This is a genomic window from Aureibaculum sp. 2308TA14-22, from assembly GCF_040538665.1.
In the GTDB taxonomy this organism is placed as follows: domain Bacteria; phylum Bacteroidota; class Bacteroidia; order Flavobacteriales; family Flavobacteriaceae; genus Aureibaculum.
Window position 1 is genome coordinate 230,686 of sequence record NZ_JBEWXT010000001.1, and the last position, 57,671, is coordinate 288,356.

The following is a 57,671-nucleotide window of genomic DNA, read 5'->3' on the forward strand; positions in this document are numbered from 1 at the left end:
CCAAAAAACTCATTTCAAGTGGAAAAGCATAACGCTCCATATCTTCATAGTATTTTGGTAAAAAAGGGTTGTCTGCAAAACGTTCTAGTACTAATTTTGCGTTAAAATCATGCCCGATCATTTTTGCTAATGTCGATTTTCCTGCACCAATATTTCCTTCAATAGCAATATAATTGTATTTTTCTACAAAAGAAATTGGTCTTTTCAGTTGTAAATTTGTTTTTTCAATATTAGATATGTCCGCACAATTCACTAGACAGTTTGTAATTGTTTCATTAGCAATGGGGTGTTTTAGTTGTGGTGCAATTTCCACTAAAGGGACTAATACAAACTTACGTTCCAACATTCTCGGGTGCGGTATGGTCAAATTTTGATCAGAAAAAATAACTTCATTTTCGAAAAGTAGTATATCTATATCAATTGTCCTTGCTTTGTATTCACTTGATGAGTCTCTATTTCTTCCTAAACTTGTTTCAATGGCTAAAACACGTTCTAGCAAAATTTCAGGAGTCAAATTGCAAGTAACTTCGATACATATATTTAGAAAGTCATTACTTTTAAAACCCCATGAAGCCGTTTTGTAAACAGAAGAAATTTTGGTAATTCTACCTACATTCTTAGCAATTGAATCAATTGCTAATTGCAGATTTTCTAGAGAGCTACCAACATTACTGCCTAATGATAAATATGTGTTTTGATACGTTTTCATCAAAGAGCTACAAAGAAAAATAAAATCATTAGATAAAAGATTATCTTTGCAGCTCAATTTATAAACATTTTAAAATGTTAATAGAGCGTTATGTAACATTTTAAAGGATTAAAAGACTTATTTAAAAAAGATAATTAGGGCTTGTGCCCAAAATATAATAATTAATATATGAAATTTTTAAGGGAATTATTGGCGGCAATATTAGGTGTTTTTATTGCTATGGGAATTATGTTTGTGATTTTGATGCTATTTATATCTGCCTCGGCTTCAGCATTTGGTGATGATACAAAAGTAACGGTTAAAGACAATTCGGTTTTAGAACTGAATCTAGAAAGCCAGATAGTTGATTATGCTCCAAAAAGTAGCGATCCGTTTGCGGAAATTTTTGATATGGAAGAAGGTAAAATGGGTTTACAACAGATTTTAAATGCTATTGAAAATGCAAAGAACGATGATAAAATTAAAGGTATAAGCATCAACACATTGTTTGTAAATGCTGGTATGGCCCAAACACAAGCTGTTAGAGATAAACTGATGGAATTTAAGGAGTCAGGTAAATTTATTACTGCTTATGCTGATTTTTATTTGCAAAGTAATTATTATTTAAGTTCGGTTGCAGATTCTGTTTATGTTAATCCTATTGGAGAAATTGATTTTAGAGGTCTGTCAACTGAAATATTATATTATAAAGATTTACAAGAAAAATCAGGTGTTAAAATGGAAGTTATACGTCATGGTAAATACAAAAGTGCTGTTGAGCCTTTCTTAGAAGATAAAATGAGTGCTGCTAATAGAGAACAGGTTTCCTCTTTTTTAAATTCTATTTGGGATGAAATAGTTGTTGACATAGCCGATAGTAGAAATAAAACCATATCAGAAGTCGATGCCATTGCTGATGATTTATTGGCTAGAACACCGGAAATGGCTATTAATAGTAACATGATAGATGATCTACTATTCAATGATGAGTACAATGATAAATTAAAGGTTTTAACTGGAATTGAAAAAGATAAAAAACTAAATAGTGTTTCCATATCGGATTATATTTCTACCGGAAAAGGAAGAATAAAGTCTACGGCCTCTGATAAAATAGCCATTATTTATGCACAGGGAGAAATTATGTATGGTAAAGGTAGTTTGGATGTTATAGGCCAAGAAAAAATTATTGAAGCTTTAAAGAAAACTAGAAAGAATGATAAAATCAAGGCCATTGTTCTGAGAGTAAATTCTCCAGGTGGTAGTGCTTTAGCGTCAGATTTAATTTGGCGAGAGTTGGAATTGACCAAAAAAGAAAAGCCACTTGTTGTGTCTATGGGTAATTATGCAGCTTCTGGCGGATATTATATTGCTTGTAATGCTGACGAGATTTTAGCTGAACCAACGACTATAACAGGGTCTATAGGTGTTTTTGGTATGATTCCTAATTTTAGTGAATTGACCGAAGATATTGGGATAAATGCAGAACAAGTAGGTACAAATAAAAATTCATTTGCGTATAGCCCTTTTGAACCGATGACCGAAAGTTTTTATAATGTAGCTAAGGAAGGTGTAGAAGGTATATATAAAACTTTTGTAGGCAGAGTTGCTGAAGGTAGAAATATGACTGAAGCTGAAGTTGATAGTATTGCTCAGGGTAGAGTTTGGACTGGTGTTGAAGCCTTGGAAAATGGTTTGGTAGATAAATTAGGCAGTTTAGATGATGCTGTTAGCAGAGCTGCCGAGCTAGCAGAAGTGTCTGATTATAGCATTACTAATTATCCGCGTTACAAAACCGATTTTAGAGATGCACTTAACCCAATTTCATTTATTAAAATGAGTAAAGAAAATATTTTAAAAGAGGAGTTGGGGGTAGAAAATTACCAAATTTACAAAAGCATAAAGGACTTTGCTAACTTGAAAGGTGTACAGGCCAGAATGCCTTTTGAAATGAAGATAAAATAAAATATTACCTTGTAAATTAAAGAAGAGAAACGGCCTTAAAAATATAATTTTTGAGGTCTTTTTTATTTTCTCTTGTAAGTAACAAAACTATAATCGTAATCGTGTTTTTCATCTGCATAGTGATTTTCACGACTTATTTCTTTCCAAATAGTACTGTCAATTTCCGGAAAAAAAGCATCTGCATCAAAGGAGGCATCAACTAAGGTAAGGTCTAGCTTATCTGCTATTTTTATGGCTTGTTCATAGATTTGAGCACCACCCAATATATATGGGTCGGGATCTCCAGATTCATAAAGTGCTTCTTCTAAAGAATTTACTACTTTACATAATGGTGCCTTGTAATCTGGATTTCGTGAAATAATAATATTGGTTCTGCTCGGTAAAGGCCCATCTAAAGATTCGTAGGTTTTTCTGCCCATAATTACATCATGTCCAGAAGTTACTTTTTTAAAACGTTTTAGATCATTGGGTAAATGCCAAAGTAGCTGATTATTTTTTCCGAGTTCACGATGCTTACCCACAGCAGCGATTATACTAATTGAATTTTTGGTTACTTTTTTTATAGGGTTTGATGGTTTAATCTGAGGACCGATAACTCCTGTTTTGATTAATTTTTTTTCCAATCTTTCGGTTTCTGCTTTGTGTTTTTTAATCAACTTTTCGGTTTCTGTCTGTTCCCATTCTTTTCCAAAAAATTTATTAGTAATAAAAACATTTATAAAGTGAAATATCCAAACCAACAGCCAAAGAGCAACCGCATATTTAAACCATTCGCCATACTTTTCTTGACCAACATTAAAAAAAGTATTCAATACGATTAAAAATAGCGACCCAATTAAAAAAACGATAAAATGATAGTACAATCTTTTTTTCTGCTTGGTTCGCTTCTTGGCTTTTTCGTAAAGCTCGATTTGTTCCTTTTCCATTAATTATTTTTTCTTTTTAGGCTTTTCTATAACAATGATAATAGGCAAATTAAATTCATTACTAATTCCTACATTATTTTTTCCTGCAAGTTCTATTTTTGGTAATTGTTTTAGAATTTTAATAGCCTCGTTTTCAAAAATTTTATGCGGCCCTCTTGCTTTAATATTTTTTACGAAACCATCATTGTCAACAGAAAATTGTGTAAAAACTTTTACTTCATCCTTTGGTTTATATCCTAATTTCCTAATCTTTTCATAAACAGTTTCATTAGTTAAATTGGAACTGCCTTTTTCGATTACTTTTTTAATATTATCCTTAATATATTGGATATTGACTTTGTTAGTAATATCATCTTCCATTTTTTTACCGACCATTAAAACAACGGGTAACGTATATTTAACGTCCACGGCATTACCTTCATGATGCCCAGGAGTCATTTTTGGTAGCGAATAGATTACTCTTATACCTTCTTCTTCTAATGCTTTATGTTCTCCCCTTGCTTTTGCATTTTTAATGGTTCCATCAGATGCTATTTCGAAATTTACGTACAATTTGGTCTTACCAGGTTCAAGACCAACTTCATTGGCTAATTTTGTATTAAAATTCTTAGAGACATGTTTTACAATCTGATTTTGGAGACATCTTTTTTGTAGCTTTTTTTCTATGTTCTCGCAACCGGGAAATATCGGAGGGTTTTCAATAATAGCAAAACCAACGGTCTCCGATTTTGACGTGTTATTTTCTTGCGAAAAACCGGAAAATGCACAAAGAATCCAAAATGTAATTATAAAATATTTAATCATATTCTGAAATTACATGCTTTTTAACCATTCTTTAATATATCCTGAAAAGTCTTCTGGCTCTAAGGCATTATGCTTATTGTCAAATTCTATATGTTCGCTTTCCAAGGTGTTTAAAATAGTCTGAATAGCATTCAGCTTATTTTCATCTTCAATCTGATTAATTCGCTCAATCAAATCTTTCTTTAAAACTTCTTTTTTCATGATGCTATTTTTGTTTAGAATTATTTTATACTGTCAACATATAATTGTCTATTTATCAAATAAATAGAATTAACACTTTATTCAAAGTGTAATTTTTTGAGTAAATTAACTATAAAATTACAAATTTTATTCAAAAAAATGATTTTAAAAATAAGATTTATATAATATTTAACGCTGAATTTTGAAGTTTTCTTTTTTTAGCTGTTCAAAATTAAATTATTGTTAAATCGACTTAATTATCAGTAGATTAGCTATGAAATATTGAAAATCTTATTTAATTTTGCCGAAAATTTTAAAACACAGAAATTATGGCAATTACTAAGAATTATTTAAAAACAAAACCAGTTTGTAAGGTAACATTTACCGTTGCTGAAACTGAAGCAGAAAAAGTTGCAGTTGTTGGAGATTTTAACAATTGGAAACCTGCAAAAAAGTATGAGTTAAAAAAGTTGAAAAACGGTAACTTTAAAGGAACTGTTGATTTAGAAAAAGATCAAGCTTATCAATTTAGATATTTAGTTGATGGTGCTTACAAAAATGACGAGCAAGCTGATAGCTATGCTTGGAACGATTACGCTGGAGCTGAAAATGCAGTTTTAGAATTGTAGAATAACCAAAATAACTCTAAATTTAAAATCCCAAATTCTAGCACTAGAATTTGGGATTTTTATTTTTTTTGAAATTTGATTTTAAACAGCTACTGTTCCTTTAATATGTGGATGTGGATTATAGTCCAACAATTCAAAATCTTCAAATTTAAAATCAAAAATACTTTTGATTTCAGGGTTTATTTTCATTTTGGGTAATGGCCTTAAGTCACGCGATAATTGCAATTCCAATTGTTCAATATGATTACTGTAAATATGGGCATCACCAAACGTATGTATAAATTCTCCCGCTTCGTAGTCACAAACTTGAGCAATCATCATTGTGAATAAAGCATAAGAAGCAATGTTAAAAGGAACTCCTAAAAATATATCGGCACTACGTTGGTAGAGTTGGCAAGAAAGTTTTCCATTGGCAACGTAAAACTGGAAAAAAGCATGGCAAGGCGGTAACGCGGCTTTTCCGTTGGCAACATTTTCGCTAAATGATTTTGATGTGTCTGGTAATACTGAAGGATTCCAAGCTGACACCATCATTCTCCTACTATCGGGATTGTTTTTTAAGGTTTCGATGACATCGGTCAGTTGATCAATTTCATCACTGTTCCAATTCCGCCATTGATGCCCGTAAACAGGACCTAAATCGCCATTTTCATCGGCCCAAGCATTCCATATCCGCACACCGTTTTCTTGCAAATAATTAATATTGGTATCTCCATTAATAAACCAAAGCAACTCGTAAATAATTGATTTTAAATGTAATTTTTTAGTGGTTACAATTGGGAAACCTTCGCTCAAATCAAATCGCATCTGATGTCCAAAAACACTTTTAGTACCTGTACCAGTACGATCTCCTTTTTCGTTTCCGTTTTCTAAAACGTGTTTTACTAAATCATGATATTGCTTCATTTTTCTGTATTGATTTGGATTGGCAAATTACTGAAAAGCTTTAAGATTAAATGTAAAGGAATTTCAATTTTATTAAAAGTTTATTAACTAGGATTTTGGTTATTATCCAATAATCATCCCAGCAATAGTGGCAGAGATTAATGAAGCAATGGAACCTCCTATAAGGGCTTTCATACCAAACTCTGATAAGGTTTTGCGTTGCCCTGGGGCTAAAGAGCCAATCCCTCCAATTTGAATTCCAATGGAGGCAAAATTAGCAAAACCACAGAGCATATACGTCGCCATAATAATCGATTTCTGATAACTCAAGTGCGTAGCATTAGCAGCATTTTTTAAATCTGCTAATTGAATATAACCTACAAATTCGCTTGCAGCTAATTTTATACCTAAGAGCTGTCCCATTAACATCATATCTTCTTTAGCAACACCAATTAACCACATTAATGGAGCAAAAATAGTCCCTAAAATGGCTTCGATAGAAAAACTACTATAAGAAGTGTTATCACCAAGCCATGCATTCAATCCTGTCCAATAACCTATTTTACCCAAGCCATAATTGGCCATCGCTATAAAAGCAATAAATACTAGTAGCATAGCTCCAACATTTACTGCTAATCTTAAACCTTCTGTAGTGCCATTGGCTATCGCATCTAATATATTTGAACCAATTTTATCCTGTGATACATTTACGTCAGTATTTATAGTTTCAGTTTGCGGATACAATATTTTAGAAATTACTATGGCTCCAGGTGCTGCCATAACCGATGCTGCTAATAAGTGTTTAGCATAAACCAATCTCAGAACAGGGTCATCACCACCCAAAAATCCAATATAAGCTGCCAATACTGCACCAGCCACGGTAGCCATTCCACCAATCATTACCAGCAGCATTTCAGATTTATTCATTTTTTCTAAATAAGCTTTTATGAGTAATGGAGCCTCAGTTTGCCCCAAGAAAATATTTCCAGCAATTGAAAGGCTTTCTGCTCCAGAAATACCAAGTGCTTTTGTTAAAAGCATTGCCATAAATTTTACAACTTTCTGTATTATCCCTAAATAAAATAACACTGAGGTTAATGCAGAAAAGAAAATAATTGTTGGGAGTACTTGAAAAGCAAAAATAAACCCAAAGGTGTCCATATCAACCACCAAACCTTCAAATAAAAATTGGCTTCCAGCCCTTGTAAAATCAAGAATTTTCACAAAGATTTTTCCAACAAACTCAAATCCAGCTTGAATAAAAGGAATTTTCAAAACCCCAACGGCTATCAACAATTGAAATGCTATCCCAATACCAACAGTTTTCCAATTGATAGCTTTACGATTACTACTAAATAAAAAGGCAATAAATAGTAAGGTAGCCATGCCTAATACGCCTCGCCATAATGAGTTTATTGAAAACCCTTGACTTGGTATTATTTCATTACTATCTGCTTTGTAAACAATTGTTGTTAGTTCATCTTTAATTTCAGAAAACTCGAATAGAATATCCTTTGACTTAAAAGCTAAAGTTGAATCTGATAATTGTGTTATTTTGTATTTATAAATAGTATCTTTAGGAAAATCAACATAAAAAACCAATAAATTATTTTGATAAATATAGTCACCAGAAATTTTACCCTGAAAACTGGTTTCAAATTCGAATTCGCCTTTATCTAATAGTAAAAACTCATTATGATTGACTATGGAAGCTTCTTGATTATTTTGTATTGATTGTAGTTGCCATTTTTTTTCTATTTCTTGGGCGGAAGAAAAATTTAGTCCAAATAGTATAGTAATAAATAAAAGTAAATTTCTAATCATAAAAGGGAAGTTACACTATTTTTTTCGTTTAGAAATTTCATCTCTTAATTTTGCCGCCAATTCATAGTCTTCATTAGCTACGGCCTCTTCCAATTGTTTGTTTAATTCTTTTAGTGAGATTTCTTTTAATGACGACTCTTCTGCAAGTTCAATTGCCATTTCTTCAACTTCTATTTTCGCTTGAGTAAGTTTAGGTTCATCTTTAATCTTTAGAAAGATACCCGCTTTGTCCAAAATATTTTCATAAGTAAAAATAGGTGCGTTAAAACGTGTTGCCAGTGCAATAGCATCAGAAGTTCTGGCATCAATAATTTCTTCAATTTTATCACGCTCACAAATAAGACTAGAATAAAACACGCCATCAACTAGTTTGTGAATAATCACCTGCTTTACCTTGATATGAAAACGATCAGAAAAAGTTTTAAACAGGTCGTGCGTAAGCGGTCTTGGAGGCTTTATTTCCTTTTCTAATGCAATGGCAATAGATTGTGCTTCAAAAGCACCAATAATAATAGGTAAAGTGCGTTCACCATCTACTTCGCTTAAAACCAGTGCATAAGCACCGCTTTGTGTTTGGCTGTATGATATACCTTTTATGTTAAGGCGGACTAAACTCATGGTTGAATATATGAAAAAACTGTCTAATTAAGGACTTTAGCATCCAATAAATTAGACAGCCTTTAATAAGAGGCACAATTTACTAAAATTATGCGTTTTGAGCCTTAAATTCTTTTAACTTTTCTATTAATTTTGGTACCACTTCAAAAGCATCGCCAACTATACCATAGTCAGCAGCTTTAAAAAATGGTGCTTCAGGATCAGTGTTAATAACTACTTTTACTTTTGAAGAATTGATTCCTGCCAAGTGCTGTATAGCACCTGAAATACCGATAGCAATATACAAGTTTGAAGCTACTGGTTTCCCAGTTTGCCCTACGTGTTCACTGTGAGGTCTCCATCCCAAATCGGAAACTGGTTTTGAACATGCTGTGGCCGCACCCAATATATCGGCTAGTTCTTCAACCATTCCCCAATTTTCAGGACCTTTTAATCCACGACCACCAGAAACTACAATATCAGCATCAGCAATAGTAATTTGTCCTTTAGCTTTATCAACTGAAGTTGATTTTACATTAAAGTCAGCATCGTCTAAATTTGGAGAAAAATCTTCTTCAGTAGCTGAAGATTTATTTTCAACCAACCCAAAAGAATTTTTTGCCAATCCGATTACTTTTTTATCAGTTTTTATTTCGGTGTTATTAAATGCTTTGTTAGAAAACGCCTTGCGTTTTACCGTAAAAGGTGAAGTTGAACTTGGTGCTTCAACAACATTAGAAGCATATCCTGCTTCTAAATTCACAGCTAGTAAAGGTGCTAGGTAAAGCCCATTATTGCTTGAGTCGATAATAACAACATTTGCATTTTCTTTTGCCGCCACTTGCTTTACAACATCGGCGTATGCTTTGGCATTAAATGTATTAAGTTTTTCATCATTTATTTTGATGATTTTTTCAGCACCATAGTCGGATAATATTGAGGTATTATCTGCATTTATAGTAACTACACTTATGGTAGTTCCTAATTGTTCTGCAACTTTTTTACCGTAAGATACTGCTTCAAAAGCGATTTTTTTAAATTTTCCTTCAGAGGATTCTGCGTAAACTAAAACAGACATATATTTTTAGATATTAAATATTAAACTTTTCTTGATTTGAGTGAGATTAAATCACCTTGGCTTCATTATGTAATAAATCAACCAGCTCTCCAACATTATCAGCGTCGACTAATTTTACTGCTCCTTTTGCTTCTGGTTTTTCAAAACTTTTTGATGTAGTTGTAGCTTCAAAAGAAATAGGCTCAATAACATTCAATGGTTTTTTTCTGGCCATCATAATACCTCTCATATTGGGTATGCGTAAATCTTTTTCTTCTACAATTCCCTTTTGACCACCAACAACCAATGGTAAATTAGTACTTAGGGTTTCTTTGCCACCATCAATTTCTCGAATAGCGGTTGCTTTATTGTCGTCAACTTCCAAACCAATACAGGCATTAATAAAATTGAAATCTAAAATGCCAGCAAGCATACCAGGCACCATTCCTCCGTTATAATCTATGGATTCCCTCCCAGCTAAGACAAGGTCAAAATCACCATTCTTAGCAACTTCAGCTAATTGTTTGGCTACAAAATAACCATCGGTAGCTTCTGCATTTACACGTATGGCCTCGTCGGCACCAATTGCCAAAGCCTTACGTAAAGTAGGTTCTGTAGAAGGGTTACCAACATTGACAACAGTTACTGATGCTCCTTGTTTTTCTTTAAACCACATAGCTCTAGTTAACACAAATTCGTCATACGGATTAATCACAAACTGAACACCATTGGTGTCAAATTTTGAGTCCCCATCAGTGAAATTTATCTTTGAAGTAGTATCAGGAACATGACTTATACAAACTAATATTTTCATTTTTATAATAGGATTTAATAATTAATGCGAAGTTACTACTTTTTTTTCAATTTGCTATGCACGCATAATAAAATAGTTGAAACATAATCTAATAAACTAGCCTTAATTTTCTATTTTTGCATTGTAATATTATATCAAAATATGAGAACGATTCAATTTAGAGAAGCCATTTGCGAAGCCATGAGCGAAGAAATGCGTAGAGACGAGTCCATTTACTTAATGGGTGAAGAAGTTGCAGAATATAATGGTGCGTATAAAGCTTCAAAAGGAATGTTAGATGAATTTGGAGCCAAACGTGTTATCGATACGCCAATTGCTGAATTAGGTTTTGCTGGTATTGCTATTGGTTCTGCAATGAATGGAAACCGTCCGATAGTAGAATATATGACTTTTAATTTTTCATTGGTCGGGATAGATCAAATTATAAATAATGCTGCAAAGATCAGACAAATGTCAGGAGGGCAGTTTAATTGCCCAATTGTGTTTAGAGGGCCTACGGCCTCAGCGGGTCAGTTAGGTGCTACACATTCTCAAGCTTTTGAGAATTGGTTTGCCAATACGCCTGGTCTTAAAGTAATAGTACCTTCAAATCCCTATGATGCTAAAGGCTTATTAAAAGCAGCGATAAGGGATGATGATCCAGTAATTTTTATGGAATCTGAACAAATGTATGGAGACAAAGGTGAAGTTCCAGATGGGGAGTATATATTACCAATAGGTGTTGCAGAGACAAAAAGAGAAGGGACGGATGTTACCATTGTTTCTTTTGGAAAAATCATTAAAGAAGCCTATAAAGCTGCAGAAATACTAGAAAAGGAAGATATTTCCGTTGAAATTATAGATTTACGTACAGTCAGACCAATGGATCATGATGCAATATTAGCATCTGTAAAGAAAACAAATAGATTGGTAATACTAGAAGAGGCTTGGCCTTTTGCAAGTGTAGCTTCAGAAATTACCTATCAAGTACAAGAACAAGCTTTTGACTTTTTAGATGCACCTATACAAAGAATTACAACAGCTGATACGCCTGCTGCATACTCTCCAGTCTTATTGGAAGAGTGGTTGCCCAATGCCAACGATGTTGTAAAAGCAGTAAAGTCTGTTATGTATGTAAAATAATGGCATTAAAATTGTAATAATCAAACCTTTTGCAACACCTTGTAAAAGGTTTTTTTATGAATACTCTAAATTTTAAACATTGAAATATCTAATTACACTTTTTTTATTGATAACTTCATTTGCTTTTTCGCAAGTTAAAGTCAGCGGACATATTGTTGACGAACAAGGTGAGGCTATTCCTTTTGCGAATATTATATTCAAGGGATCGACCGAGGGTGGCGTTTCTGATGAAAATGGAAAATTCTATATAGAATCTGAAAATACACATAAAGAATTGATGATATCTTTTCTGGGATTTGAGACCAAAATAATTCCGCTTAAAGCGAGAAACTTTGACCTTAAAATTGTTTTGAAAGAAGATGCTGCGGCATTAGATGAAGTTCAGATTTATTCAGGTAAAACCAAGAAAAAAGGAAACCCAGCGGTAGAAATTTTGAAGAAAATTTGGGCTAAGAAGCGTCAAAATGGTCTGCGTTTGTATAAACAATATGAATATGATAAGTACGAAAAAATAGAATTTGACCTCAATAATATTGATGAAAAATTTAAAAAGCGAAGACTCTTTAAAGGAATGGAGTTTGTTTTTGAACAGGTAGATACTTCAAATATTACTGGAAAACCTTACTTGCCCATTTTTATTAATGAGGCATTATACAAAGTTTATGGTAAAAACGAGCCTGTAAAAAAAACGAACGAAGAGCTCTTGGCCAATAAAAATTCAGGTTTTGAAAGTAATCAAGAACTTATTGAGTTTGTAAAGCAATTATATGTAGATTATAATATCTATGACAATTATCTCAAATTTTTTGACAAAAGTTTTACAAGTCCAATCTCGAGGACAGGAGTTTCCGTTTATAATTATGTACTAGCAGATAGTGCATACATAGGAAATAAGTGGTGCTATAACATTGTTTTTTATCCCAGAAGGAAAAACGAACTAACCTTTAAAGGCGATTTTTGGGTAAATGATACCACTTTTGCTATTCAAGAAATTGAAATGAATGCATCCAGAAGTGCAAATATTAACTGGGTTAAAGAAATTTATGTAGAGCAAGAATTTGATGTATTGAACGATTCTGTTTTCCTATTGAAAAGAGATCATATGATGTCAGATTTTGCTTTTAATTCAAAAGATAAATCAAAAGGAGTTTACGGTAGACGAACTACGTTGTTTAACAATTACGAATTTGAAAAAGAACGTGATGAAGAAGTTTACAAGCCAAAAGTTTTTGCTTATGAGGAAGAGATTTATAATAAACCTGACGATTTTTGGCATGAAAACCGAATGGAAAAACTAAATGACGATGAGGTTGGGATCTATAAAATGCTTGATACACTTAAAACAGTAAGAAGATTCAAGCAGCTCTACAATATAGGTGCAACATTAGCAACGGGATATTGGGGCGTAGCCAAAGGGTTTGACTATGGTCCGTTATTTTCTTCTTTTGGCAGTAACGATGTTGAAGGTTTTAGAGTAAGGGTAGGAGGTAGAACTTATTTTACCCAAAATGATACTTGGCGTTTAGAAGGCTATGCCGCTTATGGTTTTAAAGACGATAAAGTTAAATATGGAATTTCTGGAAAATGGTTGGTCGATAAACAGAATAGAATAATACTATCAGCTGGTAACAGAAGAGATATAGAGCAAACAGGCGTTAGTTTAACAACTGCAAATGACGTACTAAGTAGGAGTTTTGCGTCGTCATCATTTTTTGCAAGAGGGGAAAATTTTAGATTGACAAATGTCAATTTATCCAATTTTGCTATTGATGTAGAGCCTGTAAAAAACCTAAATTTTAGATTAGGAGCCACTTATAAAACATTACAATCGGCTGCTCCTGATTTATTTAACATCAGTTATTTTGACGAGGATGGAGTTCAGCAACCAAAAATAAAACAAACGGAACTGGATTTTGGTATAACCTATACACCTGGTCGTAAAACTGCGGGATTTGGTGTTGAGCGAAATGTGAGTAATGATGGTCGTTATCCTACGGTTTATCTAAGCTATACAAAAGGTCTAAAAGGGTTTTTAGATAGCGACTTTGATTATGACAAACTCCAGCTATATTATAGACACCGTATTTTAATGGGAGGTTTTGGTAAGCTAAAATATTTTTTAGAAGTTGGTAAAACTTTTGGTGATGTGCCTTTAACCATGTTAGACGTAGTTCCAGGCAATCAGGCAATTTTTAGTGTACCGCGTACTTTTGACCTTTTAAATTATTATGATTTTGTAACCGATGAATATGCTGCATTGCATATAGAGCATAATTTTAATGGGAGGATTTTATCTCGAATTCCGTTACTGCGAAAGCTAAACTGGAGAGAAATAGTGGGTGCAAGAGCAGTAGTTGGTAATTTATCGCATGATAATATTTCTAGGAGTCCTTTTTTGATTGATCGTAGGCTTAATGATAATTTATACATTCCCACAAAACCCTATTACGAATATTTTGTAGGGGTAGATAATATCTTTAAATTTATCAGGATAGATTTTGTGTTTAGAGGTAATTACAACCAAATACCGGGAGCAACAAAATTTGCAATTAAAGGAGGCTTTGGATTTTATTTTTAACCACAAAAATTTTCGTTATAAAAAGGGTTTACCAAATTTATTTACATAGCAAAAACCTAGTTATAGCCTAATAATTACTCTTTTAGCAAATAAACTATTATATTTAACAAACTAATTTTCTTAAAATTGGTGTTAATTTTATAATAGATATGTATAAGTATTCCCCTCTTATTTTAGCAGTTTTATTCTCAAGTATTCTTTTAGGACAAAAAAAATCTACTTTTAAAGAAACTACAAAAAATTATATCACTTATCCCTTTTCCGATCCTAATCCAATTCCGGAAAATGCTAAAATATATCCTTATTTCCGTTTTGATGGGTTTTCGCTCAAAGGCAAAGAACAAAATTGGAAGGTAGTTGAACTCGAAAACGACTACATCAAAGTTCAAATTATGCCAGAGATAGGCGGTAAGATATGGACAGCATTTGACAAAAAAACAGGTAAGGATTTTTTATATAATAATGGCGTAGTTAAATTTAGGGATATTGCAATGCGAGGACCATGGGTAAGTGGTGGTATAGAAATGAACTATGGTATTATAGGTCACACTCCCAATAGTGCAACTCCTGTTGATTACTTAGTAAAAAATAACGATGATGGTAGCGTAAGTTGTTTTACGTCCACTTTAGATTTGTTAACCCGAACCCGTTGGGTAGTTGAGACCAAACTTGAAAAGGATAAGGCTTATTTTACAACTACATCCTATTGGTTCAATGCAACAGGAATAGAACAACCTTATTATACCTGGATGAACGCCGGAATTCCAGTAGGTGAAGAGCTTCAATTTTTGTATCCTGGAAATTTTTCCGTTGGTCATGGAGGTGATATCAAAAATTGGCCAATTGATGATAAAGGTCGAAATCTGTCATTTTATGAAGAAAATAATTTCGGACCTTCAAAATCATATCATATTATAGGTTCTCACAGTAATTATTTTGGAGCATTATGGAAAAAAGAGGATTATGGAATGATTCATTTTGCCAATAGGGACGATAAATTAGGAAAGAAGATATTTCTTTGGGCACAATCAGATGCGGGAAAAGTTTGGGAGGAATTACTTACTGACAAAAGCGGACAATATGTAGAAATTCAAAGTGGTAGGCTGTTTAATCAAAATGTAATTCAAAGTAGTTTTACCCCTTTTAAACAAATTGGATTTATGCCTTACAATGGTGATCAATGGACGGAATATTGGTATCCTTTTAACGGATTAGATGGGTTCAGTCATGCCAATAAAACGGGAGCGTTCAATATCAAATCGGATTTGACCGGTGTACTTTCGGTTAAAATCAGCCCCACACAACCTATTAACGACAGTATAAAAGTCTTTAATGCTGATAGAGAAAAAATAGGAAGTGTACTTATAAACGCCAACCCTTTGCAGATGGTTGACGTCAATGTTAAATTGCCTAAAGGTGAGAAGCCGGTTAGTATGGTTTTAAATGGAGAGTTAATTGATTTTGTAGAGAATGAATCCGACAAAAATCTGAGCAGACCTATGCACATTCCTGAAAGTTTTGATAGTGAAAGTACTTATGGCCTTTATTTACAAGGCCGAGATTTGTATAGGTTTAGAAAATATAAATTGGCCGAAGAAAAAATTAAAGCTTCTTTGTCTAAGGATAATTTATTTCTTCCTTCTTTAGTGGAGATGATGAAATTAAAAATTTTCCGAATGGATTATGATTCAGCATTTTATTATGGTAAAAAAGCCTTGAGTATAGATACCTATAATGGTGAAGCAAACTATTATTATGGGTTAGCTGCGGCTAAATTATCAAAAAACAATGATGCCTTGGATGGGTTTGAAGTAGCCGCTCTTACACCAAATTACAGAATTGCTGCATATACAGCTTTGGCACATAACTATTTAGCCAAACAGAATTATATTAAAGCGGAAGAATATGCAATGCTAAGTGTAAAAAACAACCCAAATAATATTGATGCATGGCAAGTCCTGCAAGTGTTGGCAAGGTTAAAGGGTAACGATTTACAAATAAAAACTGCACGAAACCAAATTGAAAAACTGAACCCCATAAACCATTTTATTCGTTTTGAGGATTTTTATAAATCTCCTACCGAAAATAATAAGGAAAAATTCCAAGCACTAATTCAGAATGAACTACCGATAGAATCTTACTTGGAATTGGCTATTTGGTATGCTAACAGTAATAGATTTGATGAGAGTATTAAGGTGCTAGAATTGTCACCTAAAAATACTGAGGTATTGTTTTGGCTGGCTTGGTTGAATAAACAAACTAATAATTCTAAATCTAAGTTGTATTTAGATCGAGCAGAGAAATCAGATTTGTCTTTTGTTTTTCCGTTTCGGGAAGAAACCGCGGAAATTTTAGAATGGGTTACAGCTCAAAAAGAATCTTGGAAGGCCAATTATTTATTGGCTTTAATTCATGGTTTTAGAGGGAATAAGGAAAAAGCACTAGATATGTTAACTAAGCATTCTAAACCTAATGATTTTGCTCCTTACTACTTTTTAAAGGCAAAGCTAGATGTAAAAAGTAGTGTTGAGTCAAAATTACGGTTGATAGAAAAGGCTTCGCAAATTGAACCGAAACAGTGGCGTTACAATAAAGCATTGTCTAACTTATACATTCAATTAAGACAATACAAGAACGCCTTAAAAACATTACAAAAGCAATATAAAAGCGATAATACGAATTATATTATTGGGTTAGATTTGGCTAAAACCTACATGCTGAACAATCAATATAAAAAAGCTGAAAAAATATTATCAGATATTACGGTTTTACCATTTGAAGGAGCTACGGATTCATACAGATATTACAGACAAACTAAATTAATGCTAGCACATAATTTAATGGAAAAGAAAAAATTCAAACAAGCACTAACAAAAATAAATGAGGCGGAAATACGACCTAGAAATCTAGGAATTGGTAAGCCTTTTGAAGAACTAATTAATAATGATATAGAAAATAGGCTAAGAGCAGCAGTTTATAAAAAAATGGGAGACGAAAGCTCTTACCAAAAGCATTTAGATAGTATTAAAAATAAAACAGACAATAACAAAACATTGCTAGAAATGATTAACGCAATATCCTTTAAATCAGATCAAAGAATGTTTTAAGTTAAATAGCTATTTTGAAAATTAAATAGGTTTGATATTTTTACACTAAAAGTCGAAATACCAATTGAATAGGTCGGCTTTTAAGCCAATAGTAAACCAAGTTGAATTATCCATTGCGGTATCAGTAATTACTTGAGCTGGTGAGAATTTTCTAAAAGTAAATCCTGCAAATAATTTTGTGTTTGTGGCAGGGTTTACAACATAGCCACCTTGCAAATCGGCAATAAATATCCGGGTGTTATTACCTTGTAAAAGTTCAATTCCTGTGTCGGCAGTTCTATCATCATAACTTAAATAAATATTTCCACCATAATTTAAGCCGTTAATATCGAAACCTTTATTGCCCATGTTTATTTTGGCACTACCAAACCATCTGTCTTTTTTATAACGTGCTATTCCTACAAATTCCCAAAAATTACTTCCCCAGAGGTGTCCCAAAGGTTGATTGTAATGGGCATAATTTAAAGTGGGTTCTTTATGTGAAAAAGTATAAGGTCTAACTAAGTTAAATTCACCTTGCAGGTATAAATTATCAACATTAAAAGCGTTATGGTACTTTGCACCAACTTGAATTCCGAATTTATTAGCCCAATAACCAGTCCCATCAAATATTCTTCCAACAGTCAATTCATCCAACACAAATTGTGTATATGTAGAAAAATTTTGGGAAACTTTATACTTAGTACCTAGTCCAATTATAGCATTTCCTCCGCGAGAACCTCTTGAAAATTCAACAGCTCTGTAAAAAATTATGGGATTAAAATAATTGATATCAAAACCGGTATTTTCATCTTTTTTTGTAATAGCAGCTTCAAACAAACTAACATTCAGTCTATCGGTTACGTTATAGCTTAAATGATGCATTGCTACAAATTTTCTAGTGTTTAGACCATTAATATTGAGTGAAGGTCTTACATCTTCTAACCACATCCAGACATTAGTATATTTAATTTTCCAGAATTGTGTACTAATTTTTAGATGTGGATACGATGTTGTAACATCTGATAGCATTAGCGAGCGATAACCGTCTCCCACAAAATTTTTACCATGTCCAAACTGGAAATTGAAAAATTTGCTGGGTGTATAAGTCAAATACGCTTCGGCAACCGGATAGTCAAAACTATTTGTTTTAAAAATCTTGGCCTTGCCACGGCCTGGGACTAACCCATAGCCTTCGGATGGTCTGTTGGCTCTTGCATAGTCATTTATATAATCAGCAAAACGTCCTTGGCTTTCATAAATTGAAGCAGAAAAATTGAACTTTTTCCCCAATCCGCCTTGAATTTGAACTGCCCTTGTATTGTTGTAGGTATAGTCAACATCATCGGAATTGTCCTTGCCAATTTGCAAGTCAAAAATTGGGTTTATGGTAAACCAATAATCTTCTTTTTGCACTTTAAAAAAATGCTCGTTCCATAATTTTTTGCCCCATTTTGACGATTTGTTTTTGAACAATCCTGTTTTTTGGGCATCTAAGTCAACGTATTTAGCCGTTTCACTGTATAAAAAAGGCTTAAAACCTGTATGCGAATTATCGTCTTGGTCGTAATAATAACTTAATTCATCATAAGTGCTATGTGTAAGCGGAATGTTCAATTCACTTTGATGTTCAGGAAAATAGGTGCCAACAATTGCTTTTTGAATATCTTTTTGTTCTGCTTTTGCAGTTGAAACGGGATTGTTAACCACTATATTTTCTTGAACGTCTTCTTTTGTAACCTTAGTAGGTAAGGATTGAGAACCCAATGGAATTTGAATAGGTAATCCAAAACGCATATCAATAGGTCTGCCATTATAGGTAGCCGGTTTGGCATTTGGCAATAATGCAAAAACCCTTTTTGCTTCGGCCTCTAATTCCTTATATGCCGAACGTACATATAAAACCTCGAACTCGCCAGTTTTAGTGACTAAAAAAATTATATTGACTGTACCCTTATAATTATCCTCTTTAACTTTTTCAGGAACTTTAAATTCAGCTAATACATCTTTTGTAAGGTTTTTATTAAAACATGAAGCCAAAGTGGTTTCACTTGAAGCATCACAGCCCTTATAAACAGGATAAATATCTTCTTGTGCAATTAAGCAGTTTGAAACAACTGAAAAAAGGATGACTATAATAAGTTTTCTCATTCGATTCTAATTATCTTGAATTTTGAGCAAAGGTATCAATATATTTTGGCTACCCTATTATTTTTTAATTGATATTTCTCTTTGCTTTCAGGGCAAATGGCAAAACTTTTTTCATCAAAATTCAAACGATGTCCGTATTCGCTAACCCATCCTATTTGCCTTGAGGGATTGCCTACAACTAAAGCATAATTCGGAATTTCTTTAGTTACAACACTACCAGCTCCGATTAGAGAAAATTCTCCAATTGAATTTCCGCAAACTATTGTGGCATTAGCACCTATACTTGCTCCTTTTTTTACCAATGTTTTTTTGTATTCGTCACGTCTAATAATTGCACTTCTAGGATTAATTACATTGGTAAACACCATTGAAGGCCCTAAGAAAACATCATCTTCACACACCACGCCTGTATAAATAGAAACATTATTTTGGACTTTTACATTATTGCCCAAAACCACATCTGTAGATACCACAACGTTTTGTCCAAAACTACATTTTTCGCCAATTACACAATTGGACATAATATGACTAAAATGCCAAATTTTTGTACCTTTACCAATAGAGCAGTTATCATCTATGACTGCTGTTTCATGTGCAAAATAATCGGAACTTTCCATATTTTAATAGTCGTTTTTAGTTTGTTTGCCATCAGCAATTGCCTTAGCTGATGATGTGCCTATTCTGTTTACGCCTAAATTAATCATTTTAATGGCGTCTTCGTAATTTTTTACACCTCCAGCAGCTTTTACTTGTAAAGGTTTTGCATTTTCAATAATTAATTTCATGGCCTCAAACGTAGCTCCCGAAGGTTTATTGTTATCCGTTTTGTAAAACCCTGTGGATGATTTTACGAATACTCCATTAGCATTTTCTTCACCAAAATTATTTAGAACTACATTCTTAATCAGTCGCGTTATTGCTATGATTTGATTGTTTGTCAGAGCTGCAATTTCAATAATCCATTTTACGGTTTTACTATGTGCTAATCCTAATTTAGTGCCTTTAAAAATTTCGCTTTTTACTAAATTAATATCCTCATTTAAAAAGGCATTGTAATTAATAACAAAATCGAGTTCATCTACATCGTCTTCAATTGCCTTTTTTGCTTCCTTTAGTTTTTCTTCAACAGAAGTTGTTCCTTCGTGGAAACCTATTACAGTGCCAATTAGTACATTACTTTTAGCATTGGCAATCAATTCCTTTGCAAGTGAAATAAATTGAGGTCTAATCATTACCAATTTAAAATTTTCGGTAATGGCCTCTTCGATTAGTCCAATTACATTTTTACATGTTTCTTCTTCTGTTATTGCTGCTTGAGAAGCAGTTTTTAAATAGGTAGAATCTAAATATTGGTTAATGTTCAATGGGACTTTATTTGTTGTAAAAATAGTGATTTTAATACAAAAAGAAATCCTGCAATTAGCAGGATTTCTTTATTAGTTATTTTTAAACTATTGTATTTTAAAAACAATAGGTAGCGTATATTTTACAGGGACTGGTTGTTTACGCTGTTTGCCTGGAATCATTTCAGGTAACTTTTGAATAACACGTAATGCTTCTTTTTCCAATCTTTTGTGAGGTGCTCTTATTTGAATATCTGTTACCAATCCGTTTATGTCAATTGTAAACAGAGCAGTAATACGTTGTTTTCCCTTCAAATCTAATCCTTCGGCAATACCAGCATTAAATTTCCTATTTACAAATTTTGTCATTTGTTTGGTAAAACATGCTTTTGATTCTACTTTTTCCAATCCTTCACAACCTGGAAAAATAGGTGCTTCTTCCAAAACAATAAAGTTAATGGGTTCTGTAGTTTCAGGTGGGTCAATTACTTCAACTATAGCATCAATTTTGTCTTGTATGGATGTGTCTTCCTTGGGTAAATCCGTTAAGATTTCTGTTGGAGTGTCATCTGGAACTATTTTTGGTTTTACTAAAACTACTTTTTTTGGAGCTTGTTGTTTTTTTGGATTTTGTTTTTTTTCGATAGTAAAATCGTGCAGGACGTTGAACATGTAGATAGTAGTTTCATCAGGAATAGGATCATCTATAAAGGTAATGGTTTTGGTAGATGAGTACTCTAACGATACGTAAACTATTACTAGTGCTAACACCAAGCCTAACTGCATAAAGATAGCTGAGCTACGATAGAATTTCTCGGTTGGTGGTTGATTTTTTTGAGGTTGTTTTGAAAAATTCATAGTGATATGTTTAAAGTGTTAAAACTATGTTAACATCAATAAACATACCACGGTTGTGTTTTGTAGATTTAATTTATCACATTCTGACTTCCAAGGTAATAGGTAAGGTATATTTAACACCAACAGGCACACCACGTTGTTTGGCTGGTATCATTTTAGGTAATTTTTGTACTACTCTAATAGCTTCCTTTTCTAATCTTGCATGAGGTCCTCTTGCTTGTACTTTAGCTATTTTACCATTCCGGTCTATACTGAACAAAACAATTACTCTCTTTTTACCTTCTTCTAAACCCAATTCGTTTGTTAAGTTCTTGTCGAAGTTCTTACCAACATGATCCATAATTTTTTTCTGCAAACATTTTCTTAGTTCAGCTTTATTTCCTTTACAACCTGGAAAAATGGGTGCATCTTCAATTACGGCAAACGGAACATCATCTACAATTACTTCTTCTTCTACAACTTCTACAACTTCATCAATTTCAGCAACCTCAACAACATCATCTTGATCAGTTTCTGTTGACTCAAGCATTGTTTCTTCTACTTCCATTTCATCTTGTACTACCTCTATAACTTCGGGGGCGGGTGGAGGAGGTGGAGGAGGCTTAATTTGCTCAATTCGTTCTGTAATGGGTATATCTTCCACAATCTGTTCTTCTACCATAAGACCCGCTAAGTCTGATACTGTTCTTTCATATACTCTATGTTGTATGGATAGATATACAATGATTAACGATAGTGTCAGCCCTAATTGTAAAAACAACCCACTATAATTTTCTAATTTGGCTTTGGGATTTTTCTTGACTTCCATAATTCAAAAGTTTAAGTTTACTACTAATATTAAGTCGATAATTATATTACCTACTTTTATAAGGACAGTACTAAGGTCTTACTTATTGAATAGAAAAAGAATGATAAATGTCATGTAACATGTTGAATTACAGACCAAATAAAATTCATAAAAAACTTAAAATAGATTCTAATACATCAATATTTTTAGAAATTATATGAATTTAAGTTTGTAAACGAAACGTTTTGTTATTAATTTAATGTTTGTAACGAAAGTGAAGGTTTTATATGTTTTGTTAAATAGAAGGAAATAAAATAGAGTTTAGATGTGGTTATTGTTAAATAAGTGCAATAAAAAAGACCCTCAAAAGAGGGTCTTTAATAAACTTTTTAATGTTTTATATTTTCACTACTCTACTAATAAAGTAATGGGAAGTGTATATTTTACACCAACTGGTCTACCACGTTGTTTCCCTGGAATCATTTTAGGTAAAGTGTTAACTACTTTAACACCTTCTTTTTCTAACCTGGCATGAGGCCCTCTGGCTCTTACATCTACAATTTTACCATTTCTGTCAATTTTAAATTGCACATATACTTTCTTTTTGCCAGGATCTAGTCCTAGTTCACCGGCTAAATTGACATCGAATTTTCTGTTAACATGTTTCTTTATGGATTCCTGTAAACAATCTCTTAATTGCTTTTTATTACCCTTGCACCCTGGAAAAATTGGAGCATCTTCAATAATAGCAAAAGGAACATCTTCTGCAACTTCTTCTTCTTCTACAACTTCTACAATTTCTTCCACTTCAACTACTTCGTCCTCATCAGTTTCTGTTGACTCCAACATAGTTTCTTCAACCTCTTCCTCGTCTTCTACAACCTCAATAACTTCTGGTGCAGGCGGAGGTGGTGGAGGTGGTTTTATTTGTTCTATACGCTCAGTAATTGGAATATCCTCTTCAAGTTCTTCAGATAGGTTAAGCATACCTAAATCACCAATATCTCTATCAAAGGTTTTAAATTCAATACCTAAATAGACAATAAGTAATGCAAGTACTAGACCTAACTGTATAAATAGCTTGCTGTAATTTTCCAAATTCGCTTTTGGACTTTTCTTTGTTTCCATGGATAAAAAGTATTAATTTCTCTGCTAATTTAATAAATAAATCTACTAAAACAAGAAATATTTTAATTCTCTCGTTTTTTTAACCACAAATAAGATACTAATAGAGCTATTAGCACACCACTTGCGTTGGCAAATTCATCATACAAATCTGCTGTTCTGTATGTGGTTAACGTTCCTTGTAATCCCTCAAGAACCATGCCGTAAATTATTAGTAAAAGTGTAATGTACAGCCACTTTTTTCGTTGTTTTTTAAAAACATGGAACCAGCTTAGGCCTAATATAAAATAGGCTACCAAGTGTCCGATTTTGTCAGAATTGCTAATATTTATTTTCGCAACTCCTTTTAAAGACACAAGACTCAAAAAAGCAATAATAAATGTAAAGGATACAGCAATTAACAAAGCATTACGCTCCAATAACCGCTTTATAGGTGTCGGCATCTAATAAACTATCTACTTGAGAAGTATCACTAATTTTTATTTTTATCATCCATCCATCCCCATATGGGTCAGTGTTTACATTTTCTGGACTATCCTCTAGGTCTTCGTTAAACTCAACAACCTCACCAGATAATGGCATAAATAAATCAGAAACCGTTTTTACGGCTTCAACAGAACCAAAAACTTCGTCTTTATCTATAGTTTCGTCAAATGTATCAACATCAACATAAACAATATCTCCCAGTTCGCTTTGAGCGAAATCGGTTATACCAACTGTAGCAACATCGCCATCAATTTTTATCCACTCGTGGTCTTTAGTGTATTTTAATTCTGCAGGAATGTTCATTGTAATTACAATTAAATGTTAAAAAAGACAAAGTTAGTAAATAAATAAGGTATGCTGCAACTATTTTTTTACACGCTACTTACTCTCCTTAAGAAGAGAATTTAGGTATGCTTTCTTTAGCTTTGATCCTTGGTCTTCTGATTGAATTAATTGCCAATAGTATAACGAATAGTTATACCAGCACTAACTGATTTTCTTGGGAAAGTGGTAGATATTAAGAAACGCGAACTATTCTGATCATAATAAAATGATGCTAATAAATTTTTATTCAATTGATAATCTGCCTTAAATTTAAAAGACAATAGACGTTGCCCACCCGTTACTTGATTGTTTAGCACATCAATTGAGCGAATAGTAGTTGAGTTATTACGAATACCAATATCACCAGTAAAATTAACATCACCTTTAAAGCTGGTTAAGGTGTTGCCTGTTCTAATTTTTAATTTAACATCTTTAAGGCGATAGCCTAATCCTAAAACATATTCTTTACCTCTAATTTCTGTAATGGTATTGTTACTTACGTTTAAATTCAAGGCTTTATCTTGTTTGAGTTCTGCTCTTACAGAAAAAGAATTTTTCATACGCATATCCACTTTTATTAAAGGATTGAATTCCTCAATTAAATTTACACCTGAAAATATTCTTTCTGATCTGTAATATTGATTGTCATCTAGCTCCGTAAATTTATTAGCTTCGTTGTACAATAAATTATTATTAAAGCCTATTACTGAATAGGTAGAATTGTATTGATGTTCAACAATAAAGCTTCTAAAGTGCTTTTTAAACCACTTGAACTTCATAAAACCTTTGTAGGTTAATCGCCAATTAGGAATAGGAATATCTCTAAAAGCACTCAATTTTACTTTATTCGCATCTCTACCAGAATAGGTTGCTAAAAAAGCAGGAATCAATACTTGTTGGCTGTTTTCTCCAAAGCCAGAAATATTAGCACCAGACTGTTGAGCCAAACGTTGCTGAATAATAGCCCTATTGGCTTTAAACTCGTCGAAAGTAGCATCACCATTACCATCAAAGGCTTTGCCCAACATAAAATGGCTAATGCTGAAATTACCAATTTCATTAAAAGGTTGATCTGTTAAATTTCCATTGATAACATCTATTTGCTGCGATTTGTTTTTAGTAAATATTTTATTGGCAGAGAGTTCTATATTCAAATCTTTAAAAGGCCTAAGGTCTGCATTAATATCTAACTTGTTTAAATGGGTGGTTGCAAAAGTTCTACTGTAATAAGAGTCTGGATCACGTCCACCAACAGTTGAAGTATCTCTAGATACCAACCAAGCATTTGCAGCGGCTAAACTTCTCATATCTCTCTGACTACCAAAAACAAACCCTAGAGTAGGTGCAAGGCCGCCATTGTATCTATCTCTTCCTAAAAAGCCAACTTCGGGTTTAAATCCGGGCAAAATGGTACCGTTTTGTTCTGAATAAGCAATTCTTACTTTTTTAACTGATGTAACTACATCTACTAAGCCTTGCAATACTTTTTGTCCACCCGTTTTATTTTTAGTTTCAATTACCCTTCTGGTTCTGGGAGCAGCTATTTTTTTAGTGGTAGAATCGCGTTTTTTAGCGTTTTTGTCTCTTTTTGGTCTTTTGGTTTTTTTCTTAGCTAAGTCGGTAAGACCTGTTCGCTTATAAAGTTTGGTCATATCCAAGTCGGCAGAAAAAGTATGTGTATTGGCATTTTGTATGGTATTACCTATATCTTCAACATAGGCAGGTGCCGAGGCTTGCCAATCAAAATCAGCGGTATAACTATATGTTCCGCTTAAAAAGTCAAACCAAGAAATTTTGTTTAGCGGAATTTTATAAGTAGCATCTAAGGTTTGATGGTATTGATTAGGTCTACCAACACTAAAGAAATTATCGAACAATTCTCCATTTAGAACTTCTCTACTATTGTTAGGGTCTTTTTCAAACCGATCATTTATATAGCTATTTGCTGCTCTAAAACTGAATTGTAATGACTTGGTAAGATCATATGCAATATTATAATCCCAATCAAACAAAAAGCGTCTTTGAGTAAATTTTACAGGGTCAAATCCTGAGACCAATGCTCTTGAAGCTTGTTCGTTATAACTCCTTATAATATTAGAGTTAACTGAGATTGAAGTCGGTAGCGGATTCAAATTAAAATCTTTTACAAACTTAAACAAGCTGTTTTTTTCTAAAAATTTAGAATTTTTAAAAGGTTGAAGTTCTAGAGGTTTAAATCCGTAATTATAAGTTGCCGCAGCTCTTACATTTTTATCGACAAATTTTTCAACCACATAATCTTTGTGATAGGTATCGTTATAGGCATAAGAGACCGAAAGATTTTCGACATCGTAAAAACGTTGTTTTTTCTCGGGGTTTGTTCTTTCCTTTCTGACATTAATTAAGTTTAAACTTCTGCGTTTTGTATAATCCCTAGAACTTTCTGCTTCTGCATCGTTTTTACTAAAACGTACATCTTGATATCTTTGATTCCATTTAGGATCTGCAAATTCTTCACCGTAACTTACATTTAACGGAATTTTAATTCCAGCAGATTTAGGCAACAATTGGCCTACGTTTATATTACTGATAACATCGTATTGCTTTACATCTTCTTGACTTCTTTCGTTTACAGTTTGTTCCAACGAACCAAAACCTTGGGAGTTTGCTCTACCAGAAACCGAAATATCTGCAAAATCTGCAAAGTTGGCATCAGCGTTTACAACAGCCGCCCAGCCACCTTCATTATCGTAATCGGAAACACGCAATTCGTTAAACCACATTTCGGCACTTTTTGCCATGTTCGATTTATTTTTTACCCCAATCATTATGGTTCTGATATTCCCTAAGTTCGGATTTCCTTTCATACGCAATCTGGCATCGGGCTCAGCGGTTTCACTAGGATATAAATCTGTTGGTAATGTGGAGGATGAAATTCGTTCTATTTTTAACCGTCCAAAAGCTTTTAGATCTGCTAATATTTCATTAGCCTCTGGCCAAATTTCCTCATCAAAAGTAGCACCAAATGGTGTTATTTTTAAAGGAATTTCGTATTGGTAAAAATTATTGTCAGTATCACTACCTAACCTTATAATAGCTACCAAATCGTCATCATTAACTCCCAATTGTCCTGCAATTGCTTCAGCATGCACAAACATTTTTAAGGAGTTGAACATACGCATGTCAAATTGCGTATTTTTAAAAACTGCTCTGGTCTCACCAGCGGGTAAATCATTTATTCGAACCAATAGAGATTGTTCATTTTGTTCCTGTAAGGTTGTTGTACCTTGTAATCTTTCTCGACGCAAACCAGGTGGTAATACATAAGGTATTGGTATTTTTCGTTCGTTTTCTTGAACATTAACTACGCCAACTTCAAAGTTTCTGTTTTCTTCTTCGGTTAATTCTTGTGGCGGGTTAATGGCATCATCTAATGTTTTGGTATATCTTCTCCAATCGCCACGTACTAATTCTAACTCACCAAAACGCAATACCACAGGTATTTTAAATTTAGTCAAGAACATTCGCATAAAGCGGATGGAATTAAAATCTGAAATTTGACCAACAGTTTCCTGAGGTGTGGTAATAGGAATTCTAAATTGATACCATTTAGTTTGTTGTTGCGTACCATCAGGTAAACTAACAGCTACAATTTTTTCATCAACAATATTGTTTTGCCCTACTACGAATTTGGTAGGGTCAATATCCACTTTATACTGAAAGTAACCCTCAACTGTACTCATAGTTTGGTCTTTGTTGATGTCTTCAATATCAGGAAAAGAACTAGCCGCCGTAGGATAAGATTCTGTTGAATTATTGATAGTAGGTGAGTTGCCCTGTGTTTTATTAAAATTTCTATATCGAGTTAAAATGGAAGCATCTGCAGCATCTAATTCACCTCCTCTAAAAAAGTTATAATTGTCATTGGCAGGGTCAGGGCCAAATTGTGTACCGAATCGTATAGCTTCTTCGTTATCTTTTAAACCGTCCAATCCTAAATCTTGATTTGGTCTTTCATCATCCTTTTCGGTGAAGGCATAGATTAAGGATTGCTTTATGGGTATATCTGACCAAGCAGTTTGGTCAACATTTGCTCCAATATTGGGTTTGGGAATTTTAACACCATCTTCAGGCAAACCGTTTTCGTACATTCTTCTGTTATCCGTTAAAATATCTTCGGAAATATTACCCAAGTTAAAATACAATTCACCGCCAAAATCAGCTGAATTTACAGTTGTAGGGCCACCTTCTTCTGGGGTGATGGAATAATTCTCATAAGGATCCATTAACCAGAACTGAATATATTCTACATTGGCTTGTTGAAAATCTGTAGTGTTTAACGAACGCATAATACCCGCCCATCTGTTTTCTGGGTCGGTAAACTTTCCGTTTACAACATTTTGGTTGTCAAAGTTATACGAACCACGCTCTTGTGGAAAATAAGCTAAATCTAGTGTGTTTACGATATTGGATTGTGTTATGTCTAAATCTAATTCAGGGAACAATTCGTTAAAGCCCACTTGACGGACTTCGGCCCTGGAGAGTTCTTCATTATCGATGTTGTTTGGCTTTAATGAATTACCATAGAATAACCTATCAATAGTGTACCAAGCCAATTGCGATCTTTTTTTACCAAATTTTAGTTGATCCGTGTCGGCATCGTTATAAAATTGCAAGTCAGGGTTGTTTTGATTTTGAGGGACACTTGCCAAAAACCATTGTCTGTACGAACTAATATCCAATGGAATTTGAGAGCCTTCAAAATCGTCGATATACGAAGCATTTTCACCGCTAATTCCACCATTTCTATTTTTGGCGGTTCCCGGCATTAAATAAGCGGCATCTGCACGGATAGAAAAATTGGAAGCTACATCGGTATCTATATTTGGCAGTTTGTTTACCCATTTTGTGAATTTTGGAACCTCAGTTTGATAGCTAAAATTAAATCCAGCAAGGGTATTGTTTACGGATTCTTGACCAAACTGCATTTTACCATAGGGTCTTTCACGCATGTTAATTAGTGTACCACCAATGGCAAAATTTTCGGAAAAAACATGTTGTATGTCAATTCCTAAATACCTACGCTGCTGCTGGTTAAATCCGTTATTATTTTCTACTTTAACTTCAATAGGAGCATTAGAAGCCTGTAAATTTGGATTGATAATTTGTACTGTTCCAGTCGTCTCATCAACGATATAATCTACATTTTCTATTAATTCTCTTCCGCCAGAAGTTACAGTTACTGACTCTTTTGTTACATTAAAAGCCCCTAAGGGGATGCCTCTTTCATTTTCCGTTTTAAAATACCCTTTAATAAGGTATTTGTCTTTGTATTGAAAATCGTTTTGAGCTTGAGATTTTGTTCTGTCATATAATTCTGTAAATACATATTGCTCGTCCGCAGCATCGGTAAGGATTTCTCCTAATTCCCCTAGTTCGTTTGTGTTTGAGGTATTACTCTTTCCAAAAGGTTCTACCGTTGGAAAAATTACATATCCTTCTTGCGAGTTTATTGTAATTCGCTCCACATAATCAAATAATCCATCACCTTCTTCAACAGGGTCGTTGGATTGATCTAGTCGGTCAACACGCAGTAAATTGAGTAGGGTTTTACTATTTACCCCAGTTGTTGTAGCATTTTGCAAAATGTTTAATGGAACACCTTCTTTGTCATCTTGATACATTACTTCTAATCTAAATCCGTCAGGACTTAATTGATAAGCACCCGGTAGGGCATAAATATTTTTCATCATCAAATCCCACATTGGTATTGTAGTATTTACAATTTCGCTACGTAATAATTTTACCACTAAATTGGCAGGTGCTGTAGCCCCATCTGTAGAAAGTTCACCAACTCTAAAAACATTTTCTCCTGGAACATTAGTATCGGTGTATTCAAAAGCTACTGCTAAAATTTCACTATCGGCTAACCTTCTGTTTAAGGTAATATAACCCAATTGAGGGTCTAACGTGAAATCGATTCCTAAAATCAATTTTCTGGCATTTTCTAAAATGGTATAATCAGTACCTTGCTGATATCCTGCTAAGGTAGAGCTTACTGTAGAAATGTCTCTGATGCCGCCATTAGGAGTCAAAAGATTAGTTAGGCTATTAGCATCGTTCGAGGGGTCTTTTTCACCTGATACCGGATTCACCAAACCAGAATGAATATTGGTTGGGTCATTCTCACCCAAATCAGCTAAGGCTACTATATTGCGAACATCTTCAGTAAAATTATTTCTATTTGTGACCCAAACCTCAATTTGTGTCACTTGCTTAGAACTACTAATCAACGGAAATCTGGCCATAGATTTGTTAAAATCATCACGGAAACGTTGTGATAAAAAGAAGTGTCTATTATCATCATAATCACTGGCACTCATGTCAAATTCGGTAATGGTAGCACCACCTTCTGCGGCTACAGAACGGGTCTGAGAATTTTGCTTAGAAAACACTCCCGTTACCGTTGTTTTACCAAATTGTAATTGTGTTTTAAAACCAAAAAGGTTTTGAGCACCACTAACTAATGAATTTTGAATGGGCATACTAATATTACCTACTTCAATTTTTTGGATAATATCATCTTCGGTTGGTGTGTATTCTAATTTTATTTGGTTTTGGAAACTAAAGGTTGATTGAGTATCAAAAGCTGCATTTACTCTTAAACGTTTACCAACTGTAGCATTTAAGCTGGCACCAATTTCAGCATCAAAATCAAATGTAGTGCTTTGTCGATTGCGTTGTGACAGTTGTGGATTCTCAACTTTTTGAAACAATATGCCCATCCGAATCCCAACATACCCAGTGGGGTTTACCTCAATGGTATTGCCTCCAAAAATGTTTTCAAATAAATCTGATTTTACATAATATCTTGGTAAAAGATTTCTTTCAGCATCACTCCCTTTATTTCTACCACTAGCCGCACTTACCTTTTCTTTAAAGTAGTCTAGCATATCTTTATTTAAGCGATATTCCTTATACTCCTCTTCGGTCATATAAGAAGGATGTTTCACATAATAATCGCCCACTTTTTTTACAAAAATGTATTGTTTTTTCTCGGCATCGTAAAGAATCTCATATTCAGATAGGCCATCTAAGAAAAGGCTACCTTTTTGATCGCGTCTAAAGTTATATGGTAACTTCGGTAAGGTATCTTTTTTTAGGGTGTCAGTAGGTTTATTGACTGATTTAGTGTTAGTTACCTTGGTTGAGTCTTTTGGTTTTGGAGCAGAAGGGGGTGTTTGAGCAAAAATGTAGGTTGATGCAAAAAAGAGTACTAATAAAAATAGACTATATGTCCTTTTTAAGTTGATATTCAAAGTTTTACAAGTTTTTTAATGCTTGCTTTATGATATTTTCAAGAGTAGTATCAGGGGCTTCTTGAATTATTTTTTGTACTAATTTCTCCACTTGTTTACGCGAAAACCCAAGTACTTCTAAAGCAGATAACGCTTCATCTTTAATAGTATTGTTGTTAGAAGCAGAATCTTCTGAAATTTGGTAAGTTTTAACAATTTTATCACGTAAATCTATAATAACACGCTGTGCGGTTTTGGCTCCAATACCTTTTACAGATTGAATGGTTGCAACGTCTTCAGAGGCAATGGCATGTTGAATTTGCTCTGGAGTCATTGAAGAGAGCATGGTACGCCCAATGCTTGGACCTACACCGGAAACGGAAATCAAAAGTTTGAAAATTTCACGTTCCACTTTATCGGCAAAACCAAAAAGTGTGTGCGAGTCTTCTTTTACGTTGAGATACGTATATAATTTTAACGCTTCCGCATCGGGAATTTTGGCATAGGTATTTAAAGAAATATGCAAAAAATAACCAACTCCGTTACATTCAATTATAACATAAGTGGGATTTTTTTCTACTAGTTTTCCATTAAGATGGGTTATCATTTAGACTAAAAAGTTAGAGTTATTAATTTAATCTGTAAATGTAGTTTTTAAAATTTGAATAGCGAAAAAAATTGTTGAAACGTTAACCTGTTTAATTGTTTATGTGTGTAATAGTGGAATTGTTGGGTTTATGTTTTGATTTCTTATAGAATGAACTTATCTATTTCTGTTTATTTGAGATTATATCAGCAAGTTTAACCGCTTTGTAAGCATTTAGAATACCGCCAGATATGGAAAGGTCTGAAAACGGTACTTTTTCTCCATTTTCCAAAGTAATATCCACGTTGTATTTATCTACGGATTTATGTAGTATTTCTTTTATTTGTGAGATTGTTAAATTAGGATAATGAGATTTGATTAGTGCAATGGTTCCTGCTACCAATGGGGCAGACATAGAGCTTCCAGAAATTAATTTAGTTTCTTTTAAAACTTCCGCAGTTAAAATATCTTCACCTGGTGCAAATAAATCAATTTTATTTTTACCATAGTTTGCCCAACTCGGCTTTAATGATTTTTCAATACTTTTACCAGATGCACCAACAATTAAAAAATTAGTCAGGTTATTGTCGTTATTTGGGAATGTAGTATATTCATCAATATTCTGACCGCTATTACCTGCGGAACGCACAAAAATAACACCTTTATTTTCTGCATATTTTAATGCTTGTAGGACAATTTCATTATTAGGTGAAAAATCATTGCTTGAACTCATATTTATTACTTTAGCACCATTATCTACAGCATACCTTATAGCTTTGGCCAAGTCTTCATCGGTATGGCTACCAGTTTTTGGTGTAATAGATAAAATCATTATTTTGGTATTATCAAAATAGTTTAAAACACCTGAAACGGCAGTACCATGCCAAAGAATATTTAAAAAACTATTAACTATTCCGCTACCATAGTGAATATGATTAATTGACATTGAATTATCTTTAAGGGAGCTTCTGTCGTAATAATCTAAATTGTTAGTTCTAGAAACTTTAAAGTGAGCTTCTTCTTTATATTTTTCTGCAAAATCATCCTCCATTTTAAGACGTTTAAAACTATGCATAAACTTAATTCGTTTAAATAATTTATCATCACCCTTATATAGAAATTTTAAACTATCTAAATCTTCAAGAGTATAATTTTTGCCATAAAAAATTGAATCAACAACTTTTTTTGAAATTGGATAATTATCTCTTATAAAATATAAAAACTCTAATTCTTTTTTTGCATTTTCTAAACTATTCTTATGCGAATTCCATGCTTGCTTGTATATATCTAAGCTAATGGAATCTTTACTTTTTCTTAATAAAGTTGTATCCTTAAACTGTTTTTTAAATTGGGTTATGTACCTTATTGCCGAAGAGGAGGCATAATTGATTCTTGTGCCTTTTTTGTTTCTTAAATAATTCCATCCATGAATATCATCGATATAACCATTACCATCGTCATCTAGACCATTGTCGGAAGTTTCATCAGGGTTTGACCATAAAATGTCTTTTATCCACGAATGATCAATATCTACATCACTGTCAATAACAGCTATAACTATGGGCCGGCTTTTTTTGTCCTTTAAAAAATTAAGAGCTCGGGATAAATCAATTCCAGGAACACTATCTAACTCAAAACTATTTAAATGCCAGAGTTCCTCCTTTGATAAACCTGATAATGAGTTAGTAGATTTGTCTGATTTTTGTGCTAAACAATGACTTGCGAAAAGTAGTATTGCGATAAGATAAATATTTTTCAAATAATTCTATTTTAGTCAAATTACATTTTATTCTAACCTCTAACCTCTAACCTCTAACCTTTCCTCTTCTCATTTTCTTGAGCATCTATAACGGCAATGGCGGCCATATTTACCATTTCGTCAACACTAGAGCCTAATTGTAAAATATGGGCTGGTTTTTTCATACCCAACAAAATAGGGCCAATAGATTCTGCACCATACAATTCTTTCATTAGCTTATACGTAATATTAGCAGAGTCTAAATTTGGAAAAATTAGGACATTTACTTTTTTATCGACCAATTTCGAAAACGGAAATTCTTTTTTCAGCATTTCAGCATTTAAGGCAAAATCAGCTTGTATTTCACCATCAATTACCACATTAGGATACTCTTGATGAATTTGCTTAATGGCATCCGCTATTTTGGTACACTCTTTATCTTTAGAAGCCCCAAAATTAGAATAAGACAACAGGGCTATGTTGGGCTGTATATGGAAAAGCTTTGCCAATGAAGCCGTCATTCTAGATATTTTTGCTAAATGTTCTGCTGTTGGATCAACATTAATAGTTGTATCCGCCAAAAACATAGGGCCTCTTTTGGTCAACATTAAATTGGTAGCAGCTATTCTAGTAACACCATCAGCCATACCAATTAATTCTAACATTGGTTTTACTACTGAAGAATAATTTCTGGAATAACCTGTAAGTACAGCATCGGCCTCGCCTTCATTAACCATCATGGCAGCAAAGTAATTCCGTTCTCTCATTAGTTTTTGAGCATCTAATAACTTTATACCATTTCGATGTCTGGCTTGCCAATAACTTTTGGCAAATCTATTTTTTCGTTCGTTTTCTTCATCAGTTTTTGGATCAATAATTTCAACATCTTCATCAAAACCAATTTCTGCTTTTAATCCTAAAATAGTTTCTTTTCTACCTAGCAAAATTGGAATGCCAATACCTTCGTCATTTACAATTTGTGCTGCTTTTAGTACATCTAAATGGTCAGCTTCGGCAAATACCACTTTTTTAGGATTGGCTTTAGCTCGGTTGTGTATTAGTCTAATTACCTTGCTTCCAGTACCTAGGCGTTCCATCAATTGATCCCTATAATTTTCCCAATCTTTTATGGGTGCAGTAGCTACGCCGCTGTCCATTGCCGCTTTTGCTACGGCAGGTGGAATTTCATAAATCAACCTTGGGTCAAAGGGCTTAGGGATAATATATTCTTTACCAAAAGCCAAATTAACTTCGTCATATACAATATTAACTTGCTCAGGAACAGGGTGTTTGGCCAAATCGGCCAAAGCATGTACTGCAGCCATTTTCATTTCTTCGTTAATTTTTGTAGCACGTACATCCAAAGCTCCTCTAAAAATAAAAGGGAATCCCAATACATTATTGACCTGATTGGGTGTGTCCGATCGACCCGTTGCCATGATAATATCCTTACGGGTTTTAACTGCTAAGTTGTAATCAATTTCAGGATTTGGATTTGCCATGGCAAAAACAATAGGGTTTTCTGCCATTGATTTTACCATCTTTGCACTCAATATGTTGGGTTGAGATAAGCCTATAAATACATCGGCACCATTCATCGCTTGTTCCAAAGTATGAATGTCAACATTACTAGCAAATTCAGCTTTTTCAGGTGTTAAGTTGTCGCGGTCTTTACGAATTACACCTTTACTGTCTAGCATTACAATATTTTTAGGATTTGCTCCCAATTTAATATAAAGTCGTGTACATGAAACTGCGGCTGCACCTGCCCCACTCACTACGATTTGCACTTTTGAAATGTCTTTTTCAGCAATTTCTACTGCATTTTTCAAAGCAGCTGCAGAAATAATTGCCGTACCGTGTTGATCATCATGCATTACGGGAATGTCCAATTCCTCTTTCAATCTGCGTTCAATTTCAAAAGCTTCAGGAGCTTTTATGTCCTCTAGGTTAATACCTCCAAAAGTAGGGGCAATTGCCTTCACGGTTTCTACAAATTTATCAACGTCAGTAGCATCCACTTCTATATCAAAAACATCTATGTCCGCAAAAATCTTAAAGAGCAATCCTTTACCTTCCATTACAGGTTTGGATGCTTCCGGGCCAATGTTTCCTAATCCTAGAACTGCAGTTCCGTTAGAAATAACGGCAACCAAATTTCCTTTGGAAGTATATTTATAAGCATCGTCTTTGTTTTTTTCAATAGCCAAACAGGGTTCGGCAACTCCTGGAGAATACGCTAAGGCCAGATCGCGTTGTGTTGCATATTTTTTGGTGGGTACTACTTCAATTTTTCCAGGTTTAGGTAACGCATGGTATTTTAAGGCTTCATTTTTCTTCTTTCTGCTATCCATAAAATTATTTTAGTTAGAAAGACAAATTTAAGACTATTCGTTTAAAAATCTAATATTGCGTTGTAAACCTGAAAATTTGGTTCGCTTAACCGCAGATTTTTTAAACACTTTTTTGAATACATCTTCGGTAAGTTCTGTCCAATCTTTTTTAGTCATAGATAGTAGTTCTGGGTGAGGATTGAATAATGGCTCATTATGAGCTTTTGAAAAACGATTCCAAGGGCAAACATCTTGACAAATATCACAACCGAACATCCAATCGTCAAAATTTCCTTTTACTGAAGTGGGAATTTCATTTTTGAGTTCAATGGTGAAATAGGAAATGCATTTGCTACCATCAACAACATAAGGTTCTACAATAGCATTGGTGGGGCAAGCATCTATACATGCAGTGCAAGTACCACAATGATCGGTTGTTGGTGTGTCATATTCTAGTTCCAAATCAATAATTAATTCAGCTATAAAATAAAATGAGCCGACTTCTTTGGTAAGTAAATTACTATGCTTACCAATCCACCCCAAACCACTTTTTGCAGCCCATGCTTTGTCTAAAACTGGTGCGGAATCTACAAAGGCTCTACCATTAACCTTTCCTATTTCTTCTTGAATAAAATGTAATAAACTTTTTAACTTATCTTTTATTACAAAATGATAATCCGTTCCATAAGCGTATTTAGAAATTTTAAAACTATCGTCAACCTGTTCTTTTTCAGGATAATAATTAAGGAGCAATGAAATAACCGACTTCGAATCTTCAACTAGTTTTGTGGGGTCAAGTCGTTTGTCAAAATGATTTTCCATGTACTGCATTTTTCCATGCATATTTTGGTTGAGCCATTTTTCTAAACGTGGAGCTTCTTCTTCCAGAAATTCTGCTTTACTGATGCCACTAGACAAAAAACCAAGACGTTTAGCTTCGGTTTTAATTAAGTTAGACCACTTTGTGGAGTTATTATTAACTATCAAAGTTTAATATAAGTTTATTGTGCTAAAGTACATAAACAATTTATTTTTTTTGTCTAAATTTACTGCGATGAACTACTTACTAATATGTTTTTTGCTTTTATCTAGCAATGATTATAATGAAAATCCTGAATTAACTATTAAAATTGACAATATAGGTCTGCTTGAAGGTCAAATTAGAATTGGAGTTTTTGATAAGAAAAAAGGTTTTTTAAAACGAGAAGCCGCAATTAAACATTATTACATAACTGTTGAAAATACTACAGAAATTATAAAAATAAATGATTTGCCAAAGGGCGATTATGCCTTTTCTATGTTTCATGATGAAAACTCTGATGATGAGTTTAATCAAGGTTTTCTTGGAATTCCGAAAGAACCTTACGGCTTTTCAAATAATATAAAACCGAAATTTTCGGCACCTTCTTATGAAGATTGTAAGTTCTCATTGATTGAAGACCTTGTACTTGAGGTTACACTCAGTGATTAAAATTGCAGCTTAAAAGGTTTAACCATAATTTATTTATCAATTGATAAAAAGACACCTTATGTGATAATTCTATTTCTTGAATTTTGTTTCCAATAAATTCAAATTATTACAATCAAAATCCATTGTTTTCCTAAGATCCTTTAGAATTTTATTGATAAAATAACCAACAATCAGTAATATTTCTAGGCTTACAAAAAGCAATGGGTCAATGCCTTTTACAAGTTGTGCAATAGGTTCTGAAAGTAATGCGGTAGTGTTAAATAGAATTAAAATGATAAGTAAGGCAGAAGTTTTCATAGTTTTTTGTTGTAAAACTACAAAGTTGAATACTGGCTGTCAAGGGGAATAAACCTAAAATTTTAAGGGGATTTTGCCTAATAGCAACCGGGTATTTTTCCTAAAGTGACTTTAAAAAAGTCCGCCTTGAATACTTCCTTTAATTTTTCCTAAATGTTTGTAAGCTAGTTCGGTTACTTCTCTTCCACGTGGTGTACGCATTATAAAACCTTGTTGAATTAAAAAGGGCTCGTAAACCTCTTCAATAGTTTCCGCACTTTCACTAACCGCAGTAGCCAAGGTGGTTATTCCCACAGGCCCGCCCTTAAATTTGTCAATAATGGTAACTAATATTTTATTGTCCATTTCATCCAATCCATGAGCATCTACATTCAAAGCTTTAAGAGCAAATTTGGCAATATTAATGTCAATAGTGCCATCACTTTTAATTTGAGCAAAGTCACGGACTCGTCTTAACAACGCATTAGCAATACGTGGTGTGCCACGACTTCTACCTGCAATTTCAATAGCAGCTTCCATGGATATAGGCACATTTAAGATGGTTGCACTACGCTGTACAATTGTAGTTAATAAATCAGTTTGATAATACTCCAATCTACTATTAATTCCAAAACGAGCACGCATTGGAGCGGTTAATAGTCCTGATCGTGTGGTGGCACCTACCAATGTAAAAGGTTCTAAATTAATTTGAACGGTTCTGGCATTTGGGCCAGACTCAATCATAATATCAATTTTATAATCCTCCATTGCGGAGTAAAGATATTCTTCTACTATGGGACTCAATCGGTGAATTTCATCAATAAACAATACATCACGTTCACCTAAATTGGTTAGTAATCCTGCTAAGTCACCTGGTTTATCTAGAACGGGACCCGAAGTAACTTTTATGTTTGCATTAAGTTCGTTCGATAAAATGTGTGCTAAGGTGGTTTTCCCTAATCCTGGTGGACCATGAAACAATGTATGATCCAACGCTTCTTCTCTTAAGTTGGCAGCTTCTACAAAAATTTTTAGATTTTCAATAACCTGATCCTGCCCTGTAAAATCATAAAAATTTAGAGGTCGTAATTTTCTCTCAATATCTAATTCTTCGTTAGAAAGATTTTCATCGGATGGATTTAGGTTTTCGTTCATATAACAAAGGTAAGTTATTTGCGGAAGTGTTGCTAGTTAAAAGCAATGATTAATTGCAATTGTCATTCCGACGAAGGAGGAATCTTTTAAATAAACAGTTCTTAAATGAATTAGATTAACCCTTCTTAACATCAATCAATTCAGGCAATACGATGGCTCCCAAATAAGCTTCTTTAATTTCGACCAAAGCCCTGTCGGCTTCCAACCGTGTTTTGTAATTGCCAACGCGTACTTTCCAATCTGGCGGAAAATTTTCGACTTTTAAATACACTTCAGGGAAAAGAGACTTAAATTCTTCACGGGCTTTATATGCACCTTGTTCACTCCCAAAAAATATCTGAATTCGGTATCCTTTAACTTTTGTTGTGTTTTTATTATGAGCTTTCTTTTTAGCTATAATATTTTTTATGCTCTCACTGCTTTGAATAGTTAAACTACCTTCTTCTTGAGCAGTTATTAAATTTATGCTTAATAGAGAAATTATAAGGATTATGATACTGTATCTGTTTAAAAATGATTTCATTATAGTTTTAGTTTTGGCAAATTTAAAATTTTGTTTCTAGCTTTAATATATATTTCGTTATTTAGAACCATTATAAATTACATTTAACATTATTTTTAGATTTTGCTTCTATACAAATAATGTTATTTTTGTCAAATATTTCTAAGAATGTCTTTTCGTTTCTAAGAATAGAAAAAATCGTACCAAAACGATACTTGATAATATGATTTATAATATGAAAAGTGTGAATCAACACCGTAAAACCTTGAGATTACTTATTTCTAGTCTTGCTTTTATTTTACTTTTTACGTCACAGTTATTTGCTCAAGAGGCCGATATTGATAATGGTAAAAAATTATTTAATTCCAATTGTGCCGCTTGCCATAAATTAGAAGGTAAATTAATCGGGCCACCGCTAAAAGGTATTTCCGAAAAGAGAGAACAAGATTGGTTAATTGCTTGGATTAGGGATAATGAAGCGTTAAGAGCTAGTGGAGATGAGGATGCCATTGCAATTTATGAGGAGTATAATAAATTGCCAATGATTGCTTATCCGCAATTTTCGGATCAAGATATTATAGATATTTTAGCATATACAGATGATAAACCGGTTGAAAAAGCAGATACTGGTGATTCAGGTGTAGTAACCGCAGCTTCTTTAGGTATTGACTCATTGGAGGTAGTTAAAGGTAAAAAAATATTTAATGCCAATTGTGCCGCTTGTCACAAGTTAGAGGGCAAATTAATTGGACCTGGTTTAGCGAATATTCAAGATAAACGAACTGACGAATGGCTAAATGCTTGGATAAAAGACAATGCTGCATTAAGGGCAAGCGGTGACGCGGATGCTATTGCTATTTTTGAAGAGTATAATGGTTCACCAATGACAGCTTTTCCACAGTTAAGTGATGCCGACATTGATGCTATATTGTTATACACAAAGCATTCTTCTATTTTAGAAGGCCCAAAAGATGCTACTGAAGTTAGTTCAGTTGCTGAAACAGCACCAATTCCGTGGGCAACCTATTTGGTATTATTGGTTTTAGCAATTGCCGTAGTATGGGTTTACTTTGTGAGTAAAAATGAATTTGTAAAATTAGTAACTACCATCGCATTATTGTTAACGGTTGGTTATTTTGCCTATTGGGGTATGATGAGTATTGGTGTAGATCAAGGGTATAAACCTGTACAACCTATTGCATTCTCACATAAAATACATGCAGGTGATAATAAGATAGATTGTCAGTATTGTCACTCTTCGGCAAAACACAGTAAAACCTCAGGTATTCCATCGGTTAATGTATGTATGAATTGCCATAAAGGAATTTCAGAATATAACGGACCAGTTACCGCTGAATTCGATAAAGAATTTTACGATGCGGAAATCCAAAAAATATATGATGCTGTGGGTTGGGATAAAGAAGAGAACCAATACATAGCAGGTTACGAACAAAAACCGATTGAATGGGTACGTATTCATAACTTACCTGATTTTGCATATTTCAATCACTCACAACACGTAACTGTTGGTGGTGTAGCTTGTCAAAAATGTCATGGTCCAGTAGAGGAAATGGAAGAATTAGAGCAATTCTCTCCATTAACAATGGGTTGGTGTATCAATTGTCATAGAGAAACCGAAGTAAAAGTTGAGGATAATGAGTACTATGCTAAAATCCACGAAGAACTATCAAAGAAGTATGGTGTTGAAAAAGTAACTGTAGCACAACTGGGAGGTATGGAGTGCGGTAAATGTCACTATTAGTAATTGATACTCAATACTAATAACAAATAATAATAAGAAATAATCAATATAAAGAATGGCGTCAAACAAGAAATACTGGAGAGGTGTTGAAGAGCTTAACGAAAATAGCTCTATTGTTGAAAAGCTAAAAACATCAGAATTTGTTGAAGATTTACCAACAGATGCGTTTCTTGGAGATAAGAAAACATTGGAAACTTCATCAACTTCTAGACGAGACTTTTTAAAATATGTAGGCTTTACAACTGCAGCAGCTTCTTTAGCAGCGTGTGAAGGACCAGTAGTTAAATCTGTTCCTTATTTGGTAAAACCAGACGAAGTCACTCCTGGTATAGCCGATTATTACGCAACATCTATAGCAAACGGACAAGATTTTGCCAATGTTTTGGTTAAAGTTCGTGAAGGCCGTCCTATAAAAATTGAACCAAACAAATTAGCAGGAGAACTAGGTGCCACAAATGCAAGAGTACAAGCATCCGTATTGTCTTTATATGATAACAATCGTTTACAAAATCCTAGAGCCAACGGTGAGCCTGTAAATTGGAGTACCTTTGATAAGGAAACCATGGCTAAGTTAAACGAGTTGAAGGCCAATAATGAAACCATTGTGTTTTTAACAGGTACTACTGCTAGCCCAACTACTAATAAATTAATTGAAGATTTTAAAGCATCATATGCGAATACACAACATGTCGTTTACGATGCTGTTTCTGAATCAGCTGCATTAGATGCATTTGAAACTTTATACGGAGAAAGGGCGTTACCAGATTACGATTTTTCAAAAGCGGAAGTAATTGTAAGTATTGGTGCCGACTTTTTAGGAGATTGGCAAGGTGGTGGTTTTGAAGTAGGTTATTCAAAAAGTAGAATTCCTACTAAGAAAGGAAAAATGTCTCGCCATGTGCAGTTTGAGTCTAATTTGTCCTTAACAGGGGGTAATGCTGATAAGCGTTATATGGTTAAGCCATCTGAACAAAAACAAGTATTATTAAATATTTATAATGCCTTAGTGGGTGGTGGTTCAGCAAAATCCACTTCTGTTGATGACGGATTAAAACAAACAATAAAACAATTACAGGCTGTAGGTAAAAATGCAGTAGTAGTAACCGGAATACAAGATAAAAACGCTCAATTATTGGCATTGGCCATTAATAAAAGTATTGGTAGCGAAGCTGTAAATACGGCTGCACCTAAATATGTTAGAAGTGGTAGCGATGCCAAAGTATCTCAATTAATTGCGGATATGAATGCGGGTAAAGTTGGTGGATTAGTTACGTATATGACCAACCCAGCTTACACATTGGCTAATGGTGCTGAATTTATTGAAGCACTAAAAAAAGTCAAATTGTCAATTGCTTTCTCAATGAGTGACGATGAAACGGCTTCTGTCGCTCAGTATGTAGGAGCTACTCCTCATTATTTAGAGTCGTGGGGTGATGTTAGGATTAAAAAAGGACATTTAGGGTTAATGCAACCAACTATAAGACCTTTATTCAATACACGTCAATTCCAAGATACCTTATTAAAATGGAATGGCAGTAGCCAATCTTATCACGATTATTTAAAATCGTATTGGAAGTCTAATGTTTTAAAAGGGCTTTCATGGAATAACACATTACATGATGGTGTTCGTCATCTAGGTGTAGTAGCAGATGAAGTTGAAACAGTTACTTTTGATGAGGAAATTCCAAGTCAAGTACAACCGGAAATATTGTCTGTTCAAGCAGCATTGTCCGCATTGTCGGCAACCATAAAACCAGCTGATTTAGAATTGGACTTATATACTAAAACAAGCTTAGGTGATGGGCAAATGGCAAACAATCCTTGGTTACAAGAATTGCCAGATCCTATTACAAGAACATCTTGGGACAATTATATTACAATGTCAAGAGTTGATGCTGAAGCAAAAGGGATTACTAACAGAACGGTTTCTAATGGAGCCCTAAATGGTGATTTAGCAAACATCACAGTAAATGGTGTAACCTTAGAAAATGTACCAGTTTATATTCAACCAGGTCAGGCACCAGGTAGTATCGGTTTAGCATTGGGTTATGGTAGAAAATCAAATGCAGTTCAAGAGAATATGCAAGTAGGTGTTAACGCTTATCCTTTATATCAAAATTTTTCAAATCATCAGACAGTAACAATCGAGAAAGTTGCTGGAGAACATGAGTTTGCTTGTATTCAATTGCAACATACATTAATGGGTAGGGATGAAATTACCAGAGAAACTACCTTAGATGATTTTATAAATAAACCAAAACACGATTGGAATCCTAAACCACATGTTCAATTAGACCATCAAAATGTTGATTTAGAAAAAGTGGATTTATGGGAAGACTTCAAGGATGATATAGGGACTAAATTTAACTTATCTATAGATTTAGCAACGTGTACGGGTTGTGCAGCATGTGTTGTAGCTTGTCACGCAGAGAATAATGTACCTGTTGTTGGTAAAGACGAAATCAGAAAAAGTAGAGATATGCACTGGTTGCGTATTGACAGATATTACTCTTCAGATATGACCGAGGAAAGAGGTAAAGAAGAAGGTATTTTTGGTACGGGTAAATATTTTAACGCCCAAACGCATCCTTCTGATAATCCTGATGTTACTTTTCAACCTGTAATGTGTCAGCACTGTAATCACGCTCCTTGTGAAACAGTTTGTCCAGTTGCTGCAACATCACACGGTCGTCAAGGTCAAAACCAAATGGCATATAACCGTTGTATCGGTACACGTTATTGTGCAAATAACTGTCCGTACAGAGTACGTAGATTCAACTGGTTTAAATATTTTGATAATAATGAGTTTGATTACAATATGAACAGTGATCTAGGTAGAATGGTATTAAACCCAGATGTGGTTGTACGTTCTAGAGGGGTTATGGAAAAATGCTCTATGTGTATTCAAATGACGCAAGCAACTATATTAAAAGCGAAGAAAGAAGGAAGACCAGTTAAAGATGGTGAATTCTCTACGGCTTGTTCAAATGCATGTAGTACTGGTGCTATGGTATTTGGTGATGTAAACGATAAAGAAAGTAAAGTAGCACATATTAAAGAAGATGATAGAACTTTCCATTTATTGGATTTTGTAGGTACACAGCCTAATGTGTTCTATCAATTAGATGTTAGAAATACAAACGAATCATAATAATAATTAAGAATACAATATAATTATGGGTCATTACGAAGCACCTATTAGAGAGCCAATTATCACGGGAGATAAGACTTACCATGATATTACACTAGACGTAGCCGCTCCAATTGAAGGTAAAGCCAATAAAAGTTGGTGGATTGCTTTTATCATTGCACTAGTAGCCTTTCTTTGGGGAGTTGGTGCTATTGCTTATACCATTGGTACAGGTATTGGTGTTTGGGGTCTAAACAATAGAATTAACTGGGCTTGGGATATTACCAACTTTGTTTGGTGGGTAGGTATCGGTCACGCTGGTACATTAATCTCAGCGGTATTATTACTTTTCCGTCAAAAATGGAGAATGGGTATTAACCGTTCTGCGGAAGCTATGACCATCTTTGCGGTTTTTCAAGCAGGTTTGTTTCCGTTAATACATATGGGTAGAATCTGGAACGGTTTCTATACCTTACCAGTTCCCAATCCATTAGGTTCGTTATGGGTAAACTTTAACTCACCATTATTATGGGATGTATTCGCAATTTCAACATATTTATCAGTATCATTAGTATTTTGGTGGACAGGTTTATTGCCTGATTTTGCCATGATTAGAGATAGAGCTACTAAACCTTTCCAAAAGAAAATTTACAGTTTAGTTAGTTTTGGATGGAGTGGAAAAGCTAAAGATTGGCAACGTTTTGAAGAAGTTTCTTTAGTATTAGCTGGTTTAGCAACACCATTAGTACTTTCAGTACATACTATTGTATCGTTTGACTTTGCCACATCAGTAATACCAGGGTGGCACAGTACGGTGTATCCACCTTATTTTGTTGCAGGTGCGGTATTCTCAGGTTTTGCAATGGTACAGACCTTATTATTGATCATGCGTAAAGTTTGTAATCTTGAAGATTATATTACTAGAGTTCACATAGAAAACATGAACAAGGTAATTTTAGTTACTGGCGGTATTGTAACCGTTGCCTATCTATCTGAATTGTTTGTAGGATGGTACACAGGTAGTAGCTATGAAGACTTTGTATATTTATCAGTAGGTGCTGCAACAGGACCGTATTGGTGGGCGTTTTGGTCGTTGATTATCTGTAACTCAATAATTCCTCAATTATTCTGGTTTAAGAAAATAAGAACTAATTATATCTGGACATTTATCATTGCCATTTTTATCAATATTGGTATGTGGTTTGAGCGTTTTGATATTATTGTTATCAACTTAAGTAGAGGGCATTTACCATCGTCATGGACACAGTTCTCACCTACATTTGTTGATATAGGGATCTTTATCGGTACGTTAGGATTTTTCTTTGTTTTATTTTTACTTTATGCAAGGACATTCCCCGTGATTGCTCAAGCTGAAGTAAAATCCATATTAAAATCATCGGGTAATAATTACAAAAGAGAAAGAGACAATCCAAGTGCTGTTAAAGCTAAGGTTAATAAAGAACCAATTATAATTAAAGAAAAGATTGTCAAAGAAGAAATTAAGATTGAAAAAACTTCGGATGATGATAAACAATCTAAGACAAACGCTTTATTAGAAAGTATCGGGACATTTGACGCTGCAACACAAAAAGCTGACAATCTTAAAAAAATAAGTGGTGTTGGTCCAGTAATGGAAAAAACATTAAACCAAATAGGCATTTATACGTTTGCACAAGTTGGTAAAATGACAAATAAAGAATATGACTTGTTAGATTCGATCACAGGTTCTTTCCCAGGTAGGGCACAAAGAGATGATTGGGCAGGACAAGCTAATAAACTTAAATCGTAATTATGAGTTCTAAAGTAATACATGCATTGTACGATGATGATGATGTGCTTTTAAATGCCGTAAAAGAGGTAAGAGCTGCACACCATCATATTGAAGAGGTATATACTCCTTTTCCGGTTCACGGTTTAGAGAAAGCAATGGGCATACCACCAACACGTATGGCTATAACTGCTTTTTTATATGGGATAACTGGTTTGGCTTTTGCAATTTGGTTTTTAAACTATATTATGATAGCAGATTGGCCACAAAACATTGGTGGTAAACCTAGTTTTAGTTTTTTAGAAAACATGCCTGCATTTGTGCCGGTAATGTTTGAAATGACTGTATTTTTTGCAGCCCACTTAATGGTAATTACCTTTTATATGCGAAGTAAAATATGGCCGTTTCAAACAGCGGACAATCCTGACCCTAGAACAACGGATGATAAGTTCCTTATGGAAGTTGCGGTTAACGATAACGAAGATGCAGTGATTGCCTTATTAGAAAAAACAGGTGCTGAAGAAATTTCAGTGAAAGAAAAACATTAAATAATAATGATGAAAAGTTTTATCAAATATACTTCAATAGTAGCATTAGTAGTACTGATGGTATCTTGTGCTGGTGATAGCCAAAGAACTAGAGAAGTGCAATACATGGGTGATACCGATATGTACGATGCCGTACCTTACGAAACGTATTCTACCAATCCAGTTTTTAAAGATGGAATTTCTGCTCAACTACCTGTAGAAGGTACTATTGCTAGAGGGAAAACCACTTATGATGTTCCAAATTCAGAAGTTGGATATGCTTACGCTAGAGATTCTGTACGTTCACCGTTATGGGAAAAAGCACCAACGGATTCTATTGCCAAAATATCCCAAAAGAATATGGATCAAGGTAAGTATTTATATGGTATTTATTGTGCTTCTTGCCATGGTAACACAGGCGATGGTCAAGGTGTTTTGGTTCAAAACGAGAAATTTCTTGGGGTTCCTAATTATAAAGACAGAGTAATTACAGAAGGTAGTACTTACCATGTAATTATGTATGGTAGAGGTATAATGGGATCGCATTCGTCTCAATTAAATGATTTAGAACGTTGGCAAGTTACCGCATATGTTCAGAAATTAAGAAATGATTTGTTAAAATAATATTGATTTAGCAAGAATTAAAAAGATATGTACACAGTTTCAAGTAGATTAAAAACCTTCACATTTGCACTAATGATTATTGGTGCATTAGGTATAGGGTATGGCTTTTTAACAGGTCCAAAAACGGTTGACGACGTAAAAGAAATGTTGCACAACGCTGATGATTCTCATGGAGTATCAGCAGATGAACATACAACCGCAGATACTCATGCCATCGAAGGAGCGAAAGATGCAGAACACGGCAATGATAACGCCCATGGTGATGAGAATGCACATTATGAACATGTTTTAGACCAAGCTAAAAACAGACCTTGGACAGCTATTTATGTGCCTATGATATTCTTTTTATTAATCAGTGTTTGTGCATTGGTATATTATGCCATTCAAAGAGCGGCAAGTGCAGGTTGGTCACCAGTGTTGTTTAGGGTTATGGAAGGAGTAACAGGTTATATAGGCATTGGCTCTTTAATTGTTTTGGCATTTTTAGTGATGTCTGCAATGCATTGGAATCATATGTTTGCATGGATGTTTGTAACTTCAGATCCTTCTGCAGAAAACTATGATTTTGCTATGGAAACCAAAGAATGGTGGTTAAATGTACCATGGTTTTTAATTCGAGCAGTTATTTATGTTTTAATTTGGGTTGGGTTTAGGCATTTTATCCTAAAAAGCTCTAGAATGCTAAATGAAACAGGAGATATTAAATATTTTAACAAGAGTTTTAACTTGTCTGTTGTCTTTTTGGTTGTCTTTTTAGTCTCAGAATTGTTTATGGCTTTTGACTGGTTAATGTCAATTGACCATCACTGGTTTAGTCAATTATATTCATTCTATGTTTTTGCTAGTATGTTTGTTTCGGCTATAACCGTAATAGCATTGGTTACTATTTATTTAAGATCTAGAGGTCATTTGCCTCAGGTTAATGATAGCCATGTTCATGATCTAGCTAAATACATGTTTGCCTTTAGTATTTTCTGGACATACCTTTGGTATGCTCAATTTATGCTACAGTGGTATGCTAACATTCCTGAAGAGGCAACGTATTTTTATCCGAGGTTAATCGGTGAGTATCAACCACTATTTATCGGAATGGTAATTATGAATTTTGCATTCCCAATCTTGGTATTGATGAACAGCGACTATAAGAGAATTCCTTGGTTTGTAGTTCTGGCCGGAATCATAATTTTAGCAGGCCATTATTTAGATGTATTTGTAATGGTTAATCCTGGTACCGTAGGTAGTCATTGGCATTTTGGTATCCCTGAAATAGGAGCATTATTGTTCTTTACAGGCTTATTTATTTTTGTAGTGTTCAATTCGCTTACAAAAGCACCGTTGCATCCGAAAGAGAATCCGTTTATTAAAGAAAGTGAAGTTTTCCATTATTAAAAATATCAATCGTAACAGATGAAGGCATTATTTTATATTATCATTTTTGTAGTTTTAATTGTTGCTTGTTGGCAATTTGTAAAATTATTAGGTTTAACAAAAGTTGATAATCAAACCGCTACAGAAAAAGAAAATAACATTAACGGATGGTTAATGCTTGGTCTTATGGCCTTTATTTACGGATTAATGATCTATACTTTGGTTCAAGGTAGAATAGTCTTATTACCTGAGCAGTCGGCTTCTGAAGAAGGATACCATATAGATGTATTGTTTAAATGGACAATGGGATTGATTTTGGTGGTACAGTTTATAATGCAATTAATATTATTCTATTTTTCATTTAAATATAGAGGTATTAATAATAGAAAAGCCTTTTTCTTTGCTGATAGCCATAAATTAGAAACGATTTGGACCGTAATACCTGCTATTGTTCTTGCTGGATTTATAATTTACGGTATTTGGACATGGAATAATGTAATGGATTCTTCAGACGCAGAAAATCCGATATTTATCGAACTTTACGGAAAGCAATTTTCTTGGGATGCACGATACGCTGGACAAGACAATCAGCTAGGTGCTGCCAATGTTCGTTTTATAGAAGGAACAAATACTATGGGTGTTGACATGACCGATAAAAATGCTGCCGATGATATTCCTTTAGTAGTTAATGAAGGTAAATTTGTCAAAGAACTTCATATTCCAAAAGGAAGAAAAGTAATTTTTAAGATTCGTTCTCAAGATGTATTACATTCGGTATATATGCCTCATTTTAGGGCACAAATGAACGCCGTTCCTGGCATGGTAACTGAAATTGCTTTTACGCCAACGATTACTACTGCTGAAATGCGTTTAAATGAAGACACTAAGGCAAAGTTTGATGCCATTAATAAACTTAGAGAAGAGAAAGGAGAGGAAGCCGTAGAATTTGATTATCTAATTTTATGTAATAAAATATGTGGTTCTTCACATTACAATATGCAATTAAAGGTTGTAGTTGACGAAGAAGCTGACTTTAATAAATGGTTAGCAACTCAAAAAACTTTTGCTCAACTGAATACTAAATAATAAAAAAATAAATATTTTATAATATGTCAGATCATCATCATAAAGAAACTTTTGTAACAAAGTACATCTTTAGTCAAGATCATAAAATGATTTCTAAGCAATACCTTATTACAGGTATTGTTATGGGTTGTATAGGCGTGTTTATGTCTATGTTATTTCGTTTGCAATTAGCTTATCCTGAACAATCTTTTAGTATTATAGAAGCATTTTTAGGTAGAGCTGGCGAAGGTGGTGTTATGACGCCAGATATGTACCTGTCTTTAGTTACCATACATGGTACCATCATGGTATTTTTTGTATTAACGGCGGCCTTAAGTGGTACATTCAGTAACTTATTAATTCCGTTTCAGATTGGTGCAAGAGATATGGCATCTCCATTCTTAAATATGTTATCGTATTGGTTGTTCTTTATATCCAGTGTAATTATGGTAATTTCATTATTTGTTGAAACTGGACCAGCCAATGCTGGATGGACAATCTATCCACCATTAAGTGCCTTGCCTCAAGCCATTTCTGGTTCTGGTTTAGGTATGACCTTATGGTTAGTATCTATGGCAATTTTTATTGCTTCATCATTAATGGGAGCCTTAAATTACATTGTTACGGTATTAAATTTAAGAACAATCGGAATGAAAATGACAAGGTTACCATTAACCATTTGGGCATTTTTTGTTACCGCTATTATAGGTGTAGTTTCTTTCCCAGTATTATTGTCCGCAGCTTTGTTGTTAATTATGGATAGAAGTTTTGGAACTTCATTCTTTTTATCAGACATTTATATAGCAGGTGAAGTATTACACTATAAAGGAGGTTCACCAGTACTCTTTGAACACTTATTTTGGTTTTTAGGCCACCCGGAAGTATATATAGTTATTTTACCTGCAATGGGTATTGTTTCTGAAGTATTGGCAACAAATTCTCGAAAACCAATATTTGGATATAGAGCGATGATTATTTCAATTATTGCCATTGCGTTTTTATCAACCATAGTTTGGGGTCACCACATGTTCGTTACAGGTATGAATCCTTTCTTAGGTTCTGTATTTACATTTACAACATTATTAATAGCAATACCATCAGCGGTAAAAGCATTTAACTGGACAACCACGATATGGAAAGGTAATCTACAGATGAACCCTGCCATGTTATATTCTATTGGTTTTGTTTCTACCTTTATTACAGGTGGTTTAACAGGATTGATTTTGGGAGATAGTGCTATTGATATTAATGTCCATGATACTTATTTTGTAGTAGCTCACTTCCACTTGGTAATGGGTGTTTCTGCTATTTTTGGGATGTTCGCTGGTGTATATCATTGGTTTCCGAAAATGTACGGTAGAATGATGAATAAAGATTTAGGGTATCTTCATTTTTGGATAACGGCAATTTCTGCATACGGTGTTTTCTTTCCAATGCATTTTGTAGGGTTGGCAGGATTACCAAGACGTTACTATAACAATACAGCATTCCCAATTTTTGATGATTTGTTGCACATTAATAAAGTAATGACCATTTTTGCCATCATTGGCGGGTTGGCTCAAATTATATTTTTGGCAAACTTCTTCTTTAGTATTTATAAAGGAAAAAGAGCACCTAAAAATCCTTGGAGAGCCACTACTTTAGAGTGGACTACTCAAGTTGAGCATATTCATGGTAACTGGCCTGGAGAAATTCCAGCAGTGCACCGTTGGCCTTATGATTATAGTAAGCTAGATGAAAATGGAGAACTATGGGACGGACAAGATTTTACCTTACAAACGGTTCCAATACGTGATGGAGAAGAGGAGTTTTAGCAGAAAAGCCTCACCTCAACCCCTCTCCGAAGGAAAGGGGCTATTTATAGCGAAAAAAAATAGAAAAACCTCCCAAATTTTATTTGGGAGGTTTTTTCTGTAATACTGCCAACTGCTACTGCCAACTGAACACTTCTTTTTCCTTATATTTGAGAAAACATCCAACTTAAATGCAAATTCTCAAAAAACTTCTTAAATACTTATTAATTCTACTTGTAATAATTGCGATAGGAGCCTACTTTTTTGTACAAAGTCTAAAACCAACTTACAATGGCGAACTAAAGTTAACTTCTCTAAAGGATAAGGTTGAAGTTTTTTATGACGATTACGGAATACCACATATTTACGCTCAAAATGAATTGGATGCTCGTAGGGCTTTTGGTTATGTACATGCCCAAGACAGACTCTGGCAAATGGAGGTAATAAGACGTTTAGCTGCAGGGCGGCTATCGGAACTTTTTGGAGAAGAATTAGTTAGAACCGACAAGCTCTTTTCAAGCTTGGGTATTGAAGAAGCATCTGTGAAAACCATTGCTGAGTTAGATAAAAATTCAGAGGCATATAAACAGACTATGGCGTATTTAGATGGTATTAATCAATATATAAAAAACGGACCAAAACCTATAGAGTTTTACCTATTGGGTTTAGATAAGGAAGAATATACCTTGAACGATGTTTACAATGTATTTGGTTATATGGCTTTTAGTTTTGCGATTGCTCACAGAACGGATCCTTTGTTAACGGAAATTAAAGAAAAATTAGGTGATGAATATTTGAAAGAATTAAATATCTCCATTACTGAGAACAGTACTCTAATTAAAAATGAGGTTAATCCTATTTTAGAAAAAGGATTAGCACAAGCAGTTAATGAAATCTATGACAATTTACCTATTTCACCTTTTATAGGAAGTAATGCATGGGTAATTGGACCAGAAAAAACCAAAAATGGAAAAGTAATTTTAGCTAATGATCCGCACATTGGTTTCGGGCAACCATCGGTTTGGTATCAGTCGCATATAAAAACGCCTAATTATGAAATGTATGGTTATAATTTAGCATTAACACCATTTCCCTTGTTGGCTCACAATAGGCAGTATGCCTTTGGAGTAACTATGTTTGAAAATGATGATGTTGATTTCTATTTTGAAGAAAACAATCCACAAAATGAAAACGAATACAAAACTCCTAATGGATATGAAACCTATAAAATGGTAGACAAAGAAATTAAAGTTAAAGATTCAAAACCTGTCAAATATCAAATCAAAGTCAGCAAACACGGCCCGATAATGAATGGTATTATTGAGCATATTGTCGATGAACGCCCTATAGCCATGAGTTGGGTCTACACACAATTGCCGAATAAAATGTTAGAAGCCTCGTATGGCATGTCACATGCAACATCATTGCATAATTTTAAGGATGCAACAGCATTAATTCACGCACCAGGTTTAAACATCATGTATGGCGATACTGATGATAATATTGCATGGTTTGCTGCCGCAAAGTTGTATAAATTAAATGATAGTGTTAACTCTAAAACCATACTAAACGGAGCAAGTGGAACCGATGAAAAAATAGAATATTTAGATTTTTCGCAAAATCCACAAGCCATAAACCCGAAAGGTAATTATGTGTATTCAGCCAATAATCAACCCGATTCTATTGCTGGAATGTTATACCCTGGCTATTATTTGCCAGAAGACAGAGCAAAACGAATCGTACAATTGTTGGAAGCCAAAAACGATTTTACCAAAGAAGATATAATGGTAATGATTAATGATGTTACAAGTGCGGTAACACCAACAATCGTAGAAAATGCATTAAGTAGTGTTAAGGCGGATGATTTTAATGATGTGGAGAAAAAGGCAATCCAAACTCTTCAAAACTGGGATGGCAACTACAACTTAGAAATTGTAGCTCCAACCATTTACAATCGCTTTATCTATGAGTTTTTGGTCAATACCTTTAAAGATGAAATGGGGCAGAGTTTTGATTTATTTCTCAATAACCGTTTACAAAAAGAGATCAATGCTGTACAAATGGCTAAAGACAGTTCCATTTGGTGGGATGATATTGATACAAAGAATAGAGTAGAAACCAAACAAGATATTATTACAAAATCCATTAAAAATACTGTTGTATTTTTAGAAAATCAACTAGGAAAATCTGTTGATCAATGGACATGGAACAAAGTTCATACCTTAGAACACAAACACCCAATGGGCGAAGTTGCTGCCTTGCGAAAGTATTTTAATGTTGGCCCTTTTGAAATTAACGGAGGATCTGAAGTAATTAATAATTTGGGTTTTAAATTGGATAGCACAGGTTATTACCAAGTAACTTCTGGTCCTTCTACCCGTAGGGTAATTGACTTTTCTGATATAGAAAATAGTATGAGTATTTTGCCTACTGGGCAATCTGGTAATGTATTGAGTAAACATTATAAAGACCAAGCTGAAAAATTTAATAATGGCGAGTTCGTATCGATGCTGATGAATGAGAAAGTGATTAAAGGGTTTGGGAGGAAGTTGGTGTTTGTGCCTGAAGAATAATTTTTTACTCTAATGTTAGGAATTTAAAAATAATTTAATAACATTTGTCGCAGAAATGAAAACAAGAAATTTAACAAATAATAGTATTCTTAGTATTGTGATTATTAAATCGCAGTGACTAGGAATGTAATATTTTTTCAAAATATAAGAACCTTCCTAATTTTAGGGAGGTTTTTTTTTGAATTGAATATAATTTATTTTTTTATTTAAAATTCTGAAAATCAGTAAATAATGTGTGAATTGGTAAATTGAATTTAATGCAGAGATAGTATAAAGTAATAAAAGAGTTCATGTAAAAACTATTTTCGTACGTTCATAATAAAATTTGAGTACTACCCAAATTGATAATAACGTTTTATGATAAATAAATACAGTAGAGTTGTAACCCAAGATGATACACAGCCAGCGGCACAAGCCATGTTACATGCAGTAGGGTTAACGGATGAAGATTTTAACAAGCCTTTAGTTGGTATTGCAAGTACAGGGTATGAGGGAAATCCTTGTAATATGCACCTGAACGATTTGGCTAAACTGGTTAAAGAAGGGACTAAAGAAGCTGATGTAGTTGGGCTGATTTTTAATACCATTGGTGTAAGTGATGGTATTTCTATGGGTACGCCTGGGATGCGTTTTTCTTTACCTTCACGTGATGTGATTGCTGATTCTATGGAAACCGTTGTTCAAGCAATGGCATATGACGGTATGGTAACAGTGGTAGGTTGCGATAAAAATATGCCTGGAGCGTTAATGGCAATGTTACGATTAAACAGACCTTCTATTTTAGTATATGGCGGTACAATAGCTTCTGGTTGTCATAATGATAGAAAATTGGACATTGTTTCTGCTTTTGAAGCTTGGGGCGAAAAAGTTGCTGGGACAATGCAAGAAACGGAATACAGAGCCATCATACAAAAAGCAATTCCTGGAGCAGGTGCTTGTGGTGGAATGTACACTGCAAATACAATGGCTTCAGCTATTGAAGCATTGGGAATGGCATTGCCGTACAATTCTTCAAACCCTGCTATTAGCAAAGATAAAGAGGAGGAAAGTATCGCTGCTGGAAAAGCCATACGGATTTTACTGGAAAAAGATATAAAACCATCGGATATAGTTACTAGAAAATCGTTGGAAAATGCAGTGAGATTAGTCACAATTCTTGGAGGTTCGACCAATGCGGTATTGCACTTTTTGGCTATTGCCAGAGCTGCAAATATCGAATTCACATTAGCAGATTTTCAACATATAAGTGATACAACACCATTTTTGGCAGATTTAAAACCAAGTGGTAAATATTTAATGGAAGATGTGCATCGCGTTGGTGGTATCCCAGCTGTATTAAAATATTTGTTGGTAAAAGGCTTATTACATGGAGATTGTTTAACCGTAACAGGTAAAACCCTAGCAGAAAATTTATTGGATGTTCCTGATTTGGCTGAAAATCAAGATGTGGTAAAGCCGTTAGAGAATCCAATTAAAGCTACTGGACATTTACGAATCATGTTTGGCAATTTGGCCAAAGAGGGTAGTGTAGCAAAAATTACAGGTAAAGAAGGTTTACGTTTTCAAGGGACAGCTAGAGTTTTTGAAAGTGAGTTTGATGCTAATGATGGCATCAGAGACGGGCTAGTTCAAAAGGGTGATGTGGTAGTCATTAGATACCAAGGACCCAAAGGTGGTCCTGGAATGCCGGAAATGCTAAAACCCACCTCAGCCATTATGGGTGCTGGTTTGGGCAAAGATGTGGCATTGATTACAGATGGCCGTTTTTCTGGTGGCACGCACGGTTTTGTGGTTGGGCACATTACGCCCGAGGCACAAGATGGAGGTACAATTGCTTTGGTTGAAAATGGTGATGAAATAATTATTGATGCAGAAACCAATAACATTTCAGTAAATGTATCTGAAGAGGAACTTAAACAACGAAAAGCCAATTGGAAACAACCCGATTTAAAATTTAATAAAGGAGTATTATACAAATATGCAAAAACGGTTTCGTCTGCATCTAAAGGATGTGTAACAGACGAGTTCTAATATATAAATTATGAGTACAGAAACACAAACTGTTAAAAAGACTACAACTTCAAAAAAAGTAAACATTTCGGGTGCTGAGGCCGTTATAAAATGTTTATTGGAAGAAGGGGTTGATTTAATATATGGCTATCCTGGCGGAGCAATTATGCCTGTTTATGATGAGTTATATAAATATCAAGATCAATTACAACATGTATTAACACGCCACGAACAAGGGGCTACGCACTCGGCTCAGGGTTATGCTAGGGTTACAGGTAAAGTAGGTGTTGCAATTGCAACTTCGGGTCCTGGAGCAACCAACTTAGTTACAGGAATTGCAGACGCTCAAATAGATTCAACGCCTATGGTTTGTATTACGGGTCAAGTAGCAAAACACCTATTGGGTTCTGATGCTTTTCAGGAAACGGATATTATTGGTATTTCTATGCCTGTTACCAAATGGAATTATCAAATTACCAAAGCTTCTGAAATACCTGAAATTATGGCAAAGGCATTTTATATTGCTCGTTCTGGGAGACCAGGACCTGTATTAATTGATATTACCAAAAATGCTCAGTTTGATAAATTTGATTTTGATTATAAAAAATGTACTTCGGTGCGAAGCTATAAAGCAACCCCCGAAGTAAAAGAGTATGCTCTTAATGCTGCTGCCGAAATTATTAATAATGCTAAAAAACCAATGATTGTTTTCGGACAAGGTGTTATTTTAGGAAAGGCAGAAGCAGAGTTTAAGGCCTTTATCGAAAAAGCAGGAATACCATCGGCTTGGACTATTTTGGGGTTATCGGCTTTACCAACTGACCATCCTTTAAATGTAGGAATGGTGGGTATGCACGGAAATTATGGACCTAATAAATTGACGAATGAATGTGACGCACTAATTGCTATCGGAATGCGATTTGATGATCGTGTAACAGGCGATTTGAATACATATGCCAAGCAGGCTAAGATTGTCCATTTTGAAATTGATCCAGCTGAGGTTGATAAAAATGTAAAAACAGATGTTGCCGTTTTAGGTGATGTAAAAGAAACGCTGGCTAAAATTTTACCAAAAATCGATAAAAATTCTTATCCAGATTGGATGGAAGAGTTTAAAGAGCACATGACAATTGAATTTAATAAAGTCATTAAAAATGATTTGCATCCAGAAAAGGATGGATTGACAATGGCTGAAGTTATAAAAGAGATTAACGAAGCCTCAAAAGGTAATGCTATAATAGTTTCTGATGTTGGTCAGCATCAAATGATAGCATGTAGATATGCAAAATTTAACCAATCTAAAAGTAATGTTACATCTGGTGGTTTAGGTACTATGGGTTTTGCGTTACCAGCAGCCATTGGAGCCAAAATGGGACAACCGGATAGAGAAGTGGTAGCCATTATCGGTGACGGTAGTTATCAGATGACAATTCAAGAACTCGGCACTATTTACCAAACAAAAGTACCTGTTAAAATTGTTGTATTGA

At 34.1% G+C, this 57,671-nt stretch carries 42 protein-coding genes (2 of these 42 only partly in view); 17 read left to right on the forward strand and 25 right to left on the reverse strand.

Annotated elements, in window-relative coordinates:
• Window positions 1-709, reverse strand: the 5' portion of a protein-coding gene (gene folK, locus U5A88_RS01035; protein ID WP_354203183.1) for a 2-amino-4-hydroxy-6-hydroxymethyldihydropteridine diphosphokinase. The gene continues 425 nt to the left of window position 1, outside the view; 709 of the gene's 1,134 nt are visible here — the first part of the coding sequence; its start codon is at window positions 707-709; its stop codon lies off the left edge, out of view.
• A 168-nt stretch (window positions 710-877) separates the two neighbouring features.
• Here folK and sppA point away from each other — a divergent pair, with 168 nt between their 5' ends.
• On the forward strand, window positions 878-2,650 hold the full coding sequence (sppA, locus tag U5A88_RS01040) for a signal peptide peptidase SppA (RefSeq protein ID WP_354203184.1): 1,773 nt from the start codon (window positions 878-880) through the stop codon (window positions 2,648-2,650).
• A gap of 62 nt (window positions 2,651-2,712) precedes the next feature.
• Here sppA and U5A88_RS01045 read toward each other — a convergent pair whose 3' ends face one another.
• Genes U5A88_RS01045 through U5A88_RS01055 form a run of 3 tightly spaced genes read right to left on the reverse strand, consistent with a single transcriptional unit; the run spans window position 2,713 to window position 4,581 of the window.
• Window positions 2,713-3,576: a dihydrofolate reductase gene (locus U5A88_RS01045; protein ID WP_354203185.1), complete on the reverse strand. Its 864-nt coding sequence runs from the start codon at window positions 3,574-3,576 to the stop codon at window positions 2,713-2,715.
• Window positions 3,577-3,579: 3 nt separating this feature from the next.
• Entirely contained in the window at window positions 3,580-4,380 is an 801-nt protein-coding gene (locus U5A88_RS01050; protein ID WP_354203186.1) for an energy transducer TonB, read from the reverse strand.
• 9 nt (window positions 4,381-4,389) lie between these two features.
• A complete protein-coding gene (locus U5A88_RS01055; protein WP_354203187.1) occupies window positions 4,390-4,581 on the reverse strand; it encodes a hypothetical protein in 192 nt (63 codons plus the stop codon).
• 308 nt (window positions 4,582-4,889) lie between these two features.
• On the opposite strand from U5A88_RS01055, the gene U5A88_RS01060 reads away from it, so the two are divergent.
• Window positions 4,890-5,189, forward strand: a complete 300-nt coding sequence (locus U5A88_RS01060) for an isoamylase early set domain-containing protein (protein WP_354203188.1) — start codon at window positions 4,890-4,892, stop codon at window positions 5,187-5,189.
• An 81-nt stretch (window positions 5,190-5,270) separates the two neighbouring features.
• On the opposite strand, the gene U5A88_RS01065 is transcribed toward U5A88_RS01060, so the two are convergent.
• The 5 genes from U5A88_RS01065 to U5A88_RS01085 form a co-directional block, all read right to left on the reverse strand.
• Window positions 5,271-6,095 carry a thymidylate synthase gene (locus U5A88_RS01065; protein WP_354203189.1) on the reverse strand — a complete coding sequence of 275 codons (825 nt, stop codon included), beginning with the start codon at window positions 6,093-6,095 and terminating at the stop codon, window positions 5,271-5,273.
• Window positions 6,096-6,197: 102 nt separating this feature from the next.
• Window positions 6,198-7,898 carry a NupC/NupG family nucleoside CNT transporter gene (locus U5A88_RS01070; protein WP_354203190.1) on the reverse strand — a complete coding sequence of 567 codons (1,701 nt, stop codon included), beginning with the start codon at window positions 7,896-7,898 and terminating at the stop codon, window positions 6,198-6,200.
• A gap of 15 nt (window positions 7,899-7,913) precedes the next feature.
• A complete protein-coding gene (locus tag U5A88_RS01075; protein WP_354203191.1) occupies window positions 7,914-8,516 on the reverse strand; it encodes a bifunctional nuclease family protein in 603 nt (200 codons plus the stop codon).
• 88 nt (window positions 8,517-8,604) lie between these two features.
• The gene (locus U5A88_RS01080) at window positions 8,605-9,573 is read right to left on the reverse strand and encodes an electron transfer flavoprotein subunit alpha/FixB family protein (RefSeq protein WP_354203192.1); all 969 of its coding nucleotides are present in this window, start codon (window positions 9,571-9,573) and stop codon (window positions 8,605-8,607) included.
• Window positions 9,574-9,619: 46 nt separating this feature from the next.
• Window positions 9,620-10,366: an electron transfer flavoprotein subunit beta/FixA family protein gene (locus tag U5A88_RS01085; protein ID WP_354203193.1), complete on the reverse strand. Its 747-nt coding sequence runs from the start codon at window positions 10,364-10,366 to the stop codon at window positions 9,620-9,622.
• A 141-nt stretch (window positions 10,367-10,507) separates the two neighbouring features.
• Here U5A88_RS01085 and U5A88_RS01090 point away from each other — a divergent pair, with 141 nt between their 5' ends.
• The 3 genes from U5A88_RS01090 (at window position 10,508) to U5A88_RS01100 (ending at window position 17,173) form a co-directional block, all read left to right on the forward strand.
• Complete coding sequence (locus U5A88_RS01090; RefSeq protein ID WP_354203194.1) at window positions 10,508-11,488, forward strand: pyruvate dehydrogenase complex E1 component subunit beta; 981 nt, start codon at window positions 10,508-10,510, stop codon at window positions 11,486-11,488.
• A 79-nt stretch (window positions 11,489-11,567) separates the two neighbouring features.
• Window positions 11,568-14,066 carry a DUF5686 and carboxypeptidase-like regulatory domain-containing protein gene (locus U5A88_RS01095; RefSeq protein ID WP_354203195.1) on the forward strand — a complete coding sequence of 833 codons (2,499 nt, stop codon included), beginning with the start codon at window positions 11,568-11,570 and terminating at the stop codon, window positions 14,064-14,066.
• A 149-nt stretch (window positions 14,067-14,215) separates the two neighbouring features.
• Complete coding sequence (locus tag U5A88_RS01100) at window positions 14,216-17,173, forward strand: DUF5107 domain-containing protein (RefSeq protein ID WP_354203196.1); 2,958 nt, start codon at window positions 14,216-14,218, stop codon at window positions 17,171-17,173.
• 45 nt (window positions 17,174-17,218) lie between these two features.
• On the opposite strand, the gene U5A88_RS01105 is transcribed toward U5A88_RS01100, so the two are convergent.
• From U5A88_RS01105 to queG, 13 genes are all read right to left on the reverse strand, one after another.
• A complete protein-coding gene (locus U5A88_RS01105; protein ID WP_354203197.1) occupies window positions 17,219-19,303 on the reverse strand; it encodes an energy transducer TonB in 2,085 nt (694 codons plus the stop codon).
• 35 nt (window positions 19,304-19,338) lie between these two features.
• Complete coding sequence (locus U5A88_RS01110; RefSeq protein ID WP_354203198.1) at window positions 19,339-19,920, reverse strand: acyltransferase; 582 nt, start codon at window positions 19,918-19,920, stop codon at window positions 19,339-19,341.
• Window positions 19,921-19,923: 3 nt separating this feature from the next.
• Window positions 19,924-20,667, reverse strand: coding sequence for a deoxyribose-phosphate aldolase (gene deoC / locus U5A88_RS01115; RefSeq protein ID WP_354203199.1), 744 nt, complete (start codon window positions 20,665-20,667; stop codon window positions 19,924-19,926).
• A gap of 87 nt (window positions 20,668-20,754) precedes the next feature.
• Complete coding sequence (locus tag U5A88_RS01120; RefSeq protein ID WP_354203200.1) at window positions 20,755-21,504, reverse strand: energy transducer TonB; 750 nt, start codon at window positions 21,502-21,504, stop codon at window positions 20,755-20,757.
• A gap of 76 nt (window positions 21,505-21,580) precedes the next feature.
• Window positions 21,581-22,312, reverse strand: a complete 732-nt coding sequence (locus U5A88_RS01125) for an energy transducer TonB (protein ID WP_354203201.1) — start codon at window positions 22,310-22,312, stop codon at window positions 21,581-21,583.
• 387 nt (window positions 22,313-22,699) lie between these two features.
• The gene (locus U5A88_RS01130; RefSeq protein ID WP_354203202.1) at window positions 22,700-23,419 is read right to left on the reverse strand and encodes an energy transducer TonB; all 720 of its coding nucleotides are present in this window, start codon (window positions 23,417-23,419) and stop codon (window positions 22,700-22,702) included.
• A 62-nt stretch (window positions 23,420-23,481) separates the two neighbouring features.
• Window positions 23,482-23,859: a VanZ family protein gene (locus tag U5A88_RS01135; protein ID WP_354203203.1), complete on the reverse strand. Its 378-nt coding sequence runs from the start codon at window positions 23,857-23,859 to the stop codon at window positions 23,482-23,484.
• Window positions 23,825-24,205: a glycine cleavage system protein GcvH gene (gene gcvH / locus U5A88_RS01140; RefSeq protein ID WP_354203204.1), complete on the reverse strand. Its 381-nt coding sequence runs from the start codon at window positions 24,203-24,205 to the stop codon at window positions 23,825-23,827. Before gcvH ends, U5A88_RS01135 begins: the two co-directional genes overlap by 35 nt.
• A gap of 146 nt (window positions 24,206-24,351) precedes the next feature.
• A complete protein-coding gene (sov, locus tag U5A88_RS01145) occupies window positions 24,352-31,524 on the reverse strand; it encodes a T9SS outer membrane translocon Sov/SprA (protein ID WP_354203205.1) in 7,173 nt (2,390 codons plus the stop codon).
• 4 nt (window positions 31,525-31,528) lie between these two features.
• Window positions 31,529-32,110 (reverse strand): Holliday junction branch migration protein RuvA, encoded by a 582-nt coding sequence (ruvA, locus tag U5A88_RS01150; RefSeq protein WP_354203206.1) that lies wholly within the window; start codon window positions 32,108-32,110, stop codon window positions 31,529-31,531.
• A gap of 160 nt (window positions 32,111-32,270) precedes the next feature.
• The gene (locus U5A88_RS01155) at window positions 32,271-33,848 is read right to left on the reverse strand and encodes a S8 family serine peptidase (protein WP_354203207.1); all 1,578 of its coding nucleotides are present in this window, start codon (window positions 33,846-33,848) and stop codon (window positions 32,271-32,273) included.
• 53 nt (window positions 33,849-33,901) lie between these two features.
• The gene (locus U5A88_RS01160; RefSeq protein WP_354203208.1) at window positions 33,902-36,181 is read right to left on the reverse strand and encodes an NADP-dependent malic enzyme; all 2,280 of its coding nucleotides are present in this window, start codon (window positions 36,179-36,181) and stop codon (window positions 33,902-33,904) included.
• 33 nt (window positions 36,182-36,214) lie between these two features.
• Entirely contained in the window at window positions 36,215-37,147 is a 933-nt protein-coding gene (gene queG, locus U5A88_RS01165) for a tRNA epoxyqueuosine(34) reductase QueG (RefSeq protein ID WP_354203209.1), read from the reverse strand.
• A gap of 67 nt (window positions 37,148-37,214) precedes the next feature.
• Between queG and U5A88_RS01170 the strand changes: the two genes are divergently transcribed.
• Complete coding sequence (locus tag U5A88_RS01170) at window positions 37,215-37,631, forward strand: DUF2141 domain-containing protein (RefSeq protein WP_354203210.1); 417 nt, start codon at window positions 37,215-37,217, stop codon at window positions 37,629-37,631.
• 69 nt (window positions 37,632-37,700) lie between these two features.
• On the opposite strand, the gene U5A88_RS01175 is transcribed toward U5A88_RS01170, so the two are convergent.
• From U5A88_RS01175 to U5A88_RS01185, 3 genes are all read right to left on the reverse strand, one after another.
• On the reverse strand, window positions 37,701-37,928 hold the full coding sequence (locus U5A88_RS01175; protein ID WP_354203211.1) for a hypothetical protein: 228 nt from the start codon (window positions 37,926-37,928) through the stop codon (window positions 37,701-37,703).
• 111 nt (window positions 37,929-38,039) lie between these two features.
• Complete coding sequence (gene ruvB, locus U5A88_RS01180) at window positions 38,040-39,062, reverse strand: Holliday junction branch migration DNA helicase RuvB (RefSeq protein ID WP_354203212.1); 1,023 nt, start codon at window positions 39,060-39,062, stop codon at window positions 38,040-38,042.
• 115 nt (window positions 39,063-39,177) lie between these two features.
• Entirely contained in the window at window positions 39,178-39,585 is a 408-nt protein-coding gene (locus U5A88_RS01185; RefSeq protein WP_354203213.1) for an SPOR domain-containing protein, read from the reverse strand.
• Window positions 39,586-39,829: 244 nt separating this feature from the next.
• Here U5A88_RS01185 and U5A88_RS01190 point away from each other — a divergent pair, with 244 nt between their 5' ends.
• From U5A88_RS01190 to ilvB, 11 genes are all read left to right on the forward strand, one after another.
• Complete coding sequence (locus U5A88_RS01190; protein ID WP_354203214.1) at window positions 39,830-41,326, forward strand: c-type cytochrome; 1,497 nt, start codon at window positions 39,830-39,832, stop codon at window positions 41,324-41,326.
• Between the two features lie 55 nt (window positions 41,327-41,381).
• Window positions 41,382-44,477, forward strand: coding sequence for a TAT-variant-translocated molybdopterin oxidoreductase (locus U5A88_RS01195; RefSeq protein WP_354203215.1), 3,096 nt, complete (start codon window positions 41,382-41,384; stop codon window positions 44,475-44,477).
• A 22-nt stretch (window positions 44,478-44,499) separates the two neighbouring features.
• Entirely contained in the window at window positions 44,500-46,245 is a 1,746-nt protein-coding gene (gene nrfD / locus U5A88_RS01200) for an NrfD/PsrC family molybdoenzyme membrane anchor subunit (protein WP_354208103.1), read from the forward strand.
• A gap of 2 nt (window positions 46,246-46,247) precedes the next feature.
• Window positions 46,248-46,772 carry a DUF3341 domain-containing protein gene (locus U5A88_RS01205; RefSeq protein ID WP_354203216.1) on the forward strand — a complete coding sequence of 175 codons (525 nt, stop codon included), beginning with the start codon at window positions 46,248-46,250 and terminating at the stop codon, window positions 46,770-46,772.
• Window positions 46,773-46,778: 6 nt separating this feature from the next.
• Window positions 46,779-47,375 (forward strand): c-type cytochrome, encoded by a 597-nt coding sequence (locus tag U5A88_RS01210; protein WP_354203217.1) that lies wholly within the window; start codon window positions 46,779-46,781, stop codon window positions 47,373-47,375.
• A gap of 27 nt (window positions 47,376-47,402) precedes the next feature.
• Window positions 47,403-48,764 (forward strand): quinol:cytochrome C oxidoreductase, encoded by a 1,362-nt coding sequence (locus U5A88_RS01215; protein WP_354203218.1) that lies wholly within the window; start codon window positions 47,403-47,405, stop codon window positions 48,762-48,764.
• A gap of 18 nt (window positions 48,765-48,782) precedes the next feature.
• The gene (locus tag U5A88_RS01220) at window positions 48,783-49,829 is read left to right on the forward strand and encodes a cytochrome c oxidase subunit II (protein WP_354203219.1); all 1,047 of its coding nucleotides are present in this window, start codon (window positions 48,783-48,785) and stop codon (window positions 49,827-49,829) included.
• Between the two features lie 23 nt (window positions 49,830-49,852).
• Window positions 49,853-51,622: a cytochrome c oxidase subunit I gene (locus U5A88_RS01225; protein WP_354203220.1), complete on the forward strand. Its 1,770-nt coding sequence runs from the start codon at window positions 49,853-49,855 to the stop codon at window positions 51,620-51,622.
• Between the two features lie 170 nt (window positions 51,623-51,792).
• Window positions 51,793-54,174, forward strand: a complete 2,382-nt coding sequence (locus U5A88_RS01230; protein WP_354203221.1) for a penicillin acylase family protein — start codon at window positions 51,793-51,795, stop codon at window positions 54,172-54,174.
• 357 nt (window positions 54,175-54,531) lie between these two features.
• On the forward strand, window positions 54,532-56,205 hold the full coding sequence (ilvD, locus tag U5A88_RS01235; protein ID WP_354203222.1) for a dihydroxy-acid dehydratase: 1,674 nt from the start codon (window positions 54,532-54,534) through the stop codon (window positions 56,203-56,205).
• 10 nt (window positions 56,206-56,215) lie between these two features.
• On the forward strand, window positions 56,216-57,671 hold the 5' portion of the coding sequence (gene ilvB, locus U5A88_RS01240) for a biosynthetic-type acetolactate synthase large subunit (RefSeq protein WP_354203223.1). Its footprint extends 278 nt past the window's final position; only the first 1,456 of its 1,734 coding nucleotides appear in the window; it begins with the start codon at window positions 56,216-56,218; its stop codon lies off the right edge, out of view.

Excerpts from the sequence above, each read along its gene's own strand:
- sppA (WP_354203184.1), top strand. The coding sequence starts at position 878 with ATGAAATTTTTAAGGGAATTATTGGCGGCAATATTAGGTGTTTTTATT.
- U5A88_RS01045 (WP_354203185.1), bottom strand. The coding sequence starts at position 3,576 with ATGGAAAAGGAACAAATCGAGCTTTACGAAAAAGCCAAGAAGCGAACC.
- U5A88_RS01050 (WP_354203186.1), bottom strand. The coding sequence starts at position 4,380 with ATGATTAAATATTTTATAATTACATTTTGGATTCTTTGTGCATTTTCC.
- U5A88_RS01055 (WP_354203187.1), bottom strand. The coding sequence starts at position 4,581 with ATGAAAAAAGAAGTTTTAAAGAAAGATTTGATTGAGCGAATTAATCAG.
- U5A88_RS01060 (WP_354203188.1), top strand. The coding sequence starts at position 4,890 with ATGGCAATTACTAAGAATTATTTAAAAACAAAACCAGTTTGTAAGGTA.
- U5A88_RS01065 (WP_354203189.1), bottom strand. The coding sequence starts at position 6,095 with ATGAAGCAATATCATGATTTAGTAAAACACGTTTTAGAAAACGGAAAC.
- U5A88_RS01070 (WP_354203190.1), bottom strand. The coding sequence starts at position 7,898 with ATGATTAGAAATTTACTTTTATTTATTACTATACTATTTGGACTAAAT.
- U5A88_RS01075 (WP_354203191.1), bottom strand. The coding sequence starts at position 8,516 with ATGAGTTTAGTCCGCCTTAACATAAAAGGTATATCATACAGCCAAACA.
- U5A88_RS01080 (WP_354203192.1), bottom strand. The coding sequence starts at position 9,573 with ATGTCTGTTTTAGTTTACGCAGAATCCTCTGAAGGAAAATTTAAAAAA.
- U5A88_RS01085 (WP_354203193.1), bottom strand. The coding sequence starts at position 10,366 with ATGAAAATATTAGTTTGTATAAGTCATGTTCCTGATACTACTTCAAAG.
- U5A88_RS01090 (WP_354203194.1), top strand. The coding sequence starts at position 10,508 with ATGAGAACGATTCAATTTAGAGAAGCCATTTGCGAAGCCATGAGCGAA.
- U5A88_RS01100 (WP_354203196.1), top strand. The coding sequence starts at position 14,216 with ATGTATAAGTATTCCCCTCTTATTTTAGCAGTTTTATTCTCAAGTATT.
- U5A88_RS01105 (WP_354203197.1), bottom strand. The coding sequence starts at position 19,303 with ATGAGAAAACTTATTATAGTCATCCTTTTTTCAGTTGTTTCAAACTGC.
- U5A88_RS01110 (WP_354203198.1), bottom strand. The coding sequence starts at position 19,920 with ATGGAAAGTTCCGATTATTTTGCACATGAAACAGCAGTCATAGATGAT.
- U5A88_RS01120 (WP_354203200.1), bottom strand. The coding sequence starts at position 21,504 with ATGAATTTTTCAAAACAACCTCAAAAAAATCAACCACCAACCGAGAAA.
- U5A88_RS01125 (WP_354203201.1), bottom strand. The coding sequence starts at position 22,312 with ATGGAAGTCAAGAAAAATCCCAAAGCCAAATTAGAAAATTATAGTGGG.
- U5A88_RS01130 (WP_354203202.1), bottom strand. The coding sequence starts at position 23,419 with ATGGAAACAAAGAAAAGTCCAAAAGCGAATTTGGAAAATTACAGCAAG.
- U5A88_RS01135 (WP_354203203.1), bottom strand. The coding sequence starts at position 23,859 with ATGCCGACACCTATAAAGCGGTTATTGGAGCGTAATGCTTTGTTAATT.
- gcvH (WP_354203204.1), bottom strand. The coding sequence starts at position 24,205 with ATGAACATTCCTGCAGAATTAAAATACACTAAAGACCACGAGTGGATA.
- ruvA (WP_354203206.1), bottom strand. The coding sequence starts at position 32,110 with ATGATAACCCATCTTAATGGAAAACTAGTAGAAAAAAATCCCACTTAT.
- U5A88_RS01160 (WP_354203208.1), bottom strand. The coding sequence starts at position 36,181 with ATGGATAGCAGAAAGAAGAAAAATGAAGCCTTAAAATACCATGCGTTA.
- U5A88_RS01170 (WP_354203210.1), top strand. The coding sequence starts at position 37,215 with ATGAACTACTTACTAATATGTTTTTTGCTTTTATCTAGCAATGATTAT.
- U5A88_RS01175 (WP_354203211.1), bottom strand. The coding sequence starts at position 37,928 with ATGAAAACTTCTGCCTTACTTATCATTTTAATTCTATTTAACACTACC.
- ruvB (WP_354203212.1), bottom strand. The coding sequence starts at position 39,062 with ATGAACGAAAACCTAAATCCATCCGATGAAAATCTTTCTAACGAAGAA.
- U5A88_RS01185 (WP_354203213.1), bottom strand. The coding sequence starts at position 39,585 with ATGAAATCATTTTTAAACAGATACAGTATCATAATCCTTATAATTTCT.
- U5A88_RS01195 (WP_354203215.1), top strand. The coding sequence starts at position 41,382 with ATGGCGTCAAACAAGAAATACTGGAGAGGTGTTGAAGAGCTTAACGAA.
- U5A88_RS01205 (WP_354203216.1), top strand. The coding sequence starts at position 46,248 with ATGAGTTCTAAAGTAATACATGCATTGTACGATGATGATGATGTGCTT.
- U5A88_RS01210 (WP_354203217.1), top strand. The coding sequence starts at position 46,779 with ATGATGAAAAGTTTTATCAAATATACTTCAATAGTAGCATTAGTAGTA.
- U5A88_RS01215 (WP_354203218.1), top strand. The coding sequence starts at position 47,403 with ATGTACACAGTTTCAAGTAGATTAAAAACCTTCACATTTGCACTAATG.
- U5A88_RS01220 (WP_354203219.1), top strand. The coding sequence starts at position 48,783 with ATGAAGGCATTATTTTATATTATCATTTTTGTAGTTTTAATTGTTGCT.
- U5A88_RS01225 (WP_354203220.1), top strand. The coding sequence starts at position 49,853 with ATGTCAGATCATCATCATAAAGAAACTTTTGTAACAAAGTACATCTTT.
- U5A88_RS01230 (WP_354203221.1), top strand. The coding sequence starts at position 51,793 with ATGCAAATTCTCAAAAAACTTCTTAAATACTTATTAATTCTACTTGTA.
- ilvD (WP_354203222.1), top strand. The coding sequence starts at position 54,532 with ATGATAAATAAATACAGTAGAGTTGTAACCCAAGATGATACACAGCCA.